The organism is Microcoleus sp. Pol1C5, from assembly GCF_036701115.1.
Taxonomy (GTDB): Bacteria; Cyanobacteriota; Cyanobacteriia; order Cyanobacteriales; family Microcoleaceae; genus Microcoleus.
Genome location: NZ_JAUBQE010000036.1, coordinates 1 through 57,671, shown reverse-complemented (window position 1 = coordinate 57,671; position 57,671 = coordinate 1). Strand labels below are relative to the sequence as shown.

Annotated in this window: 49 protein-coding genes and 3 pseudogenes; 25 read left to right on the top strand and 27 right to left on the bottom strand. The window is 46.2% G+C overall.

Annotated elements, in window-relative coordinates; all coding sequences use genetic code 11:
* Positions 1–392: 392 nt before the first annotated feature.
* Together QUA23_RS19865 and QUA23_RS19860 are read right to left on the bottom strand one after the other, a co-directional pair.
* Positions 393–1,427, bottom strand: coding sequence for a histidine kinase (locus QUA23_RS19865; RefSeq protein ID WP_333077877.1), 1,035 nt, complete (start codon positions 1,425–1,427; stop codon positions 393–395).
* A 541-nt stretch (positions 1,428–1,968) separates the two neighbouring features.
* Positions 1,969–3,360 (bottom strand): S-layer homology domain-containing protein, encoded by a 1,392-nt coding sequence (locus QUA23_RS19860; protein WP_333077878.1) that lies wholly within the window; start codon positions 3,358–3,360, stop codon positions 1,969–1,971.
* Positions 3,361–3,429: 69 nt separating this feature from the next.
* On the opposite strand from QUA23_RS19860, the gene QUA23_RS19855 reads away from it, so the two are divergent.
* The 5 genes from QUA23_RS19855 (at position 3,430) to speD (ending at position 9,926) form a co-directional block, all read left to right on the top strand.
* Positions 3,430–3,984, top strand: a complete 555-nt coding sequence (locus QUA23_RS19855; RefSeq protein ID WP_333077879.1) for a hypothetical protein — start codon at positions 3,430–3,432, stop codon at positions 3,982–3,984.
* A gap of 481 nt (positions 3,985–4,465) precedes the next feature.
* Positions 4,466–4,948 (top strand): BON domain-containing protein, encoded by a 483-nt coding sequence (locus QUA23_RS19850; protein WP_333077880.1) that lies wholly within the window; start codon positions 4,466–4,468, stop codon positions 4,946–4,948.
* A gap of 409 nt (positions 4,949–5,357) precedes the next feature.
* Positions 5,358–6,575 carry a histidine kinase gene (locus tag QUA23_RS19845; RefSeq protein WP_333077881.1) on the top strand — a complete coding sequence of 406 codons (1,218 nt, stop codon included), beginning with the start codon at positions 5,358–5,360 and terminating at the stop codon, positions 6,573–6,575.
* Between the two features lie 1,490 nt (positions 6,576–8,065).
* Positions 8,066–9,127 (top strand): pentapeptide repeat-containing protein, encoded by a 1,062-nt coding sequence (locus QUA23_RS19840; protein WP_333077882.1) that lies wholly within the window; start codon positions 8,066–8,068, stop codon positions 9,125–9,127.
* Between the two features lie 376 nt (positions 9,128–9,503).
* Complete coding sequence (gene speD, locus QUA23_RS19835) at positions 9,504–9,926, top strand: adenosylmethionine decarboxylase (RefSeq protein ID WP_006633984.1); 423 nt, start codon at positions 9,504–9,506, stop codon at positions 9,924–9,926.
* A gap of 84 nt (positions 9,927–10,010) precedes the next feature.
* Here speD and QUA23_RS19830 read toward each other — a convergent pair whose 3' ends face one another.
* Positions 10,011–10,607 (bottom strand): hypothetical protein, encoded by a 597-nt coding sequence (locus QUA23_RS19830; RefSeq protein ID WP_333077883.1) that lies wholly within the window; start codon positions 10,605–10,607, stop codon positions 10,011–10,013.
* A 145-nt stretch (positions 10,608–10,752) separates the two neighbouring features.
* On the opposite strand from QUA23_RS19830, the gene queF reads away from it, so the two are divergent.
* Positions 10,753–11,172: a preQ(1) synthase gene (gene queF / locus QUA23_RS19825; RefSeq protein ID WP_190743417.1), complete on the top strand. Its 420-nt coding sequence runs from the start codon at positions 10,753–10,755 to the stop codon at positions 11,170–11,172.
* 448 nt (positions 11,173–11,620) lie between these two features.
* On the opposite strand, the gene QUA23_RS19820 is transcribed toward queF, so the two are convergent.
* The 4 genes from QUA23_RS19820 to QUA23_RS19805 form a co-directional block, all read right to left on the bottom strand.
* The gene (locus QUA23_RS19820) at positions 11,621–13,033 is read right to left on the bottom strand and encodes a cytochrome c biogenesis protein (RefSeq protein ID WP_333077884.1); all 1,413 of its coding nucleotides are present in this window, start codon (positions 13,031–13,033) and stop codon (positions 11,621–11,623) included.
* A gap of 309 nt (positions 13,034–13,342) precedes the next feature.
* Positions 13,343–14,074, bottom strand: coding sequence for a cytochrome c biogenesis protein CcdA (locus QUA23_RS19815; protein WP_333233091.1), 732 nt, complete (start codon positions 14,072–14,074; stop codon positions 13,343–13,345).
* A gap of 196 nt (positions 14,075–14,270) precedes the next feature.
* Positions 14,271–14,513 carry a hypothetical protein gene (locus tag QUA23_RS19810; RefSeq protein ID WP_333077886.1) on the bottom strand — a complete coding sequence of 81 codons (243 nt, stop codon included), beginning with the start codon at positions 14,511–14,513 and terminating at the stop codon, positions 14,271–14,273.
* Positions 14,514–14,626: 113 nt separating this feature from the next.
* Positions 14,627–15,343: a pentapeptide repeat-containing protein gene (locus tag QUA23_RS19805; RefSeq protein ID WP_333077887.1), complete on the bottom strand. Its 717-nt coding sequence runs from the start codon at positions 15,341–15,343 to the stop codon at positions 14,627–14,629.
* A gap of 593 nt (positions 15,344–15,936) precedes the next feature.
* Between QUA23_RS19805 and QUA23_RS19800 the strand changes: the two genes are divergently transcribed.
* Positions 15,937–16,647, top strand: a complete 711-nt coding sequence (locus QUA23_RS19800) for a tetratricopeptide repeat protein (protein WP_333077888.1) — start codon at positions 15,937–15,939, stop codon at positions 16,645–16,647.
* 107 nt (positions 16,648–16,754) lie between these two features.
* Here the strand turns inward: QUA23_RS19800 and QUA23_RS19795 are convergent, their stop codons facing one another.
* The 3 genes and pseudogenes from QUA23_RS19795 to QUA23_RS19785 form a co-directional block, all read right to left on the bottom strand.
* Positions 16,755–18,104: a peptidylprolyl isomerase gene (locus QUA23_RS19795; RefSeq protein WP_333110481.1), complete on the bottom strand. Its 1,350-nt coding sequence runs from the start codon at positions 18,102–18,104 to the stop codon at positions 16,755–16,757.
* Positions 18,105–18,254: 150 nt separating this feature from the next.
* Positions 18,255–18,323 (bottom strand): annotated as a pseudogene (locus tag QUA23_RS19790) (pentapeptide repeat-containing protein); the annotation flags it as partial.
* A complete protein-coding gene (locus QUA23_RS19785; protein ID WP_333077890.1) occupies positions 18,324–18,524 on the bottom strand; it encodes a hypothetical protein in 201 nt (66 codons plus the stop codon).
* 890 nt (positions 18,525–19,414) lie between these two features.
* Here QUA23_RS19785 and QUA23_RS19780 point away from each other — a divergent pair.
* A complete protein-coding gene (locus tag QUA23_RS19780) occupies positions 19,415–20,125 on the top strand; it encodes a tetratricopeptide repeat protein (RefSeq protein WP_333077891.1) in 711 nt (236 codons plus the stop codon).
* Positions 20,126–20,232: 107 nt separating this feature from the next.
* Here QUA23_RS19780 and QUA23_RS19775 read toward each other — a convergent pair whose 3' ends face one another.
* Complete coding sequence (locus QUA23_RS19775) at positions 20,233–21,582, bottom strand: peptidylprolyl isomerase (RefSeq protein ID WP_333110481.1); 1,350 nt, start codon at positions 21,580–21,582, stop codon at positions 20,233–20,235.
* A gap of 119 nt (positions 21,583–21,701) precedes the next feature.
* Between QUA23_RS19775 and QUA23_RS19770 the strand changes: the two genes are divergently transcribed.
* On the top strand, positions 21,702–22,253 hold the full coding sequence (locus QUA23_RS19770; RefSeq protein WP_333077893.1) for a peroxiredoxin: 552 nt from the start codon (positions 21,702–21,704) through the stop codon (positions 22,251–22,253).
* 173 nt (positions 22,254–22,426) lie between these two features.
* On the opposite strand, the gene QUA23_RS19765 is transcribed toward QUA23_RS19770, so the two are convergent.
* Positions 22,427–22,966, bottom strand: a complete 540-nt coding sequence (locus QUA23_RS19765; RefSeq protein WP_333077895.1) for a phosphate-starvation-inducible PsiE family protein — start codon at positions 22,964–22,966, stop codon at positions 22,427–22,429.
* Positions 22,967–23,347: 381 nt separating this feature from the next.
* Between QUA23_RS19765 and QUA23_RS19760 the strand changes: the two genes are divergently transcribed.
* Positions 23,348–23,950 carry a superoxide dismutase gene (locus tag QUA23_RS19760; protein ID WP_333077897.1) on the top strand — a complete coding sequence of 201 codons (603 nt, stop codon included), beginning with the start codon at positions 23,348–23,350 and terminating at the stop codon, positions 23,948–23,950.
* 94 nt (positions 23,951–24,044) lie between these two features.
* Here the strand turns inward: QUA23_RS19760 and QUA23_RS19755 are convergent, their stop codons facing one another.
* The gene (locus tag QUA23_RS19755) at positions 24,045–26,780 is read right to left on the bottom strand and encodes a bifunctional acetate--CoA ligase family protein/GNAT family N-acetyltransferase (RefSeq protein ID WP_333077898.1); all 2,736 of its coding nucleotides are present in this window, start codon (positions 26,778–26,780) and stop codon (positions 24,045–24,047) included.
* 411 nt (positions 26,781–27,191) lie between these two features.
* Between QUA23_RS19755 and pflB the strand changes: the two genes are divergently transcribed.
* The 6 genes from pflB to QUA23_RS19725 all read left to right on the top strand — a co-directional run bounded on the left by pflB (position 27,192) and on the right by QUA23_RS19725 (position 35,258).
* The gene (gene pflB / locus QUA23_RS19750) at positions 27,192–29,420 is read left to right on the top strand and encodes a formate C-acetyltransferase (protein ID WP_333077900.1); all 2,229 of its coding nucleotides are present in this window, start codon (positions 27,192–27,194) and stop codon (positions 29,418–29,420) included.
* A gap of 275 nt (positions 29,421–29,695) precedes the next feature.
* Positions 29,696–30,436, top strand: coding sequence for a pyruvate formate-lyase-activating protein (pflA, locus tag QUA23_RS19745; protein WP_333077901.1), 741 nt, complete (start codon positions 29,696–29,698; stop codon positions 30,434–30,436).
* A 124-nt stretch (positions 30,437–30,560) separates the two neighbouring features.
* A complete protein-coding gene (adhE, locus tag QUA23_RS19740; protein WP_333077903.1) occupies positions 30,561–33,191 on the top strand; it encodes a bifunctional acetaldehyde-CoA/alcohol dehydrogenase in 2,631 nt (876 codons plus the stop codon).
* Positions 33,192–33,417: 226 nt separating this feature from the next.
* Positions 33,418–33,711 carry an ATP-dependent Clp protease adapter ClpS gene (gene clpS / locus QUA23_RS19735; protein ID WP_190743461.1) on the top strand — a complete coding sequence of 98 codons (294 nt, stop codon included), beginning with the start codon at positions 33,418–33,420 and terminating at the stop codon, positions 33,709–33,711.
* 123 nt (positions 33,712–33,834) lie between these two features.
* Complete coding sequence (locus QUA23_RS19730) at positions 33,835–34,149, top strand: hypothetical protein (RefSeq protein WP_333077904.1); 315 nt, start codon at positions 33,835–33,837, stop codon at positions 34,147–34,149.
* A gap of 200 nt (positions 34,150–34,349) precedes the next feature.
* The gene (locus QUA23_RS19725) at positions 34,350–35,258 is read left to right on the top strand and encodes a hypothetical protein (protein ID WP_333077905.1); all 909 of its coding nucleotides are present in this window, start codon (positions 34,350–34,352) and stop codon (positions 35,256–35,258) included.
* Positions 35,259–35,265: 7 nt separating this feature from the next.
* Here QUA23_RS19725 and QUA23_RS19720 read toward each other — a convergent pair whose 3' ends face one another.
* Positions 35,266–35,766, bottom strand: coding sequence for a plastocyanin/azurin family copper-binding protein (locus QUA23_RS19720; RefSeq protein WP_333077906.1), 501 nt, complete (start codon positions 35,764–35,766; stop codon positions 35,266–35,268).
* A 47-nt stretch (positions 35,767–35,813) separates the two neighbouring features.
* Complete coding sequence (locus tag QUA23_RS19715) at positions 35,814–36,932, bottom strand: tocopherol cyclase family protein (protein WP_333077907.1); 1,119 nt, start codon at positions 36,930–36,932, stop codon at positions 35,814–35,816.
* A gap of 175 nt (positions 36,933–37,107) precedes the next feature.
* Here QUA23_RS19715 and QUA23_RS19710 point away from each other — a divergent pair, with 175 nt between their 5' ends.
* Positions 37,108–37,689 (top strand): Npun_F5749 family FMN-dependent PPOX-type flavoprotein, encoded by a 582-nt coding sequence (locus QUA23_RS19710; RefSeq protein WP_333077908.1) that lies wholly within the window; start codon positions 37,108–37,110, stop codon positions 37,687–37,689.
* Positions 37,690–37,764: 75 nt separating this feature from the next.
* Here QUA23_RS19710 and cysE read toward each other — a convergent pair whose 3' ends face one another.
* Positions 37,765–38,562, bottom strand: a complete 798-nt coding sequence (cysE, locus tag QUA23_RS19705) for a serine O-acetyltransferase (RefSeq protein ID WP_006634002.1) — start codon at positions 38,560–38,562, stop codon at positions 37,765–37,767.
* A gap of 147 nt (positions 38,563–38,709) precedes the next feature.
* A complete protein-coding gene (locus tag QUA23_RS19700; RefSeq protein WP_333077910.1) occupies positions 38,710–39,192 on the bottom strand; it encodes a hypothetical protein in 483 nt (160 codons plus the stop codon).
* A 129-nt stretch (positions 39,193–39,321) separates the two neighbouring features.
* Here QUA23_RS19700 and QUA23_RS19695 point away from each other — a divergent pair, with 129 nt between their 5' ends.
* Together QUA23_RS19695 and mrdA are read left to right on the top strand one after the other, a co-directional pair.
* Complete coding sequence (locus QUA23_RS19695) at positions 39,322–39,582, top strand: hypothetical protein (RefSeq protein ID WP_333077911.1); 261 nt, start codon at positions 39,322–39,324, stop codon at positions 39,580–39,582.
* A 158-nt stretch (positions 39,583–39,740) separates the two neighbouring features.
* A complete protein-coding gene (gene mrdA, locus QUA23_RS19690; protein WP_333077912.1) occupies positions 39,741–41,567 on the top strand; it encodes a penicillin-binding protein 2 in 1,827 nt (608 codons plus the stop codon).
* A 97-nt stretch (positions 41,568–41,664) separates the two neighbouring features.
* On the opposite strand, the gene QUA23_RS19685 is transcribed toward mrdA, so the two are convergent.
* On the bottom strand, positions 41,665–43,419 hold the full coding sequence (locus tag QUA23_RS19685) for a DUF3352 domain-containing protein (RefSeq protein WP_333093917.1): 1,755 nt from the start codon (positions 43,417–43,419) through the stop codon (positions 41,665–41,667).
* Between the two features lie 115 nt (positions 43,420–43,534).
* On the opposite strand from QUA23_RS19685, the gene QUA23_RS19680 reads away from it, so the two are divergent.
* Both QUA23_RS19680 and QUA23_RS19675 read left to right on the top strand, forming a co-directional pair.
* On the top strand, positions 43,535–43,870 hold the full coding sequence (locus QUA23_RS19680; protein ID WP_333077915.1) for a hypothetical protein: 336 nt from the start codon (positions 43,535–43,537) through the stop codon (positions 43,868–43,870).
* Positions 43,831–43,992: pseudogene (locus QUA23_RS19675) on the top strand (Uma2 family endonuclease); the annotation flags it as partial. The gene QUA23_RS19680 and the pseudogene QUA23_RS19675, both read left to right, overlap by 40 nt.
* Before the next feature lie 177 nt (positions 43,993–44,169).
* On the opposite strand, the gene QUA23_RS19670 reads toward QUA23_RS19675, so the two are convergent.
* Positions 44,170–44,775 carry a pentapeptide repeat-containing protein gene (locus tag QUA23_RS19670; protein WP_333077916.1) on the bottom strand — a complete coding sequence of 202 codons (606 nt, stop codon included), beginning with the start codon at positions 44,773–44,775 and terminating at the stop codon, positions 44,170–44,172.
* 142 nt (positions 44,776–44,917) lie between these two features.
* Here QUA23_RS19670 and purL point away from each other — a divergent pair, with 142 nt between their 5' ends.
* Both purL and QUA23_RS19660 read left to right on the top strand, forming a co-directional pair.
* The gene (gene purL, locus QUA23_RS19665) at positions 44,918–47,479 is read left to right on the top strand and encodes a phosphoribosylformylglycinamidine synthase subunit PurL (protein ID WP_333077918.1); all 2,562 of its coding nucleotides are present in this window, start codon (positions 44,918–44,920) and stop codon (positions 47,477–47,479) included.
* A 719-nt stretch (positions 47,480–48,198) separates the two neighbouring features.
* Complete coding sequence (locus tag QUA23_RS19660) at positions 48,199–48,480, top strand: YiaA/YiaB family inner membrane protein (protein WP_333077919.1); 282 nt, start codon at positions 48,199–48,201, stop codon at positions 48,478–48,480.
* 94 nt (positions 48,481–48,574) lie between these two features.
* Here the strand turns inward: QUA23_RS19660 and QUA23_RS19655 are convergent, their stop codons facing one another.
* The 3 genes from QUA23_RS19655 to QUA23_RS19645 all read right to left on the bottom strand — a co-directional run bounded on the left by QUA23_RS19655 (position 48,575) and on the right by QUA23_RS19645 (position 49,759).
* The gene (locus QUA23_RS19655; protein ID WP_333077920.1) at positions 48,575–49,045 is read right to left on the bottom strand and encodes a ferredoxin; all 471 of its coding nucleotides are present in this window, start codon (positions 49,043–49,045) and stop codon (positions 48,575–48,577) included.
* A 77-nt stretch (positions 49,046–49,122) separates the two neighbouring features.
* Positions 49,123–49,509, bottom strand: coding sequence for a DUF1257 domain-containing protein (locus QUA23_RS19650; protein ID WP_242716193.1), 387 nt, complete (start codon positions 49,507–49,509; stop codon positions 49,123–49,125).
* A gap of 40 nt (positions 49,510–49,549) precedes the next feature.
* Positions 49,550–49,759: a DUF2997 domain-containing protein gene (locus QUA23_RS19645; RefSeq protein WP_015176940.1), complete on the bottom strand. Its 210-nt coding sequence runs from the start codon at positions 49,757–49,759 to the stop codon at positions 49,550–49,552.
* A gap of 600 nt (positions 49,760–50,359) precedes the next feature.
* On the opposite strand from QUA23_RS19645, the gene QUA23_RS19640 reads away from it, so the two are divergent.
* Positions 50,360–50,878, top strand: a complete 519-nt coding sequence (locus QUA23_RS19640; RefSeq protein ID WP_333093918.1) for a serine hydrolase domain-containing protein — start codon at positions 50,360–50,362, stop codon at positions 50,876–50,878.
* A gap of 320 nt (positions 50,879–51,198) precedes the next feature.
* On the opposite strand, the gene QUA23_RS19635 is transcribed toward QUA23_RS19640, so the two are convergent.
* From QUA23_RS19635 to QUA23_RS19620, 4 genes are all read right to left on the bottom strand, one after another.
* On the bottom strand, positions 51,199–52,491 hold the full coding sequence (locus tag QUA23_RS19635) for a response regulator (RefSeq protein ID WP_333077921.1): 1,293 nt from the start codon (positions 52,489–52,491) through the stop codon (positions 51,199–51,201).
* 58 nt (positions 52,492–52,549) lie between these two features.
* Complete coding sequence (locus QUA23_RS19630; RefSeq protein ID WP_333077922.1) at positions 52,550–55,060, bottom strand: ATP-binding protein; 2,511 nt, start codon at positions 55,058–55,060, stop codon at positions 52,550–52,552.
* 27 nt (positions 55,061–55,087) lie between these two features.
* Complete coding sequence (gene modA / locus QUA23_RS19625; protein WP_333077923.1) at positions 55,088–55,876, bottom strand: molybdate ABC transporter substrate-binding protein; 789 nt, start codon at positions 55,874–55,876, stop codon at positions 55,088–55,090.
* Between the two features lie 99 nt (positions 55,877–55,975).
* Positions 55,976–56,713, bottom strand: a complete 738-nt coding sequence (locus QUA23_RS19620) for a class I SAM-dependent methyltransferase (protein WP_333077924.1) — start codon at positions 56,711–56,713, stop codon at positions 55,976–55,978.
* 49 nt (positions 56,714–56,762) lie between these two features.
* On the opposite strand from QUA23_RS19620, the pseudogene QUA23_RS19615 reads away from it, so the two are divergent.
* Positions 56,763–57,035, top strand: a pseudogene (locus QUA23_RS19615) (DUF1348 family protein).
* Positions 57,036–57,329: 294 nt separating this feature from the next.
* Here QUA23_RS19615 and QUA23_RS19610 read toward each other — a convergent pair.
* A complete protein-coding gene (locus tag QUA23_RS19610) occupies positions 57,330–57,632 on the bottom strand; it encodes a hypothetical protein (RefSeq protein ID WP_333110479.1) in 303 nt (100 codons plus the stop codon).
* Positions 57,633–57,671 lie beyond the last annotated feature (39 nt).

Below are 57,671 nucleotides of genomic sequence, written 5' to 3'. Positions count from 1 at the left end.
GGCTTTTTGGATGTTGAATTTTACAGCCATATTTGTACGGGTAAGCCTATCCAATAAAAAATATTGTTGGCATGATACTTAGCCTCAACCAAAATAGACTTTTTCTTAATAAAAAATAATCTAATCTGGCGCTTCCATAGGGAGCAGGAAGCAAAAACGAACTAACACTTAAAAACATACATAACAAATACTACAAAAGTTACGGTCAAAGCGTTTAGCCCTTCTCGCCAGTGCTACCAATTTCCCGCAGCAAACTGCCCCGCTAGCCATTTGTAAATTTGCTGATAGCGAAAAACTCGATCGGGAAAATGTGCGATCGTAAATTAGTATCCGCAAACACCGCAACAACTCGGTTTCATGGATCAACCGGATTGCTAAATACAGACCTTAGTTTAAATCTGTTCTTCCCCTTGATTAAAACGCTGAATTCCGTGATTTTCCTCGACTTGCAAAATAGCATCATTGGGAATATTGAGGAGACCTGTAAATGAATTTTGACTTATTTTCAAAGCTTGTTCCTTATTTTTGTGTTCGGCAAGTTCTCGCTGTAAATTGTCAATAGTCTGTTGAAACCAAGCGGCTTGTCTCAGCATTTCTTGTTCTGAAAAGTCCAGCAATTGCATCAGAGTAGCCACTTGATTTTCCAGTAATTGGGTTTCGCAATTATTGTTATTTGTAACAAAGGTGGTAGGCTTTTCTGAATATTCAAAAACACTCTTTTCGTCGGGGAGGGACAATGCTGTTTTGACACTAAGTGCCAAATTTTTAAACATTTCAGCCCTGCTTTGGGGAATTTTAACTTTCAGGAACATCATTACCGCAAACAAACTTCCTGACGGCAGAAGTCCCCCAAATCCCAAGACAGACTTGACATTGTAGGGAATAATTAAAGAATTTTGCTCAGGAATAAAGGGGCTGCCTTTTGCCTCTGATACATAAAAAATATTTAATACTGCGGGCTCTAATTGCAGGAACCTTTCTCGCTCAATTCCGAGGAATGTAGGAATGTCTAAACCGAACTGCCGGATTATTTCCGAAATCGCCGGCATTTGAGCCACTAATTTTGTGCTAACTAATGGAATAGCTGTATTTTCTGCTGCTGTGTGCCGAGAATTCCACTGCGGTTCTGTGCCTGCGGCTGCTAGCAGAGTCCAACATTTCATGTCGGCGGCGGGGGAATTGCCCTTCATCAAGCGGCGGGCGGATTGTTGCAATGAGTCTTCTAATTCCCCGTAGGGATGAGTTTTGAACAAACGCACTAAGGCACAGGTATTTTCTCCTGTTTGCGAATCGCAAAAATGTTGGTAAATATAGTTAACAATCTTCTGGCTGGTGGCTTCCATACTAGCAGTATTTCTACCTAAGTGGCGCAGGACTAAGCTGCATTTAGCCATATCTTGCGGGGTAAATAAGGTAATATCGTACATTAAAAAATGCTCTCCAAGAGCTCAAACACTCTTGTTCATTTATCGTTAAGGCCGCTACGGCATCCGGAATCCTACTGAGAGTTTTGAACAAAGTGTTAGTGAAAATATGTAGAAAATTAGCCCGCCAAATGCAGCGCTTGTATGGCAGGATACAGAAATTAAAATTAAATAAAAAAAAATCTATTTCCTAGGGTAGGCGACAAGGACAGAAAAGCCGATGTACAATCTTTAAAAGGATTTTTAATGACAACTCTCCCAAAGAAATTAAAGAAACGGAGTTTTTCACCGGATATACCTCGCGTTTTACAGGGCTTTTTCGTAGATAAAAGTCGGTTTCTGGGTAAGCCATATTCACCGAACTCCTAGAAACTCAAGCTGCAATTTTTGTGGCGGGCGATCGCAGGCCGATTAATCAAAAATTGGTAAAATTTCGGCAGTCTTGGACGCAGAAACCGGGTTTGCTTACAGAGAAAAAACCCGGTTTCCTGGGTATTGGTAAGTAGAGGGTGTGTTCAAAACTTTTAACCACCCCAAAAAAACTCTACTCAGCAGGTTGAGACTTTGCTTCCAGGGCATCTTTAGCAGACAATCCCTGATCTTGAACGCCAAAATACCACAAACTAGCAGCAGCTTCGGCGCGAGTCACTGATTTCTTAGGCTGAAATAGAGTAGTAAAACCAAAAACGCGGCGAATATTCGCCAAATCTCCATTGTTAAAATCAGCTAAAACTGCCCGCGACGCCTGGGAATCAATCTTAGAAGCATCTTGAAAACCCCACTTTTCTTTCACTCCGTCAATGTTAGCTGTCGGCAAAACTTGACGACTATCTAAAGGCACTTTCCAGAGAATCATTGTTTCGCGAGTTAAAGGTGCATCCGGGCGAAATTTCACATCTTTACTTTCACCCGAAAGCGAACTCGGAATTACACCGGCTTCTGCTAAACCTTGAATTGCTGAAAAATCCGGGTCTGTTTTGGGTACGTCAGAAAAGGCTGGTTCGCTAGAGTCTACTGCTAATCTAATTTGTTTGGCTTGACGGCTAGCATAAATCTGATTGTTAGCTGCTACTAACCAGCGGGCGTATTCGCGGCGACTGACAATTTTGTTGGGTTTGGGCAAAGTGCTGGCTGTTTCTAAATTAGCATTTTCTGTCGATCGCACTTTCAGCACTTCCAACTGACTTAAATCAGCTACATACTGCCGCAACTGTTGAGGAATTTGGGTGTCTAGTTGGCTAACTTGTGCTGATTTTGGCGAGGCGGATGGCGTTGGAGTAGTTCCCTCTGAATTAGATGGAGTTGGTGAAGCGGTTGGAGATGCGCTAGACTCGGAATTGTTAGGTTGGGGACTGGTGGCAATTTCGGGGCTTTCTTTGCTGTAGTCGATCGCAAATTCTGTAGAACCTCCTACTTTCTGAGTAGGAGAAAGCGACACAGTTACCCGTAAATTATCTCGCGTTGCTACCAAAGAACCTTGTCCCTCGGCGGTGGGGCGGCTGACTATTTCCCAGTTGCGACGCCCAAACTCTGTGGAGTAAAAGTTCTGAATCGAATTAACAGGATCAGTGCTTTCCCAGCGCAGCCGCACATTTTTTTGCGACGGATCGGTTTGCCCACCAACTTCGATTAACTCAGCATTAGGATAGAGTGGAATCTCTGTCGGGAAATCGGGAGGAAGTTTGGCGGTAGAGTTGGTCTCAATTGCTGTCCCTGGTGGCGGGGAAGAGAAAACTACTGGGTTTTGTTTTAATGTGGGATCGGCGGCTAATGATTCTTCGAGGGCCTTGCTGTTGGGGCTGTTTGCACAAGCTGTCACAGCAGCCAAAAGACACACAGCCAGCCAAGTATTTACAGCAGCGAGTATATTGGTTTTATTGGTTTTAGATCGCCCTGGAGAGTTGCCTTGCCGTTGAGTAAATATAATATTCAGCATAAATCGCCCCTTTGCAGATATATTTCTAGGCTAGCGCAGATCGATCGGGCATATATAATTTTTACCCAAATGAAATTTCTGTATTTACTTCTAGTTACTGCTACATTACTTTCATGCCCTGTCAAGTTTGCCAGTCCCGCTGCTTCTCAACCAGCCCCGCTGCGGGCAGAAATTCAGACGCCAGATTGGCAGCCATTTTGCTCGGCGATGGGTCAGTTTGCGATCGATATGCCCGCCAATCCCAAAATTAATTCTGAAACTTTTTCAAATCAAATTATTGCTCATACATACCGATCGAACTTAAAAAACAAAGAAACTTATTTGCTTCAATACTTTGACCTGGATTTTCGGCTGAGGAACAATAATATCAATAATACCAGAATTACTTTAAATAATGCCGTTGATGTTTTCGTCGTGGCAGCGAATGCTAAAGTTTTGCAGGTGCGGGATATTTCCCTCGGAGGCTATCCCGGAAAAGAATTTGAGTTTCAGCCGCTTTCCCCCAGTGAACCTGTAGGTGTAGGTCAAGTTTTTTTGGTGGAAACGCGCGTTTACGGCCTGGTTGCCACTACCCCAGAACCAGAAAATGCTCAAAAATTTCTAGACTCTTTTCGTTTGTTTTGAAGCAGGAAGTTTGGCAATGAGTAGCGTAGGAGATTTAACAGATTTAACGGAGAGAGGTTGAGGGAATAAGTCACAGGTTCCAGGGAAGAGAAAAAAATTAGTTGGGATTGGCGATCGAATTTATTCATAAAACTTACGCTTTTCAACTTGGTGTCTAGGTAAATATTGACCTGGGCCACAAAAAAGGCGGGTTCAAACCTGTTTCTGAGTAATAACCTGGTCAAAACTAAATTACGCTAAATTTGACTTAAGACCTTAATTTTATTTTTTGTACTCTATCTAACGACATAGATAAATTTTACACCCGTGGAGCGATGTAGATACTTGCTCAATTTTATATATTATATATAAGGATTTTTAAATCGCAGAAAGCACAAACCAGAAAGCACAAACTAAAGATGCTGTCTTGCTCCATCTGGCTCCCATCTGGCTCAACCAAGTCAGCCTCATTGAAAGCTTACCCGGAGGGTATTAACCTATTATGAACAAACTAACACCAATTCTCCTCAGCGGCCTCCTATTATTTGGAGCTGCTGCTTGCAGCGAAGGGGCTAAAACTAGCTCTGATGCTCCTAATTCTACCACAGAAAATACCACTAGCCCACCCCCAGCCGATACAGTTCAAAAAACTCAGGGTGACGCCACTAGCCAGATTCGCCAAAACCAAGCAAATTCTGATATCAGGGCCAGAGAACAGCGCAACAATGTGACGGGCGGTGATGCCATAAGAGCCGATAGCGACCTCCAAAGCGAAGTGCGCTCCAAGTTAGAAGTAAACATCACTAAAGGTCAGTTAACTGTTGACGCAAAAGATGGGCTTGTCACCGTAGGCGGCACAGTTCCCAATCAAACTGATTTAGCTAAAATTGAGCCACTAGCTAAAGAGATTAAGGGTGTAAAACAGGTGAATGTTACGGCTGTTGTCGCCCCCGCTGCACCCGCATCGCCTAGCAGCAATCAATAAATTAGAAGGAAGAAGTCGGAGGGACATAAGGGAAAAGGATGTAGTTATCTAGGAGAAAAGTCTGAGGGAAGAGGGTAAAGTTTGGCATTGTAAAATGGCTTGCGGAGCGGAATGCAACGCTGAGGTGACTCTCTAGAAAGAGGGGTGTTTTAAGTTAAAGAGTGTAAATTTAATTTAAAATTCACGCACTCAAAACTCGCGCAATACCTCCAACTCCCTCTTCCCTATTTCCGATTTTTCAGCCCGGATAATTAGTGGGAAACCAATCTGAAGATAGAGGAGGAAGTTATTCCCAGCGACCGATGAAAATTGTTGGGAAAAAATGACTAAATGTGATTGATGGGTGATTGATGGCAGAGCATAAATTCTGTGGTTGTGTAAAAGTAGTATATTTTTCAGGAGAAAAAAAATGGCTTTAGGTCAACACAAGCGAGCTGTAGGAGCATTTTCTACTTACCGAGATACGGAACTAGCCCTCATAGAGCTACAAAGTACCGGGTTTCCGATGAATAAAGTTTCGGTAGTTGGTGAAAATCTCGATCGCAGCGAAATTGCGGGCGCTAGCACTGGTACTGGTAAGGGTACCGATGACAAAGTGGGCGGCGGCGCCAAAGCAGGCGCGACAGCGGGAGTCGTGACGGGTGGTTTGATTGGGTTACTCGGAAGCATTGGAGCGCTAGCGATTCCGGGAGTTGGCCCGGTGATGGCGGGGGGTGCGATCGCAACTCTGCTGGCAGATACTGTAGTCGGTGGCGCGATTGGGGCAGCAGCAGGCGGGTTGGTTGGCGGTTTGGTCGGCTTGGGAGTTCCCGAAGCAAAAGCTAAAGCTTATAACGATCGCGTCTCGCGCGGAGAATATTTGGTATTCGTAGAAGGAACAGATGCCGAACTTGCCACAGCCGAAGGAATTATGAGCGTGCGGGGCATTCAGGATTGGGGCATTTACGATGTGCCTGCAGACACCGGCCGCAGAGCTTCGGGGCGGCAGAAGCGCGCCGTGGGAGTATTTTCAACCCGCCGCGAGACGGAACACGCACTGGGAGAACTGAGAACTGCCGGTTTCGACATGAATCGGGTTTCGGTCATCGCTAAGGATGCTGACTCGAAAGGGGAAATCGCAGGCATTGACGTGCACGACAGCGCGGACAACAAATCCGATGAAGGGGCCACAAAGGGCGCACTCACAGGTGGTACTTTGGGCGGTTTGACAGGCTTGTTGGTAGGTCTGGGCCTAGTGGCAATTCCGGGAATCGGGCCGATTATGCTGGCAGGAGCCTCAGCTACGGCGATCGCCACTACACTAGCCGGTACGGCTTTGGGTGCGGCAGCAGGCGGCTTGATCGGAGCTTTAGTCGGTATGGGAATTCCCGAAGAGGAAGCTAGAGCATACAACGATCGCGTGGCGAGAGGAGATTACTTGGTACTCGTTGACGGCAGCGAAGCAGAAGTCGCTAGAGCTGAAACCATTCTAAGCCGCGGAGGCATTCAGCATTGGAACACCTACGACTATAATCCCAGCGTCGATAGCGCTCGGGCTGATTACGGCGCACCTGGCACTCCAGGGGTTGATACTACCGCTGATATTTACGACCCCAATCAGGGCGTTACCCGCCACCCTCGGATTTAATACTTCAGACTTTGTTTGGGGATGTTTTCTACTTTCTGCAAGGTAGTCGCACTCGCGCACTCGGATTGTGGAAAGTGATCCAACCCCCAGCGGCGAGCTAGCGGTTTTACGCTTCGTCGGTAAAATTATCTCAAAAGTCGGCTTTTTCTCTGAAAGTCGGCTTTTGTTTTGTTCTGGAAACTTAAAAAAGCCACCTGTCAAAAGTTTAATTTTGATTAGGGGCCCAGTCCGTGAGCTGGGCTTTGCGCCGGAGGAGCGATCGGCTCCCTGAATTTTTACAGCAGAAATCCGCAGCGGTTTTTTAGTCTGTAACACTCACTACTGCTCGATTTTAAACCCCGCAGTATTATCAAATTTAATGACCTAAATTACCACAGATATTGCCCAGTTAGTCAAAGAGCGACTATCTTTAATTATGGGTAGCTAATTTCAGCAACTTATACAGGTGAAGTAGCCAGTCCCACGCGCTCAGAAAAGCCTGCAGTGGTCGGCAAATATTAGAATAATAATATTGTCGTCACCTTCCGGCAAGACTTAGGCTGGTCATTAGTTGGCTGTAGCAGCCCAATTGCCGTTGGCAGGATCTGCTACAGGAATGCACTTTTTCTGGGAATGCCTCAGCGAAGCATTTGAGAAGCCCAGGAACAGCTTTTATGTTCGGGAGCGCGTCTGGTGTCGGGTGTTCTGTTAATTAGAACCGCAAGCGCTCATGGATCGAGTAAAGATTAACAGCAAGCACAGCAGCGCGAGAATACCGGAACGGCTCGCGGTTCATTTTTTCGCGAAATCTCAGGCTAATGGCAGCGTATTGCTTGCTTTGCCTGCGACTCCATCACTCCGACGGAAACAGCCTTCCTGTTGGTTTTCACTGGCATCGAGCACAGTGGGGGGAGGTGAGACTAGCTGAGCTGACCGGGCTCTGCTTTCATGGGCGATCGAAGATTGAAGGCACTTATGTAGAAGGCATTAGGGGTAGAAGCTCCGATATCTTGTTTCTTGATTGCACTAATAAATCCGATCGCCTGTACTAGCAATTTTTCTGGTCAGAATGCGGCGCGGATGCCGCCAGCAATACCCCAAATCTTCGATCAACGTTGACAAGATTGATCGAAAACCTCTTGGTATTTTTTTGGTAAATGGTTAGCAGTTGATAGTTAGTGATTAGCAGTTAGTATAAATCCAACTAACAATTAACAACTAATATTAACCGCCAACTAATTACTAGCAAAATAAGACTTACAGGGCTTACACGCGGCGATAAACTCGGTTTTTTCAGGACTTCCGCGCGGGCAAATTTCACATTTTCCCCGAACCCGGTTTCTTTTCCTAAGTGATAACTAGGTTAGCAGGGTGATGCTATGAATCAAGCAGTTTTGACAATTGTTAGTGTGGCAGTATAGGTTTAAAAAACTTACTGACAAACACGATAGTACAAACTTTCAGACAACAGAGAACATCGAGAAATTAAGGAAACTCACTCAACTTTTTTTATGAATTTCACTGAAATTTTAAGTGCCGATGAACTTTTAATTAGACATAGAAACGGGGAACGAGATTTTCGAGGGGCTAACCTCATTGAAGCTCATTTGAGTGAAGCTAATCTCAGTCGAACAAATTTGAGCAGCGCTAATTTGAAAGGCGCCAATTTAATTAGAAGCAAACTGATTGGTGCTAATTTAAACGGTGCCGACTTGAGCGGGGCTAATTTGTCTAAGGCGAAATTAATTGAAGCTAACCTCGGAAGTTCTAGTTTAACTGGAACTGTGGCGATCGGAGCAGATTTTAGCGGGGCAAATCTCAGCGGAGCAATATTGTCTCAGGGTGACTTGAGCAAAGCTGTGATGACGGGAGCGAGTTTAGTAGGAGCTTGTTTGCTAAGCGGCTCAAAACTAACTGAGGCTAATTTGAGCGGGGCGACGCTGAGCCGAGCAATTATGAGCGGGGTTGACTTAAGCAGAGCAAATCTGACGAGAGCGATTCTCAGCGAGGTAGATTTGAACGGGGCGAACCTGAGCGGAGCAACTTTAACTCGGGCTCATCTCAATCGCGGAAATCTCAGCGGCGTCAATTTGGTTGGGGCTTCTTTGAGCGAAGCAAGTCTGCGGGAGGCTTCTATTTGCGCTGCTAATTTGAGCGGTGCTGACTTGAGCGGTGCTGACTTGCAATCGGCCAATCTAAATGGCTCTAATTTGAGCGGTGCCGACTTGCAGGGAGCTAATTTGAGTAAAGCTAATTTAAATGGTTTGATTCTGCACAATGCTGATTTGAGGGCTGCGAATTTGAACAAAGCTTCTTTGCGGGGAGCTAACTTGAGCGGTGCAAATTTGGCAGGTGCTAGCTTACTGGAAGCGGATTTGCGGGGGGCGAATTTAAGTCACGCCAATTTGTCGGGAGCAGGTTTGCTGTTGAGTTCTCTGACAGGGGCGAATTTGACAGGAACTAATTTGTCGGAGGCTAATTTGATTGGGGCTAGCTTGAATGTTGATAATTTGAATGAAGCAGCTTTGAGCGGGGCAATTTTGCCCAATGGAGCTACTCACAGCCGGGATTGATGAGTTGATTAACCATAATTAAGTAGGTCAATCTCAAAAAACCTAACACCGAGAAACCCGATTTTTGTATGGGCGGTGCCAAGAGTGCCGGCCCTTCCGGGTTTCTAGTCTCTCCCTCGCCTGGAGCAAATTAAGGCGGTTGGGCTTTAACCGCATTCTAGCGAAAGCCGATTGTAGCAGGAAATATCGATCGCGCGTATCGAACTCCAATCAAACTCAACCTGGCATCGACCCTGGCAAAAGCGCCCAAAAACCCCTGTGCGCCAGCGATCCCACTATTTTTGATTTTTTTGGGAAATATACTTGAAAATTCCTGAACTGCGTGCTATAGTCAAAAGGTTTGAGACATTATGAGTTAGAGGTAAAACCCCGCAGAATGAAACAATTGGGAACCCATCTGGTCGCTGATGCTTGGCAGTCTCCTGGAGACCTGCTTAACGATCCGGAACGTATCCGCCGCGCCATACTCGATGCGATCGAAGCCGGAGGAGCTACTCTCATCGATTTGTGCGTACACCAGTTTAGTCCTCACGGAGTGACGGCTACTGCTACTTTGGCCGAGTCTCATATAGCAATCCATACTTGGCCTGAACACGGTTATTTTGCCGCAGACTTATTTTTCTGCGGAGCCGGCGACCCTCACCGAGCCATGAAGGTGCTACAGACTGCTTTGGAAGCTAAACAGGTAAAACTCACTGAGTTCACGCGCGGTTTCGAGCCAGGGGTGGGAATCGTAGGTTCTGCTTGTGAAGAGCAGTATGCCCCTCGTTCAGTAGAAACGAGTGCCGCCAGAGGATGATGGCCAATTAGCGTAACTTTGAACAATTTATGCTAGGTTTTGTTTAAAATCCCACGGCTTGAGCCGTGGGATTCTTGTTGGAATTTACTTTTTCATTAATAAAGGGCGGACAACTAAATAACCTGCACCGAAAGCTGCAATCACAATCAGAAAAATCGCGATCGCCAACCACAATCCGTTTAAGTCTGAGGTTTTTTTGGGTTGAGATATCACACGGTAAGGAGTTTCCGGCACCTCTGTAAATAATTTTTCTGGAAGTGGCTGCGGCATCGGGGAGCCTTTTGGCTCCGGTTCCGGTAGTGGGAAGGGGAAAGCCACTGTCTGAGGTGGTTGAGGTACCGTAGAGTTAGTCCGCGAGGTTGCAGGTGCTGGGGGCGGAGGTTCAATGCTGAAATTGAATTTGACTGAGGGCATCTGAGGCATCCCTGTCTGGGTGACGCTCTGAGCAGAGTTGACTACTTGCTGTAACTGTTGGGATACTTGAACTACTGTTTCTACTTCTCGCCGCAGTTGTTGATTTTGTTGGACTAATTGCTGATTGTGGGTTTTGAGGGAGTCCACCATCGCTTGGGCTGCTTGCAGCTCTGCCGTGACTTCTCGATAAAGGGAAATTGGTACTGATGGAGAGTAACTATTTGAGTTTTCAGGGGAAGTATTGTCAGATAAGGTAGTATTTTGCATAATTGTAGATGGCGAGGGTGAACTTGTTTTAGTTTAGCCTGAGAGTATTTGCAATTAGATCGATCGCAACACAATTCGTCAAGATATTTGTTACAAATATTGAACGTAAATTTAATTTAATGTTACAAGTTATTAGTCAATCGCTATGAACAACTACGCAGCCGAACAAAGTATGTCGCAAAAGTCAAGCACCGAGGAAATGAAATACGGCGAACGCCAGATTTTGGAAGGGGAGTTAATTACTTTCCCGAATCCGCGAGTCGGGCGACGCTACTCAATTAACATTACTTTGCCGGAGTTTACTTGCAAGTGTCCATTTTCTGGCTATCCAGATTTTGCGACAATTCACGTTACTTATGTGCCCGACGAGCGGGTGGTAGAGTTAAAGGCGCTGAAACTGTACGTTAACAGTTATCGCGATCGCTACATTTCTCACGAAGAATCGATCAATCAAATTTTAGACGATTTTGTGGCGGCTTGCGCGCCGCTGGAAGCGACAATTAAGGGCGATTTTTCGCCACGGGGGAACGTACACACTGTGATTGAGGTGTCGCACCAGAAGTAGGGTGGGTATTTAGCTGTGGTGGCATTGAGATTTAATTGTGGGGTGGCGTCGAAGCGCACCCCACAAGGGTTTTAAGAAATAAAATTGTTAAAATTAGTAAGTAATTGTAGAGTGCGTCAGGGCAGCCTTCTCAATGTAGTCAAAAACTCCCTCAAACGCTTAAACTCTCGTAGTTTGTAGGGCGTGTACTGCGCTTCGGTTGAGTTTGTTGCCCACCGGAGAGTACCGATAGACAGGCGTTTCAGCATTTGGATTTTTAAACCAAAGCTCCGTATAGAAATTTTCATTACTTGAAATTTGAAAACTCGGAAAGTGAAATAGCGGTTTTCTGCTTTTTCTCCGGTTCACATTAACCACCTCAACAAATCTGGCAAGGCGCACCCTACAAACTCAACTAATCTTTTTGATATTTATCGTTGGTGTAAGGTGCGCAGTGCGCACCCTACGGTTAACTTTGACTTACAACAGAAGTCGGGGCGATCGCACTTTTTTCCTCTGCTGTTTTCGATTCTGCCAACTTGTCCAAAATCTCCACAACTTCTCTTTCAAAACTCACCTGAGCGCGATTTGTCCGCCCGCCGACGTATAGTTTGCCGTTTTTTTCCAAAGCCCAAATCTGGGAGTGAGACAGATAGCTCATCAGCACGCTGAGCATCAGCAACCCGAAGCCAGTATAAACGATCGGAATTCCTGGATCGGCTTTAATTTGCAATCCCGTACTGCCTACAACTTCGTCAATTGTCAGCATCACTCCGTTAACTTCTACCGCCGTCCCTGCGCGAACTGTAGTTAACAATTTGCCATCCGTACCGTACACTAACATCGTTCCTTGCAAGTCTTTTGCTAGCAGAGAAACTCCCGCACTCAAATCTGGTTTTGTGGGAATCCAAGCACCCCAAATTCGACCTTTACCTTGAGTGTCTAACTGAGCCATTGGCAATTGTAAAACCGGGCTTTTGTTGAGGCGAACTCGCACGGCGGATATTGCCCAATCTGCTTGATAAAAAGTGACTCCCCGGTATCTGAGGGGTTCGTTAACATGAATGGTTTTGCGATCGACCTCTTGGCCTGTTTTGTCCAAAACTGACAGGTCAGAGTAAAATTGGTCGATTCCGCCTTCGGGAGTATAATCAATCCAAAACCGATTAACTCGCATCGACCAATCCTTCGGTATTTGCGGTCCCGCCCAAGGCCCCGCATCCAGGATATTCTGCACCTGAAATGTTTCGCCGCTGGGAACCATTTCTTGACCGAGAAATCCCGTCATCGCGCCCCACATCGACCCAGCTAAAATAATTAGCATGCTGGCGTGAACAATAATCGGACCGATTTTACCAATTATTCCCTTGCGAGCATAAAGTTTTTCGCCTTCTCGAAATATGCGGTAGTTTTTTTGCTGCAAAAGTGGTTCTAACGAACTTAAAGTAACTGTTTCTAATTCCGCACTGAGAGCTAATTTTTCAAACTGCTTTGGTTCTTCATAAAATTTCCAGCGGCGGGCGGCTTTTAATGCGGGAAATTGTCGGGTAAATGTACAAGCTGTTAAGCTGCTGCCGAACAAAATTAGGATTGACAAAAACCACCAAGTCCGGTATACGTGGTCTAGTCCTGCAATTAGCACAACTTTCCAAGTTAGAAAGCCGAACAAAGCGGGGTGTTCTGGATAGTTAGATTGGTAAAATGGTACTGATTGACCTTGTTCGATGACAGTGCCAGAAATGCTGAAAAATGCGATCGCCAGCAGCAAGATAATTGCCAGCCGCAAATCTGCTAGCACCGGCAAGATTTCTCGCTTGAAAAACCTTTGAGGGGCAGTCGCCCAGTTTGATAGTTTAGATAGAAATACTTCTTTTGATGTCATTGGTAATTATGAAGAAAGTTCGGCAACGGATTTTGTAACGGATGTAACGGATGTCAGGAAGTTCGGCAACGGATGTAACGGATGGAAGAAGGAAGGAAGAAGAAAGAAAGAGGAGGGAACAACAAAAAATGAATAAAATATTATTATTTTTATCGAGCAAGTCTCAATCAATTTTGAAGTCTTTCTCTTTTCTTCCTTCCTTCCTTCCTGTTCTTCGCGTCTTCGCGGTTCGTTTAAAAAAACTTAATGCACGCATTCCATAGTGGTTGCTATATCTCTAAATAAGGACTGAAGTCCTGAAAACGAAAGTTACGCGGGAAGGATTCGGGAAAGCAGAGAGAAAACGCCAAATCCTACTAGCAAAACACCGCTAACAGGCGTAATCCAACTCGACCACCGACGTAATTCTAACAACTTTTTAATGCTAGCAGTGAAAGTCCCTGCTATAATCAGCGGAGCGACGTAGCCAGCAGCATAAAACAGCAGCAGCACACCACCTAAAACTGTATCTCCCGTTTTGGAAACCCAAGCTAAGAGTGTAGCTAAAACCGGCGTGCTGCAGGGAGACGCTACCAAACCAAAAGTTAAACCCAATAAGTACGATCGCACGCCCGCCGGCAAATCTTTCGGCACCCACCCCACAGCGTCGAAAGACGGCATTTGTAAGGGTAAAGCTTCGAGTAAATTCAGCCCCATTAGAATAGCAATAATGCTGACAAGAATCGGCAAACCCAGGCCAATTTTGCCGTAAACTTGTCCGGCAAATGATGCTACAATACCTAAACCCGCAAGGGTGGTGGCTAATCCCAGGGAAAACCACGCAGACTGGGCTGCAGCTTGCAGGCGACTTTTTGCTTCGTATCCACCGATGTAGCCGATCGTGATCGGCAACATTGAAAGCATACAGGGCGTTAAGCTCGTTAGCAACCCTGCCAGAAAGATGACTCCGACGCTGACTAAACTGAGGTTTGTCAGTTGAGTATTTACTAAATTATTAGCAAATTGTGCGAGTTCGTAAAGTTGAGTTTGCAGGGTTTCCATCAGTCGATTTTAGATTTTAGATTTTAGATTTTAGATTGACTCTACAGCCGATCAATTTTAGATTTTAGATTTTAGATTTTAGATTGACTCCACAGTCGATTTTATATTTTAGAGAGCCTCTACAGATGAATCTGGGAGCTTAAACTAAATATCTAATATTTTTGCTGTTGACGACTCCTGTCGGGGGCTTGTATCTCTAAGCAGGTGCCTTCAGCTTCGGGGCTGTTCGGGCTTTGTTGAAAATTGTAACAGATGCGCGCAGGTTAGGTTTGAGATTTAAGATTTTAGCAATATTTACTGGTTGGGAGTTAAAAGGTCGATCGCACCCTGGTTTAAATTGATATCTTGACAGCATCCTCAACAAGCTATTGGCAAGGGGCGCAGCTTGGGAGTTAAAAAGTCGATCGCACCCTGGTTTAAATTGATATCTTGACAGCATCCTCAACAAGCTGTTGGCAACAGGCGCAGCCTATTGAACCACATAATTCATTGACTGCGAAATCTGCCCGAAAGCCTGTTGTTGAAATTATTCAAACAGACTTTAATTTAACTCTACTTTAAATTAAAACCACTTTCTTCATTAATAGACCCGTCCGGCATTATTGCCCCTGCCAGCACCGCACCTCTGAGATTTGCGCCCGTTAAAGTAGCGCCTTCTAAATTAGCATTGCCCAAATTTGTGACTTGTTTGGAACCTCGGAAAAAGAAGCTGTGCAAGTCAGCACCTGTTAAATTAGTGTTCGCCAAATTAGCATACTGCAAGTCAGCACCATGCAGCGTCGCATCTGTTAAATTAGCTTGGGTAAGATTGCTCCCCCAAAGTCTAGAATCTAAGACATTAGCATCTTGTAAATTGGCGCGGCTCAGATTTGCCAAAGTCAGATTAGCATCCCACAATTTCGTGCCGTTGAAATTAGCTTCGGTCAAATTGGCTCGACTGAGATCCGTGCCTAAAATATCAGCATTTGCTAAGTTAGCGCCGGTGAGGTCTGCGTCAGAAAGATCCGCATTTTTTAAGTTAGCACCGGACAAATTAGCGCCGCTCAAATTAGCGCCAGACAAATTGGCTTCTTGGAGATTAGCTCCCCGCAAATCGACAGCGCTCAAATCGCATTGCTTCCAGAGAAAGCTGACGCACCAATTATCTTTTAATAGGTGACTCAAATCCTCCGCATTTGCGGCCATCACAGGAGGAGTTAAGTAGAGAGTGAACAGGACGATCGCCAACACCGCAGCGAAGAAAGTTTTCAGCCTCATAACTCTTTTCATTGACACTAATTTGCGCCATTAATTATTGATGTCTAACCAAAGCATAGCAAATAATCTGCAACTTCCCTCAGCAAGATTACTCAAAAATATTAGTGTAGTGAAAAATTAATCATGGTTGGCGCACGCACAAACTTAACTTAGCTAGTCTTAGACGCGCTGTGAGCTAGAAACCCGGTTGATTCACAGATGCCTCGCTGCCAAACTAATATTTTTCCTAAAAACCTGGTATAAAATGACCGCAAGTTTGAGCGGGATTTGCCAGTGCAATATCGCTACAAAGTAATACTTGCTCCAGGTAGTTGCGATCGCTCCCCCAGGGGCATATCTGCAAACAATCCTGGTATAAACTCCTCAATATGGGAATCAAGAAACAGCTCCTCTCGCCTACAAGCCTTATATTTAAAGGATTCTAGACGCAATTTTTGTTAATTGCGATCGGCATCACTAACTAAGCCCAACTTTCATCACACAACTCAAGCCCCAGCATCACCCAATCTCATCAAACTTATCACGTTCTTGAGACTGCGGATATCACTGTCAATAGCTCAGCTATGGAGGAAAATAAGAGCATACAGTTGAACAGCACTTCTCCCATGCCTACTATCCCCCTTTTCTCCACCCAATTAGTTGTCACAACTATTTTCAATTCGATCGAATCTTTGGGATTCACTAATATTGCTGGCGTATTTTCGGGGGAGCAAGCTGAATCCCGACAAGAGGCAAATATAAAAATTAGTACCAAAAAGTTTTACACTCAAGGTTTAAAAAATCTCGAACAACAAGACTTGCACGGCGCTATTAAAAATTTTACTGCCACAATTAACATTAATCCGCAATTCGCGTCAGCTTACCACGATCGCGGTGTGGCCCGCTACAAACTAGGCTACAAGCAATCGGCGATCGAAGATTTAACTACAGCCATCGAACTCAATCCTTACCAAGCCAAGTATTACAGCAATCGGGGGTTTATGCTGACTCGTTTAAAAGATTATACTGCGGCGATCGCAGATTACACCTCGGCACTCCTGCTCAACCCTAATGTAGCTCAATCTTATTTTAACCGAGGTGCTATCCACCTGCAAATGGAGAATTCCTTGGCAGCACTAGCTGATTTTGAGTCAGCAATTCGCCTCGATAGCGATTTTGCTAAAGCTTACTTCAACCGAGGAGTAACTAGATACAAATTGAGAGAGGTTCAGGGAGCATTTGAGGATTTTCAGAAAGCTGCCGAGCTTTTTAAGCAGCAGGGGAGAATGGATTCTTATCAAGAGGCAGTTTCTCAAATTACAAAGCTATGGTGTTAGTTGAATTTGGCAATTGGCAATTGGCAATTGGGGAATTGGGGGATTGGGAATGCGGAATTGGGGAATGTGTAAGGTGCACCCTAAGCACCCTACACCCCTAGTTAAAGTTAGCCAATTCTCAAGGCTGCATCGCCAGTTGGTAGATCGTTATCAGGAAGAATCGTAGATAAAGGAATTGCAAAGGCTGCATTTTGAACAGAGGCGACAGTAGAATTTTGTACTACAGTATAAGCCCCTGCCAAGTTAATGACAGTATTGCTTCCAGATTGAGTGAATGTAGTATCGGATAATTTTCCTGTCAAAGCAATGCGATCGCCTTCCTCTGGTCTAAAATCAACTATTGTATGACTTGTCACGGGTAGGAGAATAAAAGGAAGAGAAGCAGGATCTACTCCGAGCAAAACAAAAGTATCTGCACTACTACCTCCTGTGAGAGTATTGTCGCCTGTATCTCCAATCAAAATATCATTGCCATCACCACCAATTAAGATATCATTCCCTTGACCGCCTCGCAAAAAGTCGTTACCAGCATCACCATTGAGAGTATCGTCAGCGAAATTGCCCATCAGAATATCGTTGCCAACACCGCCACTAATGAAGTCGTTACCTTTGCCGCCTCGCAAAAAGTCGTCGCCTGCTTCGCCCGTGAGGGTATCGTTGCCTTGGCTGCCATTAATTGCATCCTCCGTCGCTGAACCGAGGATGCGATCGTTTGCGCTACCTCCCACTACACCGTTAGGATTTTGCTGAGAGTCTTGGGAAGTGACTTGATAGTTGTTTGGGGTGTTGGCCAATCTGAGGGCCCCCAAAGGCAGATTTACAAAATTGGTACTATTAATTAAATTGTTGAGTACATTAACATCGCTAATGATACTGGAAACCCGACTGGGGACGATTCCTCCAACGACTTTTGCCGTCGAAATGCGATCGCCCTGCTGCACCGCATTCACCGTTTCAAAACCTTGAATAACATTGCCAAAAACAGCATAACTACCATCCAAAAAGGGCAAATCATCCAAAGCAAAATAAAACTGCGAAGAAGCCGAATCCAAAGCATTAGAACGAGCCATTGCCACAGCCCCGCGATTGTGCCGCAACTGCGGCGTCTGGGTGACAACTTGGTTGTAAACAGGTTGCGCGGCCCCTTGCGGCTTAATTTCCAAAGGAATAAAACGCGCTTGATTGGTCTCCGGGTCAATAAAACTACCCGTTCCCAATTGACTTGCTGGAATTGTCGTATCTCTGCTGCGCGGATCGCCTCCTTGCACCACAAAAGGCTCTGGCTGACGCACAACTCGGTGAAACATCACCCCGTCGTAAATGCCGCGTTCAACTAAGTCAACAAAATTTCCTCCAGTAATCGGGGCATTAGTGCCGTCTACTTCGATCACAACGGGTTGACCGTTAATTACCTGGACTACTATAGCTTTGCCTGTTAACGGGAGTGCAGCGCTCATGGGTAAATTGCTATTTGAGAGAGTGATCTTGGGGTTTTAGAAGCAATCCACGAATTGCCCCTACCCATTTAATCAGAAAACTGTAAACTTGTCTGTAAGTACAGTTCTACTTCTAAATTTATGATGTCCCGTCGCAAGTTTTTTACCACTTTATTTGTAAGCAGAAATATCAGCATTTTTTAAGTTAGCAGCGGACAAATTAGCGCCACTCAAATGGGCTTATTGGAGATTTGCTCCCCGCAAATCGACAGCGCTCAAATCGCAGTGTTTCCACAGAAAGCTGACGCAGCAATTATCCTTTAATAGTTGACTCAAATCGCCCGAATTGGCGGTCATCACAGGAGAGGTCAAGTAGAGAGTGAACAGGACGATTGCCAACACTGCCGCGCCAAAACTTTTCAACCTCATAAGTGTTTTCATTGACACTAATTTGCGCCATTAATTATTGATGTCTAATCAAATCATAGCAAATAATCTGCAACTTTACTCAGCAAGATTACTCAAGAATATTAGTGTAGTGAAATGTTAATCAGGGTAGCCCCAGGCATGGGAGCATCTCAATGAAAGCAGCTAAGCTAGAAATTGGAGTTAGGAGCCAGGATCCAGGAGGAAAGAGTCAATCGATTTTAGATTTTAGATTTTAGATTTTAGATTTTAGGTTTTAGATTTTAGAATTGAAGCATTGACCCCACCGATAAATTCGGGGGGCAAGCTTCATCGGATACAGGTTTTTTATTTCTCCACGGATGAATCGGGGGGCTTGTATCCTGGATGCTTTCGGTCAGAATGAAGAAAGAGGGAGCCAGAAGGAGTGTTTTTACAAATATGAGTGCTCCTGCAGGCACAAACTTAACTCAGGTTGTGTTAGACGCGCTGTGAGCTAGAAACCCGGTTGCTTCACAGATGCCTCGCTGTCAAACTAATATTTTTCCTAAAAACCCGGTATAAGATGACCGCAAGTTTGATTGGGATTTGCCAGTGCAATATCGCTACAAAGTAATACTTGCAGCAGGCAGTTGCGATCGCTTCCCCAGGGGCATACCTGCAAACAATCCTGGTATAAACTGCTCAATATGGGAATCAAGAAACCGCTACTCTCGCCTGAAAGCCTTATCTTTAAAGGATTCTAGACGCAATTTTTGTTAATTGCGATCGGCATCACTAACTAAGCCGAACTTTCATCACACCACTCAAGCCCCAGCATCACCCAATCTCATCAAACTTATCACGTTCCTGAAACTACGGATATCACTGTCAGTAGCTGAAGTATGGAGGAAAATGACAGCATACAGTTGAACAGCAATTCTCTCATGCCTACTATCCCCCTTCTCCCAACCCAATTAGTTGTCACAACTATTGTCCATTCGATCGAATCTTTGGGATTCGCTAATATTGCCGGCGTATTATCGGGGGAGCAAGCTGAATCCCGACAAGAGGCAAATATAAAAGTTAGTACCAAAAAGTTTTACACTCAGGGTTTAAAAAATCTCGAACAACAAGACTTGCACGGCGCTATTAAAAATTTTACTGCCACAATTAACATTAATCCCCTATTCGCGCCAGCTTACAACGATCGCGGTGTGGCCCGCTACAAATTAGGCTACAAGCAATCGGCGATCGAAGATTTAACTACAGCCATCGAACTCAATCCTTACCGAGCAAAGTATTACAGCAATCGGGGGTTTATGCTGACTCGTTTAAAAGATTATACTGCGGCGATCGCAGATTACAACTCGGCACTGCTGCTCAACCCCAATTTAACCCAAGCTTACTTTAACCGAGGTGCTATCCACCTGCAAATGGAAAATTCCCTGGCAGCACTAGCTGACTTTGAGTCAGCAATTCGCCTCGATAGCGATTTTGCTAAAGCTTATTTTAACCGAGGAGTAATTAGATACAAATTGAGAGAGGTTCAGGGAGCATTTGAGGATTTTCAGAAAGCTGCCGAGCTTTTTAAGCAGCAGGGGAGAATGGATTCTTATCAAGAGGCAGTTTCTCAAATTACAAAGCTATGGTGTTAGTTGAATTTGGCAATTGGCAATTGGCAATTGGGGAATTGGGGGATTGGGAATGCGGAATTGGGGAATGTGTAAGGTGCACCCTAAGCACCCTACACCCCTAGTTAAAGTTAGCCAATTCTCAAGGCTGCATCGCCAGTTGGTAGATCGTTATCAGGAAGAATCGTAGATAAAGGAATTGCAAAGGCTGCATTTTGAACAGAGGCGACAGTAGAATTTTGTACTACAGTATAAGCCCCTGCCAAGTTAATGACAGTATTGCTTCCAGATTGAGTGAATGTAGTATCGGATAATTTTCCTGTCAAAGCAATGCGATCGCCTTCCTCTGGTCTAAAATCAACTATTGTATGACTTGTCACGGGTAGGAGAATAAAAGGAAGAGAAGCAGGATCTACTCCGAGCAAAACAAAAGTATCTGCACTACTACCTCCTGTGAGAGTATTGTCGCCTGTATCTCCAATCAAAATATCATTGCCATCACCACCAATTAAGATATCATTCCCTTGACCGCCTCGCAAAAAGTCGTTACCAGCATCACCATTGAGAGTATCGTCAGCGAAATTGCCCATCAGAATATCGTTGCCAACACCGCCACTAATGAAGTCGTTACCTTTGCCGCCTCGCAAAAAGTCGTCGCCTGCTTCGCCCGTGAGGGTATCGTTGCCTTGGCTGCCATTAATTGCATCCTCCGTCGCTGAACCGAGGATGCGATCGTTTGCGCTACCTCCCACTACACCGTTAGGATTTTGCTGAGAGTCTTGGGAAGTGACTTGATAGTTGTTTGGGGTGTTGGCCAATCTGAGGGCCCCCAAAGGCAGATTTACAAAATTGGTACTATTAATTAAATTGTTGAGTACATTAACATCGCTAATGATACTGGAAACCCGACTGGGGACGATTCCTCCAACGACTTTTGCCGTCGAAATGCGATCGCCCTGCTGCACCGCATTCACCGTTTCAAAACCTTGAATAACATTGCCAAAAACAGCATAACTACCATCCAAAAAGGGCAAATCATCCAAAGCAAAATAAAACTGCGAAGAAGCCGAATCCAAAGCATTAGAACGAGCCATTGCCACAGCCCCGCGATTGTGCCGCAACTGCGGCGTCTGGGTGACAACTTGGTTGTAAACAGGTTGCGCGGCCCCTTGCGGCTTAATTTCCAAAGGAATAAAACGCGCTTGATTGGTCTCCGGGTCAATAAAACTACCCGTTCCCAATTGACTTGCTGGAATTGTCGTATCTCTGCTGCGCGGATCGCCTCCTTGCACCACAAAAGGCTCTGGCTGACGCACAACTCGGTGAAACATCACCCCGTCGTAAATGCCGCGTTCAACTAAGTCAACAAAATTTCCTCCAGTAATCGGGGCATTAGTGCCGTCTACTTCGATCACAACGGGTTGACCGTTAATTACCTGGACTACTATAGCTTTGCCTGTTAACGGGAGTGCAGCGCTCATGGGTAAATTGCTATTTGAGTGAGTGATCTTGGGGTTTTAGAAGCAATCCACGAATTGCCCCTACCCATTTAATCAGAAAACTGTAAACTTGTCTTAAGTACAGTTCTACTTCTAAATTTATGATGTCTCGCCGCAAGTTTTTTACCACTTTATTGGCAATTTGTCTAGTTTTTCTAAGTTTCAATTTTGCCACACCTGCATTTGCCCTCGGCGGCAAGCTTCCGACGGTAAATCAACCAGCGCCGGAGTTTTCTTTGCCAACAAACAGCGGCGACGGGCAAGTCTCCCTCTCTGATTATCGCGGTAAGTGGCTGGTAGTCTATTTCTATCCGAAAGACTTTACATCGGGTTGTACGATCGAAGCACGTCGATTTCAGCAAGACTTGCCGAAATACTTGGCAAAGAATACTCAAATTATCGGCATTAGCGCGGATGATGTCGATTCTCATGCGGAATTTTGCGATTCCGAAGGTTTGAAATTTCCGCTGTTAGCTGATACCGACGGTAAAGTGAGTAAAGCTTACGGTTCTTGGATGAGTTTTATCTCGGCACGCCACAGTTTTATTATTGACCCTGAAGGCATTTTGCGGGAAACTTTTGTGAAGATTAATCCGGCGATTCACTCAAAAGAAGTGTTGGCTCGTTTGGGAGAATTGCAGGCTAACGGGTAATACCATTTTAGATTTTAGATTTTAGATTTTAGATTTTAGATTTTAATAATTGGGCATGGCTGATGAAGCTTGTATTAGTAGTGAGGAATAAAGCCCTATGTATTTTCAGAGGATTTTAATCCTCACTACAAACGTTGTAAATCTAAAATCTAAAATCGGCTGTGCCGCCATACTCAGTGAGAATTAAACTGGCTATTGATTGCAACAGAATCGGAAGAAAATTCCTGGTCTGAAATTTTTCTATTTCTGCTAGCAAGGCGGCGTTCCGGGTCAATTCCCTCGAAGGTTGGTGGCAACCAAACTCGGACTACCAACAACACTCCCAAAACCAGCAAAAATGCGCCTGTTGATAATATTTGAACCCAGGGAGTTTCCAACACTCCCCGCACTATCACTTCTCGCAAAACAGATACTATACAAACTTCCACAGCCACCCCTATCGAAACGCGCTGCTCTTGCAAGTAAATAATTAGCAGCCGAAATAATTCCACCAAAACCAATAAAAATAGAATGTCGGCAGTCACTTGCTGAAAATTTAAAGGAGGCAGCAGCGAGAAAAACATTTCTCGCAGTTCGAGTACCATGAAACAGAACAAACCAATACACAAAGAAATTACAATTAAATCTTGAATTGTTTCGAGAGCGCTGACTATGAGTTTCAGATTCAACCATTGCGGGGGGTGATTAATCTGGTTATTTGAACGGTTTTGCATAGACTACTCCTGCAATCTGTTTGACTTGCTTACAGCTTAAGTTAATCTGAACTTATCTTTGACAAAAAATAGGTTTAATTTATTTATCACCCTTATAAAAATTCCCTCTGTTGACAATTTCCCACAAACTTTTATTTACCGCGCTGGCGGGTTGACATTTTGCCAAACTTTGTGCTATTTAAAACCTGCTATTAGTAGATTTGACTGGTGAAAAGCAGAACTCAAAATCCTAAACTGCTGCAACTGCTATAAAATAGGAAAATTGTAAAGAATTATTTACCACAGCTTGATAAACTCAAGCTAGTGACTCTCGGCTTTAGTCATACAAAAGCCACCAAGTCAACCGAAAAACCCAAAGTAATCCAGAGAGGATTGAACACAATGGCATTTGAACTCGCACCATTACCCTTCGCCGCTGACGCCTTAGAACCAGCTCATATGTCGGCCAACACGTTTTCGTTCCACCACGACAAGCACCACGCTGCTTACGTGACCAATCTGAATAAACTGATTGAAGGGACTGAAATGGCGAGCAAATCCCTTGAAGAAATTGTCAAGGAATCTGCTAAAGACCCATCCAAAGCAGGCATTTTTAACAATGCAGGTCAAGTTTGGAACCACAATTTCTTTTGGAATTCCCTCAAACCGGGCGGCGGCGGCACTCCGACAGGAGCTTTAGCTGACAAAATTAACGCTGACTTCGGCAGCTTCGACAAATTCAAAGAAGAATTCAAGACTGCTGCGACAACTCAGTTCGGTAGCGGCTGGGCTTGGCTGGTTGTGGACAACGGCACTTTGAAAGTCACCAAAACTGCTAACGCTGACACCCCGATTGCACACGGCCAAACTCCGTTGCTGACTTTGGATGTGTGGGAACACGCTTATTATTTGGATTTCCAAAACCGCCGTCCCGACTACATTACTAATTTCTTGGATAATTTGGCTAACTGGGATTTCGCAGCAGCAAATTTGGCTGCGGCGTAGTAGCATCTGAGTTTCAGGATTAAAGTCCTCACTACAAACCTATAAAGTTTGTAGTGAGGACTTTTAAATGAAAATTATTTAACCCACCTTGCTATCAGCAGACAAAAACAGCTTTCAACATTCCTTCGCTTCGGTATGGTTGCAGTTCAAATCCTAGTTTTTTACAGAGGCTCTGCATCTTGTAGTTGCTATTGAGAATGTAGCCGACGATCGCCTGTAATTTCTCTTCCTGACCAATTTGCAGCAGCCGCCTCAATAATTCTGTTCCTAAACCGCGCTGCTGATAGCTATCGCTAACGATCAGGGCAAATTCGGCTTCGTTTTTGCCGTGGAGTTTGCTCAGACGCGCTACTCCCAAAATCCGGTGTTCAGAGGTTTCCGGGTCTTGACGATCGGCTACTAACAGCATTTCGCGATCGTAATCAATAAAACAAATCCGGGTCAAACGTTCGTGAGCGATGCGGTGCTTTAACTTTACCATGTGAGCGTAGCGCAAATATACGCTCTCTTCCGAAAGTTCTTCGTGGAACAGCACCATCAGCGGCTCATCTTCTGGACGAATCGGACGGATGGTGATGGGACGATCGCCATTAGTTGACCATGTTTGAACGTATTGCGTAGGATAGGGGCGAATCGCGGGTGAAATGGGGTTTTCCGTTGTTTGCAGAACAACGCGGGCATCAAGAGCGATAGCACCTTCAGGAGAAACCAACAGCGGATTAATATCAATCTCGGCAATTTGAGGTTGCTCTACAATCAGTTGACTGAAACGAACTAATAACTGTTCGAGTTGTACCAGGTCAATTGCCGATCGACCGCGCACTCCTTGCAAAGCTTTATAGATGCGCGTTTGCTCCATCATCCGCCGCGCTAGGGTGGTATTTAAAGGCGGAAGTGCCAGCGATCGATCTTGAAATACTTCCACTAATTGTCCGCCGGAACCAAACAGCATCACCGGCCCAAATTGTGGGTCAATACTGCTACCTAAAATTAGTTCATAGCCTTCCAAATGCACCATCGGCTGCACGGTTACGCCGAGAAACGCTGCAGGATCGATCGCCCTTACCCGCTGGGCGATCGCCTCAAAGGCACTAATTACAGCCTTAGCATCGCCTAAATTTAGTTTTACGCCCCCCACATCGGTTTTGTGAGTAATCGTCTCAGAATGCAGTTTTAGCACCACTGGATAACCGAGGATCTCGGCAATTTCCACAACTTCGCGCTCGGTGGTGGCGATGGATGTGGCGATGGTGGGAATCCCGTAAGCTGCCAGCAACTGCTTCGATTCGTATTCTGTTAACAAAGTGCGATCGCTTTTGCGTGCAGAAGCCACAATATTTGCGGCCGCCGATCGATCTGGACACCAGACATCGCAATCAGCCGAGAGAGAAGGCGTTTCGTAGATAGCGCGCAGGTTGTACGTGTACCGCCACATATAGTTGAATAACCTGACTGCGGTATCCGGATAGGGGAAAGTCGGAATATGTGCCTGATTGAGAATTTGCGTTCCCGCTGACACTTCCACACCGCCCATCCAGCTTGCTAATAAGGGCTTTCCGAGTTTGCTGTAAGACTTGAGTTTTTCTGCGGTTTGGGTGGGATTTGTCATCGCTTGTGGCGTTAGGATGACCAGCAATCCGTCACTATTGGGATCGGGAGCCACAACTTCTAGAGTTTGGGCGTAACGATCGCTACTAGCATCGCCCAAAATATCGATCGGGTTGTGATGACTCCACTGAGGCGGCAAAAACTCATCAAGCTGCTGCACTGTCTCCGGTGCCAGATCTGCCAGGGCACCGCCGTCGCTAATTAAGGCATCAGTGGCGATCGCCCCCGGGCCTCCGGCATTGGTGACGATCGACAGGCGGTTGCCCTGCGGTCGCGGTTGCTTGGCCAGAATTTCTGCCATGTCGAACAAATCGGAAATCGTATGTACCCGCAACGCGCCACAGCGGCGGAAAGCAGCGTTAAGCACGTCATCGCTGCCGGTCAAAGCTCCCGTATGGGAAGCGGCGGCTTGCGCGGCGGCGGCGGTACGTCCTACCTTGAGAATGATGATCGGTTTGTCGATCGCCACTGGGCGGGCGGCCGACAGGAACGAACGAGCATCACCCATAGATTCCATGTACAAAACAATACTGTGAGTATGGGGATCGTCTCCGAAATACTCGATCAGATCGCCCCAACCGACATCGAGCATAGAGCCGATCGACACAAAGGCGCTAAAACCGACATTTTCTCCCAAACTCCAGTCTAGGATCGAAGTACAGAGGGCGCCGCTTTGACTGATGAAGGCGACATTACCCGGACGGGCGATCGTACCTGCAAAAGTAGCATTGAGCCCAAGCACAGGATTCATCACGCCGAGGCAATTGGGGCCGATAATCCGCATTCCGCCCCGACGCGCCTCGGCCATAACTTGCTGTTCTAAAGCCTCCCCAGCAGCACCAATCTCTTTAAAGCCAGCAGAAACAATAATTGCTCCTTTCACCCCAGCAGCAATACATTCGCGGATCACTTGTGGCACCCCAGCAGCAGGCGTAGCAATCACCGCCAGATCCACTACTTCCGGGACGCTAGCAATGTCAGGATAAGACTTGAGCCCCAAGACGCTGCGGCGCTGCGGATTCACCGGAAAAACTGTTCCGCCAAAAGGACTCCGAATCAAGTTCCACAGCAGAGTACGTCCGACGCTTCCTTCTCTCTCTGTTGCGCCGATTACAGCCACGGAGCGAGGCCCAAAAATCCGATCGAGCGGATGACGCTGTTCTTTCCAAATATCGTGAGCCGGATCGCTCGCAGTGCTTTGATTTCTTGAATTTATCTGCATAATACCCTACTTCAATTAATCAGCAATTAATATTGCTCTGCTTTCGATAAGAATTACCGCATCCAATCCGAACTATTTTTCTACTTTTTTTCTGCTTTTTCTTTATCTTCTTCGGATTTCGCGGTTCCTGAAAAAAAATCTCATTGCGCGTTTCCGACCCACCAGCCATTAAACAACATTTCGGTTGTCAAAGTGTTAGTTCGGGAACCCCTTTGGTCAGATATTCCTCAACAATTCACGAGGATGTTCTGCCTACTATCTATCTTAATTCTTCCCACGAAATTAGCAAGTCAATTTTTGTAACAAATAGCAGATCGGGTATTTAAAATATTGAAATTAAATATATAGTAGATGTAGTGGTCGAAGAAGAAAAGATCGATCGCTAACAAAAAATTGAGGTGAAAGCAAGCTATGTTTGCAGAATGGCACGGCTTTACTGAAGGCAACTGGACAAAGGAAGTCAACGTCAGAGACTTCATCCAAAAGAATTACACCCCCTATGAAGGGAATGCAGAATTTCTCACAGCACCAACCGAAAAAACCCAGCAGCTTTGGCAAAAAGTTCTGGAATTAATGAAGCAAGAGCGCGAAAAAGGTGTATTGGATGTTGATACAAAAGTTCCCACATCTATCACGGCTCATGCAGCAGGATACATCGATCGCGACTTAGAACAAATAGTAGGTTTGCAAACAGATAGACCTTTGAAACGCGCGATTATGCCCTATGGCGGGATTCGCGTGGTCAAGGCCGGTTTAGAAGCTTACGGCTATCAGCTCGATCGGCAAACAGAAGAAATATTTACGAAATATCGCAAAACTCATAACGATGGTGTATTCGATGCTTACACGCGGTCGATGCGTCTGGCGAGACGTTCTGGTATCATCACAGGTTTGCCAGATGCCTATGGACGCGGGCGGATAATTGGTGACTATCGGCGCGTTGCTTTGTACGGTGTCGATCGCCTAATTGAGGATAAAAAAACACAGCAAGAATCACTCGAACTAGACGCGATGGACGAGGGAACAATTCGCTTGCGCGAAGAGTTATCCGAGCAAATTCGGGCATTATTTGAGTTAAAAGAAATGGCTGCTAGCTACGGCTTTGATATTAGCCGTCCGGCAGCAAATGCACGAGAAGCTGTCCAGTGGCTGTATTTTGGCTACTTGGGAGCAGTGAAAGAACAAAACGGGGCAGCGATGTCTCTCGGCCGCGTATCGACGTTTTTAGACATTTATTTCGAGCGCGATTTACAAAGTGGCGCGAGTTCCGAAGTGGAATTGCAAGAACTGATCGACCATTTTGTAATGAAACTCCGCATGGTGCGGTTTTTGCGAACTCCCGACTATAACGCTCTGTTTTCTGGCGATCCAACTTGGGTAACAGAGGCGATCGGCGGTATAAGCACTGACGGTAGAACATTGGTAACTCGTAACAGTTTCCGATTCTTGCACACCCTCTCAAACCTCGGTACTGCACCCGAACCAAATCTCACCGTTTTGTGGTCGGAAAACTTGCCGGAAAACTTCAAAGAATTCTGTGCGAAGGTATCCAGCGATACGAGTTCGATTCAGTACGAAAACGACGACTTGATGCGTCCTCAATACGGCGATGATTACGCGATCGCCTGTTGTGTTTCCGCCATGCGAATTGGCAAGCAAATGCAGTTTTTCGGCGCGCGAGTTAACTTAGCTAAGACTTTGCTCTATGCGATTAACGGCGGTAAAGACGAGAAGTCCGGCGACCAAATCGCGCCGCAGTTCCCACCGATTACTACCGAATATCTCGATTATGACGAGGTAAGAGCCAGGTTCCACGACATGATGGCGTGGTTGGCAAAAACGTATATCAATACGTTGAATGTCATTCACTATATGCACGACAAATACTGCTACGAACGCCTGGAAATGGCATTGCACGATCGCGATGTTTACCGGACAATGGCCTGCGGAATTGCCGGATTGTCTGTGGTGGCGGACTCCCTGTCGGCGATTAAAAACGCTAAAGTTAAGGTGATTCGCAACGAACAAGGTTTGGCAGTGGATTACTCGATCGAAGGAGAATATCCAAAATACGGCAATAATGACGATCGCGTAGACAGTGTGGCGATCGAACTTGTGCAAAGCTTCATGAACGAAATTCGCCAGCACAAAACCTACCGCGGCGCTGTAGCGACTCAATCGGTACTCACAATTACCTCTAACGTAGTGTACGGCAAAAAAACTGGTAGCACTCCCGACGGACGTAAAGCCGGCGAACCCTTTGCTCCCGGTGCTAACCCGATGCACGGCCGAGATTCCTGTGGGGCGATCGCATCCTTATCTTCTGTAGCAAAACTGCCTTACAGTGATTGTCAAGATGGCATATCGAATACTTTTTCGATTCTACCGCAGGCCTTGGGCAGAATGGAGAGCGATCGAACTAATAACCTAGTTGGTCTCCTAGACGGCTACTTCCACGATGGCGGCCATCACATCAATGTTAACGCCCTCGATCGGCAAACATTACTAGATGCGATGGAACATCCAGAAAACTATCCCCAGCTAACAATTCGCGTCTCCGGTTATGCGGTCAATTTCATCAAACTTACCCGCGAACAGCAATTAGATGTGATTAAACGGACTTTCCACGAACGCGTCTAAATCCCAGCAGAAAAAACTCGGCGGTTGAAACCGCTCAAGAGTCAAACTTTCATCCGAACAGAGGGGGACTGAAGAAGCTGTTAAACAATTAAGCTCAATCCCCCCTAGCCTTAAGAAAGGGAGAACCGGAAACTCTCAAATTCCCCCTTCTTAAGGGAGATGCCAGGGGGAGCGAGCCGAGGCTCTAAAAGATAGAGCCGAAAGTTTTCAGGCTATTATTAACCCCGCCCTCCCGCTCATCCCTACTCTCAAAATCCCCACAAACAGCAAATTAAATGTCTGGAATTGGTCGCATTCATTCAATCGAAACATTTGGTACCGTAGACGGCCCCGGAATCCGGTTTATCGTCTTCACCCAAGGCTGTCCTTTACGCTGTCTTTACTGTCACAATCCCGACTGTCGCAGTTCCCACGATGGTAAAGAAGTAACCGTCGATTATTTAATCGAGCAAATTACAAAATGTAAATCCTACCTGCGGAAAGGAGGCGTTACCGTCAGCGGCGGCGAACCGTTGATGCAGCCGGATTTTGTCAGAGAAATCTTTACCCGCTGTCATCAAATGGGTTTGCATACAGCGCTGGACACATCAGGATTCTGTGTTTTAGACGTTGCTAAACCGGTTCTGGAAATGACCGATCTGGTTTTATTGGACATCAAATCCTACATTCCCGAACTGTATTACAAAGTCACCAACGTTTCCATCGAGCCTACTTTAGCAATGGCCAAATATCTCAGCGAAATTGGCAAACCGACGTGGATTCGCTTCGTTCTAGTTCCTCACCTCACAGATGACATCCAAAACGTAGAAAAACTAGCGGAGTTTATTGCCAATCTGAACAATGTGGAAAAAGTCGAAGTATTACCATTTCATAAAATGGGAGAATACAAATGGGAGCAATTAAAACTGGATTACGAACTCAAGGATACACCTCCCGCTTCACCGGAACTCGTGCAACAAACAGTTGATATTTTTCGCAGTCGCGGCGTCAATGCGATCGGAGCTAGCGGTATATAATAATTAAAAGACCGCGTTCACAAGTCACCAACAATCTTGAAATTATCTGCGTTGATCTGCGGGTTCCCTACCAATCAAAGATTGAGGCAATAATTTTCCCGAAATAAACATCAGGCAAAATAACATGAAAGTTACCAATTTAGAAGAATTAGAAGTCCTAATTCAAAAAGTGAAAGCAGCCCAAGCTGAATTTGCCACCTACACTCAAGAACAAGTCGATCGCATATTCAAGCAAGCAGCTTTAGCCGCTAATGCCGCCCGCATTCCCTTAGCCAAGGCAGCAGTCAAAGAATCGGGAATGGGAGTCATCGAAGATAAGGCAATCAAAAATCATTTTGCCTCGGAAATGATTTACAACAAATATAAAAACGACAAGACTTGCGGTATCATCGAGTCCGATCGGCATTTTGGCTACGAACGCATTGCCGAACCCGTGGGAGTGCTGGCGGGAATCGTGCCTGTAACTAACCCGACTTCCACCACCATCTTTAAGTCTTTAATCGTTCTCAAGACGAGAAATGGCATTATATTTTCGCCCCATCCCCGCGCCAAATCCTGCACGGCTGCGGCGGCAAAAATCCTCCTCGATGCTGCGGTAGCAGCAGGAGCACCACCGGATATTATAGGGTGGATTGACGAGCCAACTGTGCCGCTTTCCCAAGCTTTGATGCAGCACCCCGATATCAAACTAATTTTGGCAACTGGCGGGCCGGGAATGGTAAAAGCTGCCTACTCTTCAGGGCATCCATCCCTCGGTGTCGGCGCGGGAAATACTCCCGCCATCATCGATGAAACCGCCCACATCCAAATGGCAGTCAGCTCAATTTTGCTCAGCAAAACTTTCGACAACGGCACGATTTGTGCTTCGGAACAATCGGTAGTTGTTGTGGATGAGGTGTACGATGCCGTGCAACTGGAATTTATCAAGCGCGGTGCTTATTTCCTGAATGCTGAAGAACGAGAAAAAGTGCGGCAGGTAATCTTAATTGATGGTCGATTGAATGCCGAAATTGTCGGACAATCGGTGCAAAAGGTGGCGCAGATTGCTGGTTTTGTAGTGCCGTCAAACATCAGGGTTTTGATTGGAGAAGTGGATGCGGTTGGTAAAGAAGAACCCTTTGCTTGTGAAAAACTTTCGCCGATTCTCGCAATGTACCGCGCCAAGGACTTTACTGAAGCAGTAGACAAAGCTGAAGCGCTGATAATTTTTGGCGGACACGGACATACTTCTGTACTCTACACCGCTCCGCACAATCAGAACCACATTCGTTATTTTGAAAGCAAACTAGAGACTTCGCGGGTGCTGATTAATACGCCTTCTTCTCAAGGTGCGATCGGCGATTTGTACAATTTCCGCCTCGATCCCTCCCTTACCCTCGGTTGCGGTAGCTGGGGCGATAATTCGATTTCTGTCAACGTGACACCCCATCACCTGCTGAATATCAAAACCGTAGCAGAACGGCGCGAGAATATGCTCTGGTTCCGCATTCCTCCCAAGATTTATTTTAAGTCGGGTTGTCTTCCTGTAGCTTTGAGGGATCTTGCAGGTAAGAAACGTGCTTTGATCGTGACGGATAAACCTTTGTTTGAATTGGGATTGACTAAGGAAGTCACAGATAGTTTGGAAGAAATCGGCATCGATCACTACACATTTTACGATGTGGAACCCGATCCTTCACTTGCTACTGTTCGCAAAGGTTTAGAAATCTGCAATAGTTTCCATCCAGATGTGATTATTGCCTTTGGTGGTGGCTCGCCGATGGATGCTGCTAAAGTAATGTGGCTGATGTACGAGCATCCAGAAATTGAGTTTGAAGGATTGGCGATGCGGTTTATGGATATTCGCAAGCGGGTATACGAACTGCCACCTTTGGGATCGAAGGCAATTATGGTGGCAATTCCAACTACTTCGGGAACGGGTTCGGAAGTCACGCCTTTTGCGGTTGTTACGGATGAACGATCGGGGATTAAGTATCCGCTTGCAGATTATGCTCTGACTCCGAGTATGGCGATCGTCGATCCAGAACTGACGCTGAATATGCCCCGGAAACTGACTGCTTACGGCGGCATTGATGCGCTAACCCACGCTTTAGAAGCTTATGTTTCTGTGTTGGCTTCTGAGTATACAAATGGTTTGGCTTTAGAAGCGATTCGTTTGCTGTTTAAATACCTGCCCAGCGCTTACAAAAATGGTGCTAACGATCCGAAAGCGCGGGAGAAAGTACATTATGCTGCTACGATCGCCGGGATGGCATTTGCTAACTCTTTTCTGGGGGTTTGTCACTCAATGGCTCACCAATTAGGTGCAACTTGCCACGTCCCTCACGGTTTAGCGAATGCGCTGATGATTTCCCATGTAATTCGCTACAATGCAACGGATGTTCCGTTCAAACAAGCGATTTTTTCTCAAAACAAGTATCCTAACAGCAAGTGGCGTTATGCTCGAATTGCGGACTATCTGAATTTGGGCGGCGATACAGAAGAGGAAAAAGTTGAGAAGTTGATCGCAGCGGTGGAAGCTCTGAAGCGTGAGGTAGATCTTCCTAGCACGATTCAGGAGGCTCTTGCCAGTCAGGGAATGAGTGATGATTTCTTTTTTGCTCGCGTTGAGGAAATGGCCGATCGCGCTTTTGACGATCAGTGTACCGGAGCGAACCCCCGCTATCCGCTGATTGAAGATTTAAAGCAACTTCTGCTGCAAGCGTATTCTGACGGTGACACTTCTGATCTCAATCGAGTGTTAACTTTAGTTTAATCGGCGCGGTGCAATAGATTTCTCCAGAAAAGCCTGTCAATGGGAAACGGGATGCCTAACCTCTACTCCCCACAGTTTCTGGAGAAATCTAACGCAGGCCTGGCTGTGAAAATAAACCCCGAAGCGGATCAAAATACCAAGTAGGGGTTGAAACATTTTGAAATTGTGTTATAATTTTAGAGGTAACTATTTTACGAATTTTGTAGTTTTAGTGGCTGTTCGCGCGATGACCTCTTCACCAACCATAGCACCCGTTCGATCGAGTCAAGTTACCCGCAAACCTTATCCCAACTATCGGGTAATAGTTCTTAACGACGACTTCAACACATTCCAGCACGTTGTGGAATGTTTGACGAAATACATTCCAGGGATGACGAGCGATCAAGCTTGGAAACTCGCCAACCAAATCCACCACGAAGGCCAGGCCACAGTCTGGGTTGGCCCGCAAGAGCAAGCAGAACTTTATCATATGCAATTGAGCCGTGCCGGACTGACAATGGCTCCGCTAGAGTCAGCTTAACATTTTTTAATTAACAGTTACAATACTTACTTTCAAATTTGCCAAAATGGCAACATCACTTCATCCTCTTGATTTAGATTATGGGTAAACAAGCCTAATCTTTTACTCAAGTAGGATACTTTTATGAATCATCCTTTTGATCTAGATATTGCTGATCTGGAAGCAATTGATTTGGATTTTGAAGAGACGCTAACTGATGAAGAGTCCACCCGCATCGGAGGTGGATTAAGGGCTACCACTCTAGCTCTAGGTGAAGAAGGTGGTGGTGGGATACAGTGTATCTCAGCTCCCTGTCCGGGAAGTGAAGGAGGAGGAGGATTTCCTCCCCCGCCTCCTATTTTCGACCCTCCGGTGACCACTCTGGCTATAGGTGAAGAGGGTGGAGGACCTTACACAAAAGCTTGGTTTGAAGGCGGTGGAGGCCCTCTTGATTGGTAATCTCATTCCTGGCGACAATGGTAGAGATTCTGCCTAATTCCTGAACTATGCCGATTGTTTCTGTAATAAGACTTTCAAAGATTCAGCCTCATTCGAGTGTTTTTTTTAATATATAAAAAGTTGCAACACTCCCAAAACAAGTGATGCGACTTTTCATATTTGTACTTGCTTTTAGCACATTTTTAATTTTTAATTTTTCCATGAACATTTTAATTCTGGGTAATGATTCCGATGCTCATGCTGCTCATATAAAAGATGCTCTCACCCAAGCCGGTGCAGAAGTAGATTATTTAGATACCTATCTGTTTCCAAGACAGTTACGTCTGTCTTGGCAACCTGATACCTTGGTAGGGTGCTTGACGCTACCTGGAGGTCGCCAGTTAAATTTTCCAGATATTCACAGTGTATTTTGGCGCAATTTTTCCGGTGTTGGCGTTGCACATTTAAAAGATGCAAATCAACAGCAAGTTGCATTGAACGATTCCATGAGTACAGTGCGATCGCTAATGCAAGCTTGTCCGGCTCGCTGGATTAATTCCTGGCAGGCATACCAATTTCATAAAGAAAAGCCCCTACAACTGAGTCTGGCAAAGCAAATAGGAGTGACAATTCCTGCAACTTTAATCAGTAACAATCCACAGCAAGTTAGGGAATTTTTTTTCCAATCTCAGAAAAAAGTAATTTTTAAGCCCGTTTATGGTGGCGCTCATACCAAGTTGGTGACAGAGGCGCATTTAGAACCTAATCGGCTGGACTTGGCTTTGAGTATTTCTCCAATCACAATACAAGAGTATATTCCTGGGACAAACATTCGCAGTTATGTGATTGGTGAATCAGTTTATTCTGCAGAAATTCGCAGTCAAGCTTTGGACTTTCGGGAAGATTTAGAGTCCGAGTTAATTCCGATAGATTTGCCAGACTCTGTTCACCAACAATGTTTAGCAATATTAAAAGCATTTATGCTCGATTGGACTGCTATTGATTGGCGTCTCAAGCCAACGGGTGAGTATGTATTTTTAGAGGCAAATCCTAGTCCGATGTTCAGACATTTTGAGCGTCAGACTGGTTTTCCGATTACACAAAAATTGGTCAATCTGTTAATGTATTAACTGGGATTTAAGAGGCGATCGTAATTTTGCCAATCATTCCCGCCTCTGTATGTCCGGCTACCGTACAGCGCAGGTTGTAGGTTCCCGATTTCATCGGTACAAACACCCATTCTGCCATAGCGCCCGGTTTAAGTTCCAATTCGTGAATCGCTCCTTTAATTTCCACCTTACCCGCTTCAACTTTTTGAGTCCAACTCGCATCAGCAAAGTCTTTAGCAGTAAAATAATGTTTCTGCGAACTGGGATTTTTCAGCACTAATTTATAGCGCTTGCCAGATTCAAATTCTAACAGATTGGGAAAAAACTTTAGTTCCCCAGCTTCGTTACCTAAACTAACAGTAATTTCGGTGACAGGTTGCCGAGACAAATCACCTGCCGCACTAGCAATTGCCGTCGGCATCAAGATTGTGCTCAAACATAAAATTACTCCCAAAATCACCTTGAAAGTTTTTTGTAACTGCTGGCTGCGGTAGAATTTGCCTAATTGCCAACCAAGTAAATTGATCATGGCTGTTATGACTCCTGTTAACTGGCTAATCACTAATGACTAATGATTTAATGCGATCGCCAAACTTCATCCCAAGGCCCGCCCCCAACTTCCAAACCCGATAAAGAACTTTGAGCCTCTAAGATAATTCTAGAACGCTGCTTGCCATTTTTTTCCACATTTCCCCCCAACAATTCTCGCAGTTGCAAGCGCAATTCGCCGTGCGTCGTATCCCGGCAGCAAAAAGCCATGCCTTTTTCTGTAGGAGTTCGCACATAAGTACCAGGACTATTTGTAGTGCCAATCAACTCAACTTCAAATTGGCTGCTTCTAGCCTGCATTTTCCAGCTTCCCCAAGGTTGAATAGTCCAACTAACTTGGGAATTCCAAGGCACAAATTCGTAAAATTTTCCTCGGTAATGCAGACAAATCATTGCTACCGACTCCATCCACCACAGCACGCCCCGCTTGCCGCCGCCAGCAGTTAAAGCTAAATCCTTTTCGCCTTGAAAACAATTGCAATTAATCCAAAACCACTTTTGCGGAAAAGCACCGCCCCAGTTTTTTTCGCTGTAAGCGGGAGCATCTTTAAATTCGTAGCGTTCGCCGTTCCAATCGATCCAGCCCGTGGCTAAACCGTGAGCCATTAAAATTTGCCATCCAGGCTCAAATACGGGGAGAAAAGATAGCATTCCCGCTGTAGATTTCTGGATTTCCTCAGAGTTGCCCCAGCCATAAATAGGTTGAATTTCGTACTGCCAAAAACAGCGGCTGCCGCTTCCCGGATCGTGCAGATAACCTTGATTTAAAGTAGCAGTAGCTTGATAGCCTTCTTCGACGCGGCTGTCGAATACTTGCGGCTCTAAATATTGGGGTTTAATTTGTAAATCTGTTTTGCCCCAATGTCCGAAACCTAAGCTTTCTCGGTGCGCCCAAAACTTATTTACATCGGGAAAAGTGCGGCACAAATAGCTATCTTTCGGGCCGAGAATTTGAGCTGCACCGCCACTGTAAGGTTGACCGCCTCTGGGGTCTTCGATGGAATACATGAATGCAAAGGATTGTCCGTGAATCGGTAAGGTTATTCGGTAGTACCATCCTTCAAAAAAGCGCCGCGAACTTCCGTCCCAGTGGTATCCGCTGTGGGGAGTTTCAATAGTTTTGAGTTTTGAGAGTGAATTTGACATAAAATTACCAATAGCAAGATTTTAATAGTTGTAAGTTGTGAGTTTAGGGAAGAGAAGCAGCAGGAAGTTCGGCAACAGATTGGCTCGACGGATTTAATGGATGTAACGGATAGAATTACCAATTACCGATTACCGATTACCGATTACCGATTACCAATATGATAGGTTATTAATTATGTCTTTAGCACTTTGGCGATCGCCCTTAGCTCGCGCGCTCCACCGCAACCGCAGTCTTGCTTTTGCCCGTTACTTGCAACTAGCAACTGTTCGCGCCACGGGGCGTCCAGCCAACCGCACTGTGGTGTTTCGAGGCTTTTTAGGAGATACTAATCAGTTGAAATTTATTACAGATATTCGCAGCCAAAAGGCAGAGGAAATTAACCTCTATCCTTGGGGGGAAATTTGCTGGTATTTCCCGACAACTCGCGAACAATTTCGGATTGCTGGAAAGCTAGTTTTGGTAGGGGCAGATTATCCAGAGGCAGAGTTGTGCTCATCGCGCTGCACAACTTGGCAGGAGCTTTCTGATGCGGCTAGAGCGCAGTTTGCTTGGCCACAGCCGGGGGATGACAAAGCCGAGGCTAGTGCTTTTGATTCTGCTTCCCCAGATGCGATCGAGCCGCTGCCTAATTTTTGCTTGCTGTTGTTGGAACCGGAAACGGTGGATTTGTTGGAGTTGCGGGGGGAACCGCAAAATCGGTCGCTTTATCGGCGCGACGGGGAGGGAAATTGGTCGGTGCGATCGGTTAATCCGTGAAAAATTAAAGTGAAAAATTAAAAATTAAAAATTAAAAACAGAGATTGGGATTTTTAACTTTTAATTTTTCACTCCTCAGATGCCGGTGCCATCAAAAAACTCTTGAATTGCTTTATCTTTTAACTGACAAGTGGTGGCAACAGCTAATTGGGTTTTTTCAGCTACAGCTACATTGCTGGTTTGATTTAAAGTTGGGAATGCTGAAGGCGAATTGGGAACAGAATTTAAGGAGACAGATGCTTGAGGAAGCAAACTTTTTACTTGCTGTTCGAGGGACTCGATACGATCGAGCAAAGAGCGAATTACCACAGCTTCCGAATCCGGCAAACTGCCGTGTTCTAGGGGATTGACGCGCACTCCCGATCGATAGACGATGCGGCCGGGAATCCCTACCACTGTACAGTCAGATGGTACGTCGCGGAGCACGACGGAACCGGCGCCGATGCGGACGTTATTGCCAATTTGCAGATTGCCGAGTACCTTGGCGCCGGCACCGACAACTACGTTTTCGCCGACGGTAGGGTGACGCTTGCCGCTTTGTTTGCCAGTACCGCCAAGGGTGACACCTTGGTAAATTAGGGCAAAATCGCCGATAATCGCTGTTTCGCCGATCACAACCCCCATACCGTGGTCGATGAATACGCTTTTGCCGATGGTTGCCCCTGGGTGGATTTCAATTCCGGTCAAAAAGCGAGCAATGTGGGAAATCAAGCGGGGGATGAAGGGAAGTCCCAACACATAAAGCCAGTGTGCGAGGCGGTGCAGCACTAGGGCCTGAAGACCGGGGTAGCAAAACAAAACTTCCAGCCAGTTGCGAGCGGCAGGGTCGCGATCGAAAATTATACTGAAGTCAGCTCTAAGAGTCTTTAGCACTTTCGGAGTTACCTATTTTGGTTAAACACGCCACTTTCGATTTTACATTTTACTGGATGGGAGAAGTGAGCGGTCGATCGGGAGGCGGGAGAGTGGGGTAGAATTTGACGACATTTTATTGTCGCCATCCAACAGCGCCGCTGCGTTCTATTCCTGTACTGAGATTGTATAGTTAGACTTGACTCCGGGTTCGAGAGTACCTACCCAAATCTTGTAAGAGCCTGCTTGCCAGTCTGAATCAAGTATGCCAGCATCTTTATTCTGACCTATATCGTCTCCGCAGCGCACCGCATTACCGGGGCCTTGTACGACTAAGGTCGTGTCCTTGCCTCCGCTGTTGACTTGGAGTGTGAGTTTTGAAAAGTTTTGCTGCAAGACTATGATGTGGTCGGGAGTTGGGGTGGCAAAACCCAAACATTTGTTTTTGTGGCGATCGGCGTTGGCTATGGCAGATAGAGAGTACGATCCGCCGGTGGAACCTCTCAAAACTGCTGTTGGGGCTGCAAAACCTCGCGATAAAGTTAAAGTGCCGAAATTGACTGTTTCTGCTAAAACTGGTAGGGCGGCGATCGCGGCGATCGCACCCAAGACCGCACCGTTTTTGAAATTGGCTCGCTGATTAAACAACATGGTAATACTCCTCGGTCACAACTTAAAACCACAACTCAGAATTTACCCATCGCAGCCCCTAGAATCCAAACTATGGAGGAAGAATAATTTTTTTTAAATTAGTTAAAAACCTCCTGGCTTCTCTTTCTTATGTCTATCAGGACAATCCCTGTACGATCGCGCTCGCTTGTGCCACTCGGATTTCTGCCACAGGCGATCGACTCATATCCGAAATTGTACGGTGTCAAGATGATAAATTTGATACTCCTAGCCTTGCTGCTGGCGATCGGTTCCCTATTGACACAGGCCTTGGTATTGTTACCTATAGGTCTATTCGGCTGGCTCCACCTCCCTAATTGGCTGAGCCTGACATTGATTTTTTTGGCTATTTCTTGGTGCTTGGGGGATTAGTCACCTGTCATGAGTTATTAGTGATCAGTCAAAAGTTAACGATCGATGATTCCACTTCCCCCAAGAGTCAATGCCCGATTGTCCGCGCTTTGATGATGTATACTTCACAATTGACAATTCAGGAATCTAAAATCTAGGATTTGACATCTACCTATAGAATGATGCAACGACAAGTTTATTCGATCTCAGCATTTCACTCTTCTGACAAAACCCTGGCGGAAACTCCTAAGAAACAGGAGCGTCCGATACACCGGGCGATCGTGTTAATGCTGGTGGCAACAGGTTTGCTGGGCCTGCACGCTAGTCGGCTGGTGGAATTGCAACTGATACAAGGAAAGCAAAACCGGGAACGAGCCGAAAACAATCGCGTTCGCCTAGTGCCCATGCCGGCGAATCGCGGACATATTATCGATCGCAAAGGCAAGTTGCTAGCGGCAAACAATTTAGCTCGATCGGTATATTTGTGGCCGAAAGAACAAACGCCGGAAGAGTGGAAAGCGACAGCAGAAAAGTTGAGTCCGCTGGTTAAAATCCCGGCACAAGAAATTTTAAAAAAATTAAAAGAGGTCGATCCTCAATCCTATAGACCGGTGCGGCTCAAGCAAGCAATGCCGCCAGAGGTGTTTGTGCCACTAGCAGAACACGTGGGACAAATGCGGGGAGTGGAAGTGCGGCCAGAAGCGAACCGCTACTATCCCGAAGGCAGTTTGGCGGCTCACGTGATCGGATATATTGGCGAGGCTACCGCAGCAGACTTGGAAGATCATCCGGAATACCCGATGGGGATGATTGTCGGTCAGATGGGCATAGAAGCGAGTTCTAACAAGAAGATTGCGGGAGTTTGGGGCGATCGGCTGATCGAGGTAAATGCCCAAAATCAAGAATTGCGACTGATGGGAGAGACACCTCCCAAACCCGGTGAGGCTGTGCAGCTAACCATAGACTTGTCCATGCAAAAAGCAGCCGAAAAAGCCCTGGGGAACCGCCGGGGGGCAGTAGTGGCGCTGGATGTCAAAACCGGGGCGGTATTAGTTATGGCCAGCCACCCGACTTTTGACCCCAATCTGTTTACGCGAAAAATCACTAAGGATGAGTGGGCAACTCTTCAAGATCCGCAAAATCCATTTTTGAATCGGGCCATGCAAGGTTATCCCCCCGGCAGCACGTTTAAAATTGTGACTTCCGTTGCGGGCCTGGAGTCGGGCAAGTTTTCGCCGGACTCAATTCTCGGTACTTCGTCTTACATTACTGTGGGGGGAATTGATTTTAACGAACACAGCGGCGGTTACGGCGACATCGGCTTTCGGGATGCTTTGGCTTTCAGCAGTAATACGTTTTTTTATCAAGTGGGGATTAGTACCGGGCCGGAGCAAATTTCTAAGTGGGGAAAACGCTTGGGAATTGGCAAGGATACGGATTTTAATCTTTTGGGGCTAGGCGGCGGCGATCACGGTCAAATCCCGACGCCGGAGGAGAAGGAGAAAATTTATAAAGAACCTTGGTATGCAGGTGATACGGTAACGATGTCGATCGGTCAGGGGTTGGTGTTGGTGACTCCTTTGGAGGCGGCGGTGATGGTGAGTTCGATCGCTAATGGGGGCTATCGGGTGAAGCCTCATCTTTTGACTTCTATGACCCGCACAGCGGAGACTAAACCGGTACATACGGGGATGAAACCTTCAACAATTCAGGTGGTTAAGGAAGGACTAATCGCGGTAGTTGCCCAAGGTACGGGACAGGGGATGAATGACGGTACGATTCCGCTGACGGCGGGCAAAACAGGGACTTCGGAGGTGATCGGACAGCAGGATCACTCTTTGTATGTGGCCTTCGGGCCCGCTGAGAAGCCGGAAATTGCGATCGCCGTGGTTGTCGAAAATGGCGGTTATGGTTCTGTTGCAGCAGCCCCGATCGCGAAAGAGGTGTTTCAAGCTTATTTTGGCCAACCGAAAAAGGTGAAGGAGTCTGTAGTGATTACTCCTTAGTTATTGGGAATTGGGCATTGGGAATTGGGCATAGTTTCTTCCTTCTTCCTTCTTCCTTCTTCCTTCTTCCTTCTTCCTTCTTCCTTCTGACTACTGACTAATTCAGCCGCATAAATATTGTAGCTTTGCGAATTCCTGTTATTTCTCCCGTACTGGTGACAGTGAGCGATCGCAAGTGATCGAACAATGGTCTTGCCGAAAGTTCAATTAACCTCAACAGCGGGATTTGTTTTTCCCAAATTGCCCTGCTGGAGGGCCAGTCTAAATAAAAATAGCCGTCGTTAGATGGCGGTAGCGGTTCTATGCTGGTTTGAAAATCTTGATTGGCAACTAAAGAGCCTGTTTCTGCTGCCTCTAGTGCTGCGTCCATTGCTTCTACTGAAGTGGTGAAAATTTCGTATTTGCCGACGCTGGCTCGAACTCCTTTTGCCTCAGTTTCGATCGCACTTTTTCTCTTATTTTCTTTATCATAATTTTGACTCGTTGTCAACTGCGTCCAAGCGGTAATTTTCTGGTTTCTGAGAGTGAAGCTGCCGATGCTGTATTCTTTGCTGCGGGCAATTTCATCGAGTTTGTCGATCGCCTTTTGGGAATCAGCAGATTTTTCGGCGGCAAAAATCCAGTCAGCACTATTTGACGAATTCGGAAGCACTGCTAAAGCGTATTCTCCTTGTACCCAGTCAAATATATCCTGCGGCAAGTTGACGCCCCAAAGTTGCTGAATATCTGCCAAGGCGCGATCGACTAATTTTGAGACTTCTGTATTAGTGGACACCGCCGATGACAAATCAGCCCAAAAATTCCTTAAATCGGTGCTGGCGACCGCGAAAGGGCTGGCTGAGGGAATGTATTGCAAGGCTTGCACTGGTTCGGAGAGTGTTGGAGATGCTGTGTTTTCTCGCGACGTCACTAAAGCAGTTTGAGCCAGCAATCCCCGTCGGTTGACTCCGATAGCAACTGCGAGAGAATTAAGAGAAACTGGGGGATTTTGGTCGGTTGCTGACTGCGGGAGATTGACAAATGCTAAAGCTATTCTGCCTTGAGTTAGCTGCTGTAAAGCTTTTTGATACTCGGGGGTATTGTTGAGATTTAGGTTGGCTGATTCAACGTTATTAATTGCCTCTCGTATCACATTGGGGCTATTGGCAAATAAAACAAAATTTTGGTTATTTCCCGAATTTAAATTACCGCCGATTGCTGCTGTTGCAAAGCTGGGCGGCAAAGTTGTATTCGGCAGAGAAAACGGGTTAAAAGGCGAAGGAGAAGCAGATTTTTTCTTGGCTATTGGTGCTTGTTTATAATTAATTTTCACGCCTTTATATAGTTCCGAATGAACTGTTTTATCGGCACGAGATTGTTTTCGCCAGTAGGCGTCGAGAAATTGTTGGCTGCGATCGGCATTTTGGGAGGAAACGGCCAGCAAAAACCCAGTTTCTTTGCCGTTGCTGCTGTCGCCATCGAAATCGGGCGTTGTGACGGCGAGGGTAATTTCGTCACCTATCCAAGGTTGGATATCTCTACTGTAATCCAGGCCTGTACTGGCGAGAAAACTTTTTTTGATTTGCTCAAATTCTGCGTGCGATCGACTTCTTTCTTCGGGACTAGCAAAAACTTGTCGCAATGCTTCGAGGCGATCGGGATTTACCAGCATTGATGCTAACAAAGGTGCTTGTTTCGAGACAAACACAGCCGCAGCCGGAGTAGTTGTCGGCCCGCCGTTGAGCAAATTCAGGGGAGTGTGAGTTGTCAGCCAGTAAAAACCACCGGCACTCAAGCCTAAGAGTGCCAAGACGCCAGCAATGAGGAAAGAAAAGAACGATCGCAGCTTCATACAACTAGGACTAATGACCACAGTCTATTATTAACTAGAGTAGCGCATGACCGTAGCTGTCGGCAGATACTTTTTGTTCAGTTCGCAAAAGAAAAAGATAAACTAAAATATACTCAAGCTTTAAAACCCACGTAAAATGCTAACAATATCTACGCCCGCCGAACAGCGAGTTTTACTGCAAAATATCAGTTGGCAATTATATGAAAGCCTGCTAGCGGAACTGGGAAACAAACGTTCCGCCAGAATTGCTTATCATCAAGGTCAATTAGAAATTATGGTGCCCCTACCGGAACATGAAAATCGCAAAAGGCTAATCGATCGCTTAATTGTAACTCTCATAGAAGAACTCAATCTAGAGTACAACCCCTTTGGGTCGATGACTATTAAAAAACGCAAAAAAGCAGCGGTAAAGAACCAGATTCATGGTATTACATCCAAAATGAAGCACTGGTCAGAGGGAGAACAGAATTAGACTTTGCTCAAGATCCGCCGCCCGATTTAGCACTGGAAATTGATATTACCAGCAGTTGCTTAAATCAATTCGATTTATATGCAGATTTAGGCCTACCAGAAATTTGGCGGTACGACGGACGAAGCATCAAGTTTTATCAATTGCAAAATGGCGAATATGCCCAGTGCAATTTTTCCCGGGCTTTCCCAATGCTACCGACTGCAAAAGTTGACGAATCTATCGATCGCACTCAAACTACAGGCGCAACCGCAGCAGTGCGAGAATTCCGGGAATGGGTAAAAAATCAGTAATTGTGCAGTCTACCACGGCACTCCTCGCGCATCGGAAAAATCGGCATCTAGAACCGCCCCAGGATCGAATACAGCATCAGTTAAATCAGCTTTTCTAAACGACGTTATCGACAATTTTTCTATTTGTTCAACAGCGATAAAAAATCCGATCGCCGTTAACCCAAGAATTACCCCAGAAACCAAAAATAAGACAATTCCCCTAATAGTATCTCCGCCCAAAAATGTCACAATACCGCTAGCCCCGATCGCAGCAGCAGCCCCAGCCACAGCCCCCGCCACAATTCCAGCCTCGCCCCGAGTCGCAGCAATCGCCGTAGCAGCCGTTCCGGCCACCGCCACTGCCCCCGCATCTGCCCCGGCAATCAGCCCCGTCAAAGCCCCAGCCCCCGTCACTGTCACGGCTGTCACCCCAGCCCTAGCAATCAAATTTCTCACCCGCCTGCGGCTTTGTCCGGTTCTGACACCCTGAAAATTTGCCCCCCTCAAAATCGCCCCGGTGAAATTGCAGCCTCGAATGTCGCAACCGCTGAAATTCGCCCCTGACAAGTCAAGCCCTTTAAAAGAACGGTTCCGCAAGTTTTGGTTAGCAAAATTGAGATTTCGAGGTTGAGTCATTCGATTTTAGATTTTAGATTTTAGATTTTAGATTTTAGGTTAGCAACCCAAAGACCTAGGATTATAGATTTTAGATTAGAGATTTTAGATTAACCAAGCACAGGGCATTTAGAATAAAGCCTGTGGTTTATAACGAGTTTCCATGTCTCCCATCTCCGAATCCCCATTTTCCCCCGAACAAATTGCCGGTGAAAGACTCACGCCTGAAGAATATGAAGAAATCGTTCAGCGTCTAGGTCGCCATCCTAATAAAGCTGAATTGGGAATGTTCGGCGTTATGTGGAGCGAACACTGCTGTTACAAAAATTCGCGACCGCTATTAAAACAGTTTCCCACAGAGGGCGATCGAATTCTCGTCGGGCCCGGAGAAAATGCCGGCGTCGTAGACTTGGGAGAAGGCTTGCAACTCGCCTTCAAAATTGAATCGCACAACCACCCGTCAGCAGTCGAACCTTTCCAAGGTGCGGCAACCGGTGTCGGCGGGATTCTCCGGGATATCTTCACAATGGGTGCACGCCCGATCGCACTTTTAAATTCCCTGCGTTTCGGCAATTTAGACGACGCTAAAACTCAGAGATTGTTCAAAGGAGTAGTATCAGGAATTTCTCATTATGGAAATTGTATCGGAGTACCCACAGTTGGCGGCGAAGTTTACTTCGATCCTGCTTATTCCGGCAACCCATTAGTTAACGTCATGGCCTTGGGTTTAATGGAAACTCAAGAAATCGTCAAATCTGGGGCATCGGGAATCGGAAATCCCGTGCTTTACGTCGGTTCAACTACCGGGCGAGATGGCATGGGAGGAGCAAGTTTTGCCAGTGCCGAATTGACAGACAAATCAATGGACGATCGCCCCGCAGTCCAAGTAGGAGATCCATTTTTAGAAAAATCCTTAATTGAAGCTTGTTTAGAAGCATTCAAAACAGGTGCAGTCGTCGCCGCCCAAGATATGGGCGCGGCCGGAATTACCTGTTCTACATCAGAAATGGCAGCCAAAGGCGGCGTCGGCATTGAATTCGATTTAGACAAAGTTCCCGTTCGAGAAAGTGGCATGATTCCCTACGAATACCTGCTTTCAGAATCCCAAGAACGGATGTTGTTTGTTGCCCAAAAAGGACGCGAACAGGAATTAATCGATATTTTCCACCGCTGGGGATTGCACGCGGTAGTCGCGGGGACAGTTATCGAAAAGCCGATCGTCCGAATTCTATTTAAAGGCGAAATCGCTGCCGAAATTACCGCCACTGCTTTGGCAGATAACACGCCAATTTATCACCGAGAACTGTTGACAGAACCGCCAGAATATGCTAAAAAAGCATGGGAATGGACGGCGGATTCCCTGCCACAATCCACAGTTAAAGGTATCGAAATTAACGGCAATTTCCAAACTTGGAATCAGATTTTGCTGACGCTTTTAGATACTCCCACCATCGCTTCTAAACGCTGGGTTTATCGCCAATACGACCATCAAGTGCAAAACAATACTGTTGTTTTACCGGGAGGCGCTGATGCTGCGGTTGTCAGATTGCGTCCGCTAGAACCCTGCCAATCTTCCCTTGGTAACGGGCTAGAAGTACACCCCTTTGCTAAGGGGGATCTACAGAGAGAAAATGCTGTTTCTCTAGCTTCTGAAAGCAAACAGGAAGAAGAGGTAATTCCTCTATTTAAAAAGGCACAAGGTAGGGAAACTCCAAAAGTTTCTCCCCCCCTTAGCAAGAAGGAAGCGCCCCTGGGGGTGATTCCTGGGGTTGCTGCAACGGTTGATTGCAATTCTCGTTATGTTTATCTCGACCCTTATGAAGGTGCAAAAGCAGTCGTAGCGGAAGCAGCAAGAAATTTAAGTTGTGTGGGTGCTGAACCTCTGGCAGTTACTGATAATTTGAATTTTGGCAGTCCCGAAAAACCTATCGGATATTGGCAGTTAGCCTCAGCTTGTCGCGGGATTGCTGATGCTTGTCGGGAGTTGGGAACGCCTGTGACTGGCGGCAATGTTTCTCTTTACAATGAAACTGTTGATGCTGAGGGGAATCCTCAACCAATTTATCCGACTCCGGTAATCGGAATGGTGGGGTTAATTCCTGATTTGAAGAAGATTTCCGGTCAAGCTTGGCTAAAGAAAGGTGATTTAATTTATGTGTTGGGAATGGGGGAATCATCCCAAAACTCAGAACTTTCATCTGAAAGCTCAAAAATCGCAACTTCTCCTACTCTCGGAGGTTCGGAATATTTAGCCGCAATTCACGGGATTGTAGCTGGGAAACCGCCAAGGATAGATTTTGAGTTGGAAAGAAAAGTGCAATCAGTTTGTCGCGATGGAATTCGGCAAGGTTGGGTAGGTTCTGCCCATGATTGTGCGGAAGGTGGAATTGCGATCGCCCTCGCGGAATGCTGTATCTCTGCTAAAATGGGTGCGGAAATTCATCTCAGTTGTAATTCGGGAAATGTCAGTCGCTGGGATGAAATTTTGTTTGGAGAAATGGGCAACTGCATTGTAGTTTCAGTCGCACCGAAAAATCAAGAAATTTGGGAAGCTTACCTGCAAGAACATTTGACAAAAATGTGGCAGAAAATAGGTTTAGTTTGCTGTGCTGAATCACCTTTGCGGGTTGTGAGTGCTGACAATCAAGTGTTAATTGAGGTGGCGATGGGTGAGATGGGCGATCGATTCTATAATGCGATCGAGCGTCGGATTGCATCTGTTTGATTGCGCCTCATATAGAGGGCGGTTGAAACCGCGTCTACACAGACGAAACCCCGCCTTCGCGGGTTACATTTCTTGAGTCCGCGAAGGCGGACTTTGTTTGTGTAGTAGCGATTGAAAGAGACTGTTGGCGAATATCTGAGGGGTCAAACCTCTTAGATATCGCCGTCCTGAATAGGCAGAATGATTGTGTAATCACGCACCATATTAAATCATTTATTATTACTCTTCACCCTCGCGACAGGTCATTGATTCCAGAAATGAGCGCCTCCGTAGCACGAACCTCCTTTCTCCAAGGCAATCCCTATATGAAAATGCGCGACGAATTAGGAGTATTGTATTTGGATGCTGACTTTATTACCTTGTTTCGAGCTGACTGCTGTTAAATTGCTTTATCACCTAGATAAGATTCGGCGGTTGAAAGCGCTGTATAGAGCCAAACGCAGTCTGCGGAGGCCGATTGGAACAAGTAAGGCGCTCTTCGGCGCACTTTACGCTATTTTGAGAAAAAACAAGCTTTCGTTAGTGGAGTTTTCAAACTGTCCACTCGCTGCGAGTCTTCCTTGAGACTCAAACCCTATCTACACCGTTGAAATATTTAGTAAAAAGCCCGATCGCACTGTTCACTTATCGAAACTGTCCCTTCCTCTCCTGACCGCTTCACTCACGCTATCTATTCTTTAAGTTAATGAACCAAAAGATATATTTGACTTAGAGGCACTATGCAGAAACAAATCCTACGCCAAAAAGATACTAATGCTTGGATACTTCAGTGCTGGCTTTCTTTTATTCTTGCCATTTCCGCCACTACAGTAGGTATCATTTATTTACAGGTAGATCCCTGGCAAAAAGCTTTTATGGGTATGGGTTTAACTTTTTCAGTCGGCTCGTCTTTTACTTTAGCAAAAACCATTCGCGATAACAACGAGGCAACAACATTAACTGCCAGAATCGACGAAGCTAGAGTTGAGAAAATTCTCGCTGAACACCATCCTCTCAAATAAATTTGACTATACAATGTATACAAGAAACAGCCCGCGCGGGCTGTTTTTGTTCTTTGAGCCACAGGTTTCAAGCTGCGGATGGGAATTGGGGATTTCAATGGCTACCTTTGAACTTGCGATCGCGCAACTTATTCTTTTGTCGCTGGCGAACACCGGCCCGAACCATCGCCATATCCACCGGAAAACCAACGACAGGCATCACCTGATTCTTGCGTTCTTCTTCCAGATTCTTGAGTTCGGTGTAATCAACCCAGTGAATGCAATTCACCGGACAAGTGTCGATCGCCTCAGCAATCAACTCTTCAGAATCCCCGTCTTGTCGAACTACGCGCGATCGACCGTAATCCGGTTCAATATAAAAAGTATTGCGAGCAACGTGAGCGCAGTGCTTGCAGCCAATGCAGGTAATCTCATCAACATAGACACCTTTTTGGCGCAATACCCCGCCCAACTCCGGTTCCAAACCAGAGCGATCGGGCGCATCCCGCAAAAATCCTCCCAACTCCGGCTCTAAACCAGAGCGATCGCTTGCTGTATCTATTCCGAGTCCAGAAAGCTCAGACATTTAGACCCCCACAATAGTAAATAAGTCCGCGAAAGCGGACTTTGATGAGACAAGATTGCAAAAATCTCGAAAAATTATTAAGCGCACCAGCGTTGCACCACCAAGCGGAGCGAACCGTCTTGATTTTGCTTTTGCTCAGAAATTTGGAAACCCTGCTTAGCGCTTTCATTCACCACAGTATGGTAAGCGTAGCGCTGAGTCACCTTATTCAGAAAACGGTCTACAGACCAAGCTTGCTGCCAAAACTGCAAGTCAGCCACTAATTCATACTCAGTCCCGTTCCAGCTAAAACCTACGTCGTAGCCGTTTTTTTGCTCAATCACGACCTCAGCGGTGCTGGTTAAGCCGCGATAGCCGCGCACCTCAGTCGGGCCCGACTTCCAGTCGATACCCAAGTCAGTTAAAGCAGCTTCCAAAGAATTCAAATTGCGGATCTGGGTCTTAATTTGGCTAAAATGTGACATGGTGGTTCCAAAAAAACTTAAGTGAACTCAACAAAAAAAATTACCAATCGCTAAAAGCCACTTGGGCCGTCGCTTCGGCTGACTGATGCAGCGCTTGCGTGAAATATTCAGATGTTGACTCTTGGTGAAGCACCACGCCGAGCTGAGCTTCAATTGCAGCCGTTACCTCAGCACAGGAAGCACCGACAATGCCGGTGACTGTTTCCTGTACGCGGCCATCTGGATAGATCACAAACTCTAGTGTTTCCATAATTCGGGCTGACTGAATAGGAATATTGAGAACAGACACCGACACCAGCAAGCCAGGGACGATGCCTCCTGAAGTAGCTTCTTGAGAGTTGGCTGACTGACAAAGCGCTATATCAATTTTGACGAATTGATAGGTTTTGAGTCACAACTTAACAGAACTTATTAATAGGTAGAAGCAATACATCAGTTGTATGTAAAGTTTCGCGTAGATCGTGACATCAGTCAAGTCATACATGAGTCGCGAATATTAGCAACGGCTATTTGGGATTGATCCTCGGGGAGGGAGGATGGATCGCGAGATAGTAGACCCAGGCTAAAGTGCCGTGTACTTCGCCCTACAGATAGTAAGCTATTGGGCATCTAAATTTTATTTTTCGGGCGGGCGGGACACCCCACAAGAATCCTATCGGAAGTGACGGTAAAACTTAGATGCGTCGGGGCTTATCTGTTCGTAAGTTTCGTAAACGTAAAATACGGTCGCGCGTTTGATACCCAAATTCTTAAAAAAGTCTAGGTTCTAGGTCTTCTGTTTTTCCTGCAGGATTACTTATCAATTAGCGCCAATTAAATAATCATGAATTATCAATATTTTTAGTCTAAAATCGATCGAATTACGCAGGATTATCTAAGCAAGAGAGAAAAACTGGCTTTAACGATCGGAGTAGTTGAGCAAGGGCATCATTACATCAAAGGATTTGGCAAGCTCAGCGACACCGTTTCTGCTATTCCTAATGCTGGTACAATTTACGAAATCGCTTCTGTAACTAAACTATTTACAAGAACAGTTCTGGCAAAATTAGTGAATGATGGCACTGTCGATCTACACGCTCCGATTCGTCTCTATTTGCCCCTAGAAGTCATCAACCAGTTAAATCCTGCAGTCCAATCTATCACCCTGCAACAGTTAGCAACCCATACCTCTGGACTACCCCGTTTGCTAGAGAGTTTCCTGGAAGAAATTCAATATCCCAGCAATCCTTACCTTCACTACACGGCGCAGGAAATGTATGCAGATATAGCAGAAATCACGCTGCTGAGCGAACCCGGTCAAAGCTACGAATACTCTAACTTTGGCATGGGCTGGTTAGGACGGGATCGATTGCTGAAACCCTTGCTCTGATTACCTCTGCCCTGCCTTCTGCCTCCTGCTATAGCTATCCTCTCGAATTACGGTGATGCAGCAAAGGATGATTTCTCGGTGGATGAAATGGGGATAACGATATTAATGGAACTAGCTTCGCAGTAGCGCCAGCTAATACATCCAGGACTTATACAAAAAATAGTTTAATGCGTTACCGATAGGGGTTAAGGTGCGTAATGCACAGCCTACAGTATTAGTTTGTGAGTAAGTCCTATTACCATAAAATCCTAATTACTATTCTCTAAAATAAAGAGTATTCAAATTGATTGATAATTGTTGCCGCAACCGTAACCGTTATTTTAAGCAACCTGTGCCATGACCTGCTGCAGCGGAATCTTTACTACAAACTCAGTGCCCTTCTCCAGAGTCGAATAACACTCAATCTTGCCACCGTGTTTTTCAGTGACGATTTGATGACTGATCGACAGTCCCAAACCAGTGCCTTTGCCCACGGGTTTGGTGGTGAAGAACGGATCGAATAGTTTAGAGCGAATGGGTTCCGGGATACCGACTCCATTATCGGCAATGCTAATCGCGATCGAGTTAGCACTACCGATCGAGGTGCTGATGGTAATGGTAGGTTGTTGGTTATCCCTGACACCTGATGTCTGCAAGGCATCGATCGCATTGCTGAGGATATTCATGAATACCTGGTTGAGTTGACTGGGGTGGCATTCGACCTCCGGTAATTGCCCGTAATTTTTGATGACTTCGATGGCAGGAAAATCGGGTCTGGCTTTCAGACGGTGTTGCAAAATCAACAGAGTGCTGTCGATACCGGCATGGATATCAACGGGTTTGCAATCGGCTTCATCGAGGCGGGAGAAGTTGCGCAGGGAGAGCACCAGTTGGCCAATCCGATCGCTCCCCATTTTCATCGAACCCAGCATCTTCCACAAATCCTCTTGCAAAAATTCCAGATCCAGGTATTCTGCCCGCTCTCGGATTTCTGCTACCGGATTGGGATAGTGCTTCTGGTACAGTTGCACCAACTCCAGCAGCTCCTGAACGTATTCTTTGACATAGTTCAGATTGCCTTGAATGAAATTCACCGGGTTGTTGATTTCGTGTGCCACTCCCGCCACCAATTGGGCTAGGGCAGACATTTTTTCACCTTGCACTAGATGCACTTGAGCTTGCTTGAAACTTTCTAAGGCCTGGTTGAGTTCGTTGGTGCGCTGTTCCATGATCCGGGTGGCATTCCGCAGTTGGAGATGCACCCGAATCCGTGCCAATACTTCTTCATGCTGAATCGGCTTGGTGATGTAGTCCACCGCACCCAGGCTCAGCCCTTTGACCTGATCCACCGAGTCGGAGAGGGCGGTCATGAAAATAACTGGAATATCGCGAGTGGCGGGATTAGCTTTGAGCCGCTGACAGGTTTCAAAGCCATCGATCCCTGGCATCATCACATCCAGCAAAATCAAATTGGGCTCAGACGATTGCACTCGTTGCAGTGCAGTTTCACCATTTTTGGCGATCGCCACCCGGTAGCCCTGTTCGCTCAACACATCAAACAATACTTGCAGATTGGTTGGGGTATCATCTACGACTAAGATCGTGTTTTCTTGAGATATAGAATAGACTGACATCAGCAAACTCCTAAATATATTGAAGGCATGAATGGCCAATAGTAGATCGATAAAGTTGCTAAACCCGTGGCTCGATTAGATGCAGAATAGCTTCCTCATCAAACTGTTGACTTAGTTCTAGAACTCGGTTCGCAAAGGCAATATATTCCGGCGCTAATTTCTTTAAGCGATGGGCTTCCTGCTGGATATCGGTCATAAAACCACCCTGAGCCGCAGCATAGAGGGTTGCCAGTTCAGCAGCAGGCGGTATTAAGATGCTAACCTCATCGGCGTTGCTGACAGCGGGTTGAGTCGCCTCTGTTTCGGTTGCGTAAATCCACTGCAAGTCTAAATGTCGCTGTAATTCGGCAAGCAACCCAGTAAACTCGATCGGTTTGGGGAAAAAGCTATTGCACCCTGCATCCAGACTTTCCTGTATATCCACCTGAGACAGAGTAGCAGGGGAGGCAATGATCGGAGTTTGGGCAAAGTCTGGCAATTGTCGCAGGCGACGGGTCATTTCTAAGCCATCCATAATCGCCATATGTATATCGGTAATAATCAAGTCGGGTCGCGTCTGGATAGTGGTATCCAAACCTGCCTGCCCATTATCAGCTTCTGTCAGCTTGAAGCCCAGCGGTTCCAACATATTCACTGCCACCAGACGGTTTTCTTCCCGATCGTCAATGACCAGAATTTTGCGTCGTTCGCCCTGATAGCCAATAACCTTGTGGTTGGCGATCGCATTTTGTGTTGTCCAATCCGATGCTGGAAGCAAGTCGATCTCAAACCAGAAACTGCTGCCCTGGCCCAATACACTCTCGACGTGAATTTCGCTGTCCATCTTCTCGATGATTTGTTGACCGATGGCAAGTCCTAGTCCAGTGCCTTCGATGTTGCGATCGCGTTTCCCGGCCTGCTCAAAGGGTAAGAAAATCGTGGATAGTTTTTCTGGGGCAATGCCAATGCCAGTGTCTTTAATTAGGAAGCGAATTCTTGAAATTTTTGAGTTTTGAGTTTTGAGTTCTGAAGTTGAGTCTTCTGACTCCACCACTTCTACCCGAAACGTGACGGTGCCAAAATCGGTAAATTTGACCGCATTGCTGAGCAGGTTGAGCAACACTTGCCGCAGGCGTTTGTCGTCAGCATGGACGGCAGTGGGCAGATTGCTCGCGGGCTGGTAATGAAACTCTACGCCTTTTTGCACTGCCTTGACGCGGCAAATATCCACAGTAGAAGAGAGGAAGTTAGCCAGATGAAAATCCTGGGGATAGAGTTCCATCTTTTGCACTTCCAGCTTGGACAGATCCAGAATGTCGTTGATCAGGGTGAGTAAATGGGAACCGCATTGATAAATCACCCGCAATCCTTTCATCTGTTTGGCGGTGGTGGCGGGGTCGCGCTGGAGGATTTGGGTATAGCCGAGGATGCCGTTGAGGGGGGTACGGAGTTCGTGGTTCATGTTGGCAAGAAACTCGCTCTTGGTGCGGTTGGCGGCTTCGGCTGCTTCTTTTGCCCGCAATATTTGTAGTTCTACGGACTTGCGATCGCTAATATCGCGGCACACAACAACTCCCCCTTTCAATGCACCACTGGCATCTTTGAGCGGTCTGCTACTAACAGTCATCCAGACGCCCTGTTGGGCTTTGCTATGACGGCTAAAAAGTTCCATATTGTCTACCTGCTCACCCCGAACAGCCCGCACTAAAGGAATTTGCTCCGCTAGGATCGGAGTTGCCCCATCGCCGTGAAACAGTCCATATTGCTCGGACCATTCTTCCGGCTGGCTGTCGGTTATTTTGCCAAACATCTGCTCGGCAGCGGGGTTAAACAGCAGCAATCGACCCTTTTCATCGGCAACGAGCACGGCATCGCTCATGCTGTTGAGGATTAGTTGCAACAGGCTAGTCTGGTTTTGAAACGTCTGGTTACTTTGCTGAAGGTCGGTTTCGGCTTGATTCCGCTTCAGGATTTCACGGCAAATCAGGCGGTAAGTCCACAAAATAATTCCTAGGTTGAGGGCGATGCCCACCAGAAATGCCATCATTGCCAGAAGGGTTGTGTGGGTGGCAGCTTGCTGTTTCTGCCGCCACCCTACGGTTTCCATCGCTTCGATCTGCTGGGTCAGCAGGGTAATCTCGTCGAGCAGTCGTGGGGGGGTGCGATCGATCGCCGCCGCCACCCCTTTGGTGTCCCGGAGTTCCACGCCCTGCCGGAGTTCCTCCAGACGACGCAGGATAAATTCTTCCAGGCGCTTGGTAGCTGCCTGTTGGCGGGGATCGTTCTCTAGCAAGCTTTGCAATTGTCGCAATTCTTGATCGACATCGATCGTCCGAAGCCCAAATCTCCTGAAGTCATTTTTGTTTTGCGCCAGCAGGTATTGCCGCTGGATCTTTTCAGCATCCTGAAATGCACTGGTCAACGCTTCCAAACTCTTAAGCGCTTTTAGATGTTGGGCGATCTGGCGGTTAGTTTCTAAGGTGCGGTTAGCGCTCCAAAATGCGATTCCACTCACTGCTAATGCCAGGAAAGTGGCTGCTCCCAGGCTCCAGGCAACGGTTTTGAGAAAGTTAGAGGGTTGTTTCATCATGTCTGTCTCGTGCTTAGTTTCGTCGATCTAAGACCGCAGAGGGCGGAGTCCAAATTTTTGAAATACTGCCATTGCCCGATCGCTGCTTAAAAAGTCCAGATACGCCTGTATTTCCTGGAGATGGCGAGAGGTTTTAACCACAGCGGTACCGGAGCGAATTGGCTCATAGAGGTCGGGCGATACGGTGGCTAATACCTTGACCTTGGAAAAAGCTTTGGCTTCTGGCAGAAAGGTAATGCCCACCTCTGCCTCTCCCTGCTCGACGGCTCGCAAGATTTGCCGCACATCCACCTTTGCCCAGACTGCCTTGGATTCCACTGCCTGAAGGATGCCTAACCGACTCAGAATGGGGTGGGTATATTGGCCAACCGACAGGTCTTTGTTGCCAATTGCCACCGTTTTGAGGCGATCGCTCGCTAACTCGTGCAAATCATTCAGTGGCACCGCAGAATCAGCCGCAGCAATCACCACAATGTCGGTGGTCACTAACTCCCGACGGCTTTCCGGCAGAATCAGCCCTTGGGCTTGCAACGCATCCAGCGGTGAAATATCGGATAACAAAACCCCATCAAAAGGTTCTCCCTGCTCAAGGGCTGCCAGGGTTACGGCTGTTCCGGCAAATGTCGGATTCAACCAGATATTGGGGTGTTCCTGCTGATAGAGTCGATCGATTTCCTCCAGGGCAGTGCGAACCATGCCTGACGCAGCCAAATTGAGCGTCACCGCCTGGATTTGGGGTGGGGAGGAGCAACTGCCCAGCCAGAGGGTGAGCGTCAAGGAGAGGAAGCACAATGTCAGCCTTCGGAGGAGTTTCATATCAGGTTTCGTGAGATTTCAGTTTCTAAGCCTTGGATGGGGCTGTAAATTTCGGAACAGTCACTACAGCGACTCTCGGTTCTCTCTAATATAAAGTCTCTAATATAATTTCTTGGCAGTGATACAAACCATTCCATTAATCATCTCGTTCTGAAGTACCTGTAAACCTATTTCAGATAGCCGATCGCACAACCAATTTTTATTGAGCCGCAGTTTTTGGTAACAACTGGTACTGAATGACCACCGATCGCCCTGTTTTTGATAGAGTAAGTCATGGACTGCTACGCTGTTTTCCTGATACTCCAAGAAACAAGTGAGGATTGTAAATTCATCACTTTGTACAGGAATAAAACGCTGAGTTCCATGAAGCTCTGCTGAAACATAATCGCGGAAAGTTAAAATCAACATCCCATTCTCAATTAGCCAGCGCTCAATGTCCAAAAGTAATGAATCGACAGCACTCAATGATTCTAGGTGTGTAAGTGTGTCGCCCATGCAAACAATGAGCTGCGCCTGTTCCTGAATATGTTGCGAGAAATTAAGCAGATCGTCGTGAATGGTACGGATGGAAAGATGTTTAGCGCGATCGCGTAACTCTGAAAGTAGGGCATCACAGAAATCTATAGCTACTACCGAAAAGCCTAGTTTTGCTAAAGGAATAGATTGAAATCCTGAGCCTGCACCTAAATCAATGGCTAATCCTCGCGGTGCGGAGTCGAGCCCCAATTGACAAAAAAGAGCGTGATTTCGTTCGATCGCTGCTTCAGGATTTCCTGACATCCAACTGTAAACGGCAGCAAGTTGCTGGTTATAGTGGTCTTGTGCTGTGTTCATCATTATGCTAAGTTCGATGACTCGTTGAAAAGGAGCAAAATCATTCAACCCGATGGAAACTAAACCACCACTGCCGCCTTTTACGCGGGAAACTGCTAAAACTCAAGTTCAAATCGCAGAAGATGACTGGAATAGTCGCGACCCAAAACGAGTAGCTTTAGCTTACACCGAAGATTCACCGTGGCGTAACCCGGCCTAACTTTTCAGTGGAGAATAACAAATCCAGGCTTTATTAAAACGTAAAGGGGCAAAAGAACTAGACTACTGTTTGAAAAATGAACTGTGGAGTTTTACAAAGAAGCTGATTTTTGTGCGCTTTGAATAGCAGTGGCACGATGGCCAGAGTGCGGATTTCTTCCTTTAAATAATCCCAAAATATCGAAGTAAGAGGGAAAGGGGAAGAGCTGAAGGGGTGACGAAAATGGCTACAAGACTGTTCTGCTGAGCTTTGCAGCCCTTTTACCTCGTTGATTGTTTGACAGTTTATTGGGGTGTAAACTAATATATTCTCTAACTTATTCTTGACAAATATCCATAAAATTTACCCTATTTTCCGCCGGCATACCCCCTTTAAATGTACTGTGCGAACAATAAATACGTTTGGGTTTTTTTTGAAGATCTACATATTTTTGCGCTCCACTCTTGTGACTAATTTTCCTTTAATAATTGTCGCTGTATAAGCGATGCTTACTAACACCATTAAGGTGAATAGCCTGGGTTCTGATACTTGGGTATCTTCAATGTTATAGCTACCGCTTTTATAATCTCTAAACATTTCTTCTATATCAAATCTTTGTTTATCAGGGCTTATAGCAGCTTTTAAGGTTTTCAAGTTAGTTAATATAAACCATCCTTCTTTGACTGTGACTCCGCGATATTTTCCTTTAGACATCTCCCAAAACTCGCAAAGCTTATCTGGCAAAGGCTTTGCGAATTATAACTCTTCTCAAAAATCTCTGCC

What these genes read in the sequence shown, in the direction of transcription:
- QUA23_RS19830 (WP_333077883.1), bottom strand. Translation starts at nt 10,607, where the DNA reads ATGCAAAATACTACCTTATCTGACAATACTTCCCCTGAAAACTCAAAT.
- QUA23_RS19810 (WP_333077886.1), bottom strand. Translation starts at nt 14,513, where the DNA reads ATGCTGTCAAGATATCAATTTAAACCAGGGTGCGATCGACTTTTTAAC.
- QUA23_RS19760 (WP_333077897.1), top strand. Translation starts at nt 23,348, where the DNA reads ATGGCATTTGAACTCGCACCATTACCCTTCGCCGCTGACGCCTTAGAA.
- QUA23_RS19815 (WP_333233091.1), bottom strand. Translation starts at nt 14,074, where the DNA reads ATGGAAACCCTGCAAACTCAACTTTACGAACTCGCACAATTTGCTAAT.
- QUA23_RS19645 (WP_015176940.1), bottom strand. Translation starts at nt 49,759, where the DNA reads ATGGAAACACTAGAGTTTGTGATCTATCCAGATGGCCGCGTACAGGAA.
- QUA23_RS19860 (WP_333077878.1), bottom strand. Translation starts at nt 3,360, where the DNA reads ATGCTGAATATTATATTTACTCAACGGCAAGGCAACTCTCCAGGGCGA.
- adhE (WP_333077903.1), top strand. Translation starts at nt 30,561, where the DNA reads ATGAAAGTTACCAATTTAGAAGAATTAGAAGTCCTAATTCAAAAAGTG.
- QUA23_RS19710 (WP_333077908.1), top strand. Translation starts at nt 37,108, where the DNA reads ATGTCTTTAGCACTTTGGCGATCGCCCTTAGCTCGCGCGCTCCACCGC.
- QUA23_RS19765 (WP_333077895.1), bottom strand. Translation starts at nt 22,966, where the DNA reads ATGCAAAACCGTTCAAATAACCAGATTAATCACCCCCCGCAATGGTTG.
- QUA23_RS19670 (WP_333077916.1), bottom strand. Translation starts at nt 44,775, where the DNA reads ATGACTCAACCTCGAAATCTCAATTTTGCTAACCAAAACTTGCGGAAC.
- QUA23_RS19660 (WP_333077919.1), top strand. Translation starts at nt 48,199, where the DNA reads ATGCAGAAACAAATCCTACGCCAAAAAGATACTAATGCTTGGATACTT.
- pflA (WP_333077901.1), top strand. Translation starts at nt 29,696, where the DNA reads ATGTCTGGAATTGGTCGCATTCATTCAATCGAAACATTTGGTACCGTA.
- QUA23_RS19630 (WP_333077922.1), bottom strand. Translation starts at nt 55,060, where the DNA reads ATGATGAAACAACCCTCTAACTTTCTCAAAACCGTTGCCTGGAGCCTG.
- QUA23_RS19680 (WP_333077915.1), top strand. Translation starts at nt 43,535, where the DNA reads ATGCTAACAATATCTACGCCCGCCGAACAGCGAGTTTTACTGCAAAAT.
- QUA23_RS19620 (WP_333077924.1), bottom strand. Translation starts at nt 56,713, where the DNA reads ATGATGAACACAGCACAAGACCACTATAACCAGCAACTTGCTGCCGTT.
- QUA23_RS19805 (WP_333077887.1), bottom strand. Translation starts at nt 15,343, where the DNA reads ATGAAAAGAGTTATGAGGCTGAAAACTTTCTTCGCTGCGGTGTTGGCG.
- QUA23_RS19730 (WP_333077904.1), top strand. Translation starts at nt 33,835, where the DNA reads ATGAATCATCCTTTTGATCTAGATATTGCTGATCTGGAAGCAATTGAT.
- QUA23_RS19720 (WP_333077906.1), bottom strand. Translation starts at nt 35,766, where the DNA reads ATGATCAATTTACTTGGTTGGCAATTAGGCAAATTCTACCGCAGCCAG.
- pflB (WP_333077900.1), top strand. Translation starts at nt 27,192, where the DNA reads ATGTTTGCAGAATGGCACGGCTTTACTGAAGGCAACTGGACAAAGGAA.
- QUA23_RS19635 (WP_333077921.1), bottom strand. Translation starts at nt 52,491, where the DNA reads ATGTCAGTCTATTCTATATCTCAAGAAAACACGATCTTAGTCGTAGAT.
- QUA23_RS19820 (WP_333077884.1), bottom strand. Translation starts at nt 13,033, where the DNA reads ATGACATCAAAAGAAGTATTTCTATCTAAACTATCAAACTGGGCGACT.
- clpS (WP_190743461.1), top strand. Translation starts at nt 33,418, where the DNA reads ATGACCTCTTCACCAACCATAGCACCCGTTCGATCGAGTCAAGTTACC.
- QUA23_RS19800 (WP_333077888.1), top strand. Translation starts at nt 15,937, where the DNA reads ATGCCTACTATCCCCCTTTTCTCCACCCAATTAGTTGTCACAACTATT.
- QUA23_RS19650 (WP_242716193.1), bottom strand. Translation starts at nt 49,509, where the DNA reads ATGTCACATTTTAGCCAAATTAAGACCCAGATCCGCAATTTGAATTCT.
- QUA23_RS19655 (WP_333077920.1), bottom strand. Translation starts at nt 49,045, where the DNA reads ATGTCTGAGCTTTCTGGACTCGGAATAGATACAGCAAGCGATCGCTCT.
- QUA23_RS19785 (WP_333077890.1), bottom strand. Translation starts at nt 18,524, where the DNA reads ATGAAAACACTTATGAGGTTGAAAAGTTTTGGCGCGGCAGTGTTGGCA.
- QUA23_RS19695 (WP_333077911.1), top strand. Translation starts at nt 39,322, where the DNA reads ATGTCTATCAGGACAATCCCTGTACGATCGCGCTCGCTTGTGCCACTC.
- QUA23_RS19715 (WP_333077907.1), bottom strand. Translation starts at nt 36,932, where the DNA reads ATGTCAAATTCACTCTCAAAACTCAAAACTATTGAAACTCCCCACAGC.
- QUA23_RS19725 (WP_333077905.1), top strand. Translation starts at nt 34,350, where the DNA reads ATGAACATTTTAATTCTGGGTAATGATTCCGATGCTCATGCTGCTCAT.
- QUA23_RS19795 (WP_333110481.1), bottom strand. Translation starts at nt 18,104, where the DNA reads ATGAGCGCTGCACTCCCGTTAACAGGCAAAGCTATAGTAGTCCAGGTA.
- QUA23_RS19700 (WP_333077910.1), bottom strand. Translation starts at nt 39,192, where the DNA reads ATGTTGTTTAATCAGCGAGCCAATTTCAAAAACGGTGCGGTCTTGGGT.
- QUA23_RS19775 (WP_333110481.1), bottom strand. Translation starts at nt 21,582, where the DNA reads ATGAGCGCTGCACTCCCGTTAACAGGCAAAGCTATAGTAGTCCAGGTA.
- purL (WP_333077918.1), top strand. Translation starts at nt 44,918, where the DNA reads ATGTCTCCCATCTCCGAATCCCCATTTTCCCCCGAACAAATTGCCGGT.
- QUA23_RS19770 (WP_333077893.1), top strand. Translation starts at nt 21,702, where the DNA reads ATGATGTCTCGCCGCAAGTTTTTTACCACTTTATTGGCAATTTGTCTA.
- speD (WP_006633984.1), top strand. Translation starts at nt 9,504, where the DNA reads ATGAAACAATTGGGAACCCATCTGGTCGCTGATGCTTGGCAGTCTCCT.
- QUA23_RS19780 (WP_333077891.1), top strand. Translation starts at nt 19,415, where the DNA reads ATGCCTACTATCCCCCTTCTCCCAACCCAATTAGTTGTCACAACTATT.
- QUA23_RS19845 (WP_333077881.1), top strand. Translation starts at nt 5,358, where the DNA reads ATGGCTTTAGGTCAACACAAGCGAGCTGTAGGAGCATTTTCTACTTAC.
- QUA23_RS19755 (WP_333077898.1), bottom strand. Translation starts at nt 26,780, where the DNA reads ATGCAGATAAATTCAAGAAATCAAAGCACTGCGAGCGATCCGGCTCAC.
- modA (WP_333077923.1), bottom strand. Translation starts at nt 55,876, where the DNA reads ATGAAACTCCTCCGAAGGCTGACATTGTGCTTCCTCTCCTTGACGCTC.
- QUA23_RS19865 (WP_333077877.1), bottom strand. Translation starts at nt 1,427, where the DNA reads ATGTACGATATTACCTTATTTACCCCGCAAGATATGGCTAAATGCAGC.
- QUA23_RS19855 (WP_333077879.1), top strand. Translation starts at nt 3,430, where the DNA reads ATGAAATTTCTGTATTTACTTCTAGTTACTGCTACATTACTTTCATGC.
- queF (WP_190743417.1), top strand. Translation starts at nt 10,753, where the DNA reads ATGAACAACTACGCAGCCGAACAAAGTATGTCGCAAAAGTCAAGCACC.
- QUA23_RS19840 (WP_333077882.1), top strand. Translation starts at nt 8,066, where the DNA reads ATGAATTTCACTGAAATTTTAAGTGCCGATGAACTTTTAATTAGACAT.
- mrdA (WP_333077912.1), top strand. Translation starts at nt 39,741, where the DNA reads ATGATGCAACGACAAGTTTATTCGATCTCAGCATTTCACTCTTCTGAC.
- QUA23_RS19850 (WP_333077880.1), top strand. Translation starts at nt 4,466, where the DNA reads ATGAACAAACTAACACCAATTCTCCTCAGCGGCCTCCTATTATTTGGA.